Here is a 45,088-nt window from a genome sequence, read left to right as displayed (position 1 = left end):
GTAACACCATCGCGCAGGGAAAGCCGGAATGCTTCGGTTGAACCTGTGGTCCTACCCCCGTGCTTTTTGTTGCACGGACCCACGGGTGCAACCAGCACCCGGCTTTCCCTGCGCCCTCTGATATCGAAGAGGGTGGAAAGTAACGCAAAGCTCGGGCGAACAACGCCGCGAGAACGCGAACTGCTGCTTCCTCACACTCCACCGTCATGCCCCGCGAAGGCGGGGCATCCAGTATCCGGCGGCCTCTCGGCTCAAGCACGACCGCCTCTCGATTACTAGATCGTCCGGTCAAGCCGGACGATGACAGCGGAGTTGCTGTTTGACATTTGAATCCGAACCCCATCCCACGCACCATCTCCACGCGCACATCCGCTTCATTCCACCGCGGCGCCCACCGGTGGCCCGCCGGGAGGTCGATGCAGGAACGTCATCGTCAGGTAGGCGCCGACCCAGGAGCCGATCGCCGCGAAGAACACGTAGACCGAGTTTTCGGTGTAACTGATCACCGCATAGGACGAGAGCACGTACCAGACGCTGCTCCAGGTTGCCGCCGGCACGCGTTTGCGTGCCACCACGGCGGACGTGAACATCACGTAGACCGCATCGGTTGCGGCCGTCGCCAGCACGACGCAGGCGGCGGTCAAGGGATCGATGGCCATTGCAACTCCTTCCCAGTTCGGGCACTGCTCTTGGGCACACAATTGAGGGAATGCCGAAGCGCGACCGGTTCAACCATGCCGAAAAGGGCAGGCGGTCGGCATCGTCAAAACAGGAGGGATCGTCAGGCAGGATCTGCCTGCGCACGGCAGGGCCTGTCACCCGGCCCGCTTTAGTTTCGCCGGCCGCCACCCCGGAATTTCCCGGGGCTTGGCATTCACCCGGCGTTCATGCCTCACTGTCCAAAGATAAACCGGAACCTGCGTCCAATTGTCGCTTTTTTGGTTGTCTGAACCGGTAATTGGGCACTATTAGCGCGCAGCGGAACCTCCGACATCAGCCACGGCCCATGGTCAAAGACATTACCAAGCAATTGCAGACCCTTAGCCGTCAGCGCCTGGCGCTGGTCGTGGCCGTGCTGGCGGTTGCCGGTGGCGTGGCTTACGCATCCCTGCACAACAAGGGGGCAAATGGCGGCCATTCGGAGATTTCGAGCCAATCCCGCAAAGGCCTGCAGCGCTACACGCCGACCCCTGCCGAATGGGCGAGCCTCAGCCTGCAGCCGGTCTCCGAGCGTGCCTTCCGCGCCGAATACGTGACCGAGGGCAAGATCGGCATCGACGAGGATCGCTCCACCCCGGTGTTCTCGCCCTATACCGGCCGCATCACCAAGCTGCTGGCGCGGCCCGGCGACAGCGTCGTCAAGGGCCAGCCGCTGTTCGTGATCGAGGCCGCCGACACCGTGCAGGCGCAGAACGACTACATCTCGGCGATGACCGGCGTGAACAAGGCGAAGTCCGCGGTCGATCTGGCGCAGATCCAGGACAACCGTGCCAGGGACTTGTTCGAAGGCAAGGCCGTGCCGCTGAAGGATTATCAGCAGAGCCAGGCCACGCTGGTCCAGGCGCAGAACGACCTGCGTTCGGCGCAGACGACGCTGGAGGCCGCGCGCAACAAGCTGCGTATCCTGGGCTTCGGCGACGCCGATATCGATGCGCTGCGGCAGAAGGGCGGCATCAATCCGGAAATCACGATCTTCGCGCCGATCGGCGGCACGGTGGTGCAGCGCAAGGCCGGCCCCGGGCAATATGTCTCCTCCGGCGCCAGCGATCCCGTCTACGTCATCGGCGATCTCTCGACCGTCTGGCTGCTCGCCTTCGTCCGCGAGAGCGACGCCGCCAAGGTCGCGGTCGGGCAGGACCTCACATTCAGCGTGATGGCGCTGCCGGGCCGCTCGCTGACCGCGCGCATCAATTATGTCGCCGCAGCGATCGATCCGGCGACGCGCCGGCTCCTGGTCCGCGCCACCATCGACAACGCGGATGGCGCGCTGAAGCCGGAGATGTTCGCCAATGTCACACTCTATTCGCCGGGCGACCATCCCGCGGTCGGCGTACCCAAGCAGGCGCTGATCTATGAAGGCGACCAGGTGCGCGTCTGGGTCGCGCATCCGGACAAGACGATCGAACTGCGCCAGGTGAAGCCGGGGATCACCAACGGCGATCTCGTCGAGATCGTCGGCAATCTGCGGCCAGGCGAGCAGATCGTCACCAAGGGCAGCCTGTTCATCGACCGCGCCGCCTCCGGTACCTGACATTCCCGGATTATTGAAAGCTTCGATCTGAAATGGATCGCCTCGTCGCTCTCGCAGTCAGCCGCCGCTATCTGATGGTCGGCATCTTCGCCGCCGTCATAATCGGCGGGCTGATTGCCTTCCAGCACCTCAACATCGAGGCCTATCCCGATCCGACGCCGCCGATGGTCGACGTCGTGACGCAAAGCCCGGGCCTGTCGGCAGAGGAGATCGAGCGCTACATCACAATTCCGATCGAGACCCAGGTCGCCGGGCTGAAGAACCTGCGCACGATCCGCACCATCTCGCTCTATGGCCTCTCCGACGTCAAGCTGCAGTTCTCCTTCGATTACACCTATGACGAGGCGCAGCAGCAGGTCCTGAACCGCCTCGCGCAACTGCCGCCTTTGCCCGGCAATGTGCAGCCGACGATCTCACCGCTCAGCCCGATCGGCGAGATCTTTCGTTACCGGCTGGTCGGCCCGCCCAACTACAGCGTCCTCGATCTGAAGACATTGCAGGATTGGGTGCTGCAACGCCGCTTCCGCGCCGTGCCCGGCGTGATCGACGTCACCGGCTGGGGCGGCAAGACCAAGACTTATGAGGTGCAGGTCGATTTCAACAAGCTCGTCGCCAACGGCCTGACCTTGCCGCAGGTGTTGCAGGCGGTGAGCAACGCCAACATCAATGTCGGCGGCAACACGGTTGATATCGGCACCCAGTCCGCGGTGGTGCGCGGCGTCGGCCTGATCCGTTCGGTCGACGATCTCAACAACACCATGGTGTCGCAGTCCGGCGGCAACCCCGTGCTGGTGAGGGATATCGCAACCGTCACCATCGGCGAGAAGCCGCGGCTCGGGATTGCCGGAATCGATAATGACGATGACATCGTGCAGGGCATCGTGCTGATGCGCCGCGGCGAGCAGAGCTCACCGACGATCGCCCGCGTCGAACAACTGGTCAAATCGATCAATCACTCCTCGATCCTGCCGCCGGGGGTCAGGATCGAGCGCATCTACGACCGCAAGGACCTGATCGATCTCACCACCCACACCGTGCTGCACAACATGGTGGTCGGCATCCTCCTGATCGTGCTGCTGCAATGGATCTTCCTCGGCGATCTCCGCAGCGCGCTGATCGTCGGCGCAACCATTCCCTTCGCGCTGTTCTTTGCCGTGATCATCCTGGTGCTGCGCGGCGAATCCGCCAATCTGTTGTCGGTCGGCGCGATCGACTTCGGGCTGATCGTGGATGCCACCGTCATCATGATGGAGGCGATCTTCCGCCGCCTGTCACAGACCACGCGGCTTTCTGAAGCCGAGCAGAGCCATGTCTCCGCCGAAACCATGATGGGCATCAAGACCCACGCGATCCTGTCGGCGTCCGCCGACGTATCGCGCTCGATCTTCTTTGCCGCCACCATCATCGTGGCCGCCTTCCTGCCGCTGTTCACGCTGAGCGGCGTCGAGGGCAACATCTTCGGACCGATGGCGCGGACCTATGCCTATGCGCTCGCCGGTGGTCTGCTCGCGACCTTCACGATCACGCCGGCGTTGAGCGCGATCATCCTGCCCGCGCATATCCAGGAGACCGAGACCTGGATCATGAGGCAGCTCGATCGCCTCTATTTGCCCGTCCTGAACTGGGCGGTCGCCAACCGGCGAGTGGTGATGGCCGGTGCGGCCGCCCTCGTGGTCTTGACCGCGCTGTCGGTACGATTGCTCGGGCTCGAATTCCTGCCGAAGCTGGAAGAGGGCAATCTGTGGATCCGCGCCACGCTGCCGCCGACGATCTCGCTGCAGGAAGGCAATGCCTATGTCAACGAGATGCGCCGGATGATCCGCGCCCGTCCCGAGGTGGAATCGGTGGTGTCACAGCATGGCCGTCCCGACGACGGAACCGACGCCGCCGGTCTCTTCAACGCGGAATTCTTCGCGCCGTTGAAACCGGCGAGCGAATGGCCCGGCACGCGCGACAAGGATGAGCTTACCGCGCAGCTCTTGGCGCAGTTGCAGGACAAGTTTCCCGGCGTCGAATTCAACTTCTCGCAATATCTGCAGGATAACGTCTCCGAAGCGGTTTCGGGCGTGAAGGGCGAGAACTCGATCAAGCTTTACGGCAGCGACCTGCAGGCGTTGACCGACACGGCCAATCAGATCAAGTCGGTGCTCTCGACGGTGCAGGGGATCACCGACCTTGCCGTGTTCACCTCGCTCGGCCAGCCGACGATCCAGATCGACGTCGACCGCGCCCGCGCCGCGCGCTATGGCCTGTCACCGGGCGACATCAATGCCACGATCAAGGTCGCGGTCGGCGGCGACAGCGCTGGCGATCTCTATGAGCCCGGCAGCGACCGTCATTTCCCGATCATCGTGCGGCTTGCTCCGGAGTACCGCAAGAGCGCCGAAGCGATCCAGAACCTGCGCATCGGCGTCGCCAACCCGAACGGCGGGATCACGCAGATCCCGCTGAGCGAAGTGGCCTCGATCAAGCTGATCTCGGGCGCCGCCTATATCTATCGCGAGCAGCAGGAACGCTATCTGCCGATCAAATTCTCGGTGCGTGAGCGCGACCTCGGCAGCGCGATCCAGGAGGCGCAGCAGAAGGTCACGGACCAGGTCAAGCTCCCGCCGGGATCGCGTGTCGAATGGGTCGGCGAGTTCGGCAATCTGCAGGACGCGATCAAGCGGCTGTCGGTCGTGGTGCCGATCAGCCTCGGTTTGATCGGGATACTGCTGTTCCTCAATTTCGGCTCGATGGTCGACACGCTGCTCGCCATGAGCGTGATCCCGATGGCGATCTTCGGCGGCGTGCTCGGGCTGCTGGTCTCCGGCATTCCCTTCAGCGTCTCGGCCGCGATCGGCTTCATCGCGCTGTTCGGCATCGCCGTGATGGACGGCATCATCATCCTGTCGCAGTTCAACCAGCTCATCGATGAAGGTTACGAGCGGATGCGGGCCGTGGTCCGCACCGGTGAATTGCAACTGCGCCCGGTGTTGATGACCTGCGTCGTCGCCGGCGTCGGGCTATTGCCGGCGGCGCTGTCGGGAGGGATCGGCTCGCAGGTGCAGAAGCCGCTCGCGGTCGTGGTCGTGACCGGCATGATGCTGGCGCCGCTCGTCATCCTCGTGACGCTGCCGGTCCTGATCTCCTATTTCTCGCGGCGCGAATCTAGGAGGTGAAGCCGTAGAGCCGGGCCGGGTTGTCGACCAGGATCTTCTTGCGCGTCGCGGCGTCCGGCGCCCACACCGCGAGCTGGTTGAGAAGGCGTCCGTCGTCGATCTGGTACAGCGGAACAACATCCGTGACCTGCTTTCCGGGCGGCACCACCGTATCGGGATGCGGCCAGTCGGTGCCCCAGACGATGCGGTCGGGATTTGCCGCGATCAGGGCCTTGGCGAGCGGGATCGCGTCCTGATAGTCGGGCGCAAGCTTGGAGGCGCGGTAGGCGCCGGAGATCTTCACATAGGCCTTGCCGGACTTCACCAGTTCGACAAGGTCCGGAAAACCCGGTTGTTCCACGCCGAGCGCGGCCTGCGCGCCGCCGAAATGGTCGAAGACAACGGGCACGGGCGATGCAGCGACGAGGTCCTTGACCGCCGGGATCAGCGGCAAGTTCGTGTACACCTGCACATGCCAGCCCCGCGCCTTGACGCGGTCGATCCCGGAGGTCAGGCGGGCACGGGCGACATTGGGATCGTTGATGCCGCCGGTTGCGAGGTTGAGGCGGATGCCGCGGAAACCGTCCTTCTGCATCGCATCCAGATCGCTTTCCGGCGTCTTGTCGTCGATGACAGCCACCCCCCGCGCGGTCGCGCCGCGCGCCATCATGCCGAAGCGGGTTGCGGAATTGTCGGTGCCGTAGACGCTCGGCGTCACGATCACCACGCGCTCGATCCCGAGCGCCTTGTGCAGCGCGCTCATCTCCTCGGGCGAGGCCGGTTCCGGCGTGTAGACGCGACCGGCGAAGAACGGGAATTTTTGGGGATCGCCATGGATGTGGGTGTGGCAGTCGCAGGCGCCGGCCGGCACGTCGAAATTCACCGGCGTCGAAGGCTGGGCTGCCTTGGCGTGCACGTCTCTGTTGTTCATCATCACTCCGGCCGCGATGGAGGCAAGCATCATACTGCGTCGCGTCAGCATTGGTCTTCTCCCTGCGTTTCCTCGTTTGATCGGCGCTTGCTGCGCCCCAGCGTTATCAGCCGCCGGTTGAGCGAGGTTACAGGGCGAATGTGCGGGCGGGAAGGCGGTGATGCCTATGCCGGATCACTGTCCGGACGGCGTGCGCAGCCCGTGCCAGGCGTCGCGCACCTGATGGTAATGCACCTCCGGCAGGTAATCGGGCGTATTGAGATTGAGGTTCTTGACGTCGAGCCGGCCGATGGCGCTGAGCAGGCTGTAGGAGGCGATCACGCGGTCGCGCAGTGCGCCGATCAGCCGGGCTCTGGCCGAGATCAAATCCTGTTGCGCATTGAGCACGTCGACGGTGGTGCGCTGGCCGCCTGCCGCCTCGCGCTGCACGCCCTGCAGCGCAACGTTCGCGGCACGGACTTCGGACTCGGAAGCGGAGACCGCCGTCTTGGCGCCTTCGTTGGCGACCCAGGCGCTGATCGCAGCGGTCCGCGCCTGGTTACGAACCTGGTCGAGCACCAGCCGGCTCTGCGCTGCCACTTCCTTGGCCTGCCGGGTCTGGGACGCCGCCATGCCGCCGTCATAGATCGGCTGGTTCAACTGGCCGATGATGGAAGCCTGATCGGTTCCGAATGTGCCGAGCGTCGGGTCGGAGTCGCGGCTGCGGCTCACGCTGCCCTGCACCGTGACGTTCGGCATCAGACTGCTCTCGGCGACGCGGATCGTGGTCGAGGCGACGTCGACGTCGTAGCTTGCCGCCATCACCGCCGGGTGCTCTTTGAAGGCGAGCCCGATCGCGTCCTCGCGATTGCGCGGCAGCAGGCGGTCAGTGGTCTCGGCAGGCCGCAATTGCCCGGGCGCATTGCCGATGACCTGTGCGTAAGTCGCTTGGCTGATCGCGAGACTGATCTCGGCGGCGTTGAGGTCGGCAAGCCCGCGGTTCAGTCGCGCTTCGGCCTGCGCCGTGTCGGTCGGCGTGACATCGCCGGCATTGAGGCGCTTCTGCGTGATGGCTTGCGTTTCGCGCAGAAACGCGACGTTGGCGCGCTGCGCCTCGACCAAGGACTGGTTGGCGAGCACGTTGGTATAAGCGGTCACCGCGTCCAGCAGCACGCCCTGGCCGACATTGCGCAGCGCCTCGCGGCCGGACTGCACCTGCAGTTCCGCCACCCGCACGCTGTTGGCGGTCTTGAAACCGTTGAACAGCGTCTGCGTCACCGTCAGGCCGATCTGCCACGGCTTCAGGTTCGCGGTCTGAACGACGTTATTTGGCAAGAGGTCGCGCACCGCCTGCAAACCGGCGGAGAGGGTTGCTGCGATCTGCGGTCGATAGCCGGTCAGTGCCTGCGGCACGTTCTCGTCGGTCGCCCGCTGCCGCGCCCGCTCGGCATTCAGCGCCGGATTGGTCTGGTAGGCTTTGGCGAGTGCTTCAGGGAGGCTCTCCGCATGGACCGCCGAGGCGGCGAAATCGACACAAAGCATCACGCCAAGGCAAATGCCCGTCTGAAGCAAACGCCTTCTCACGTCGCTAACTCTAGCGGCACGTCCAACCATAATAACCCGCAAACCACCCCGACTGTCCGCCCCCGTCGACTGGGTCACATCTACTGTTTAGGGGATGGTCTCGCTACTGACAAACGGTCGCGCGACATCTGCACATCAAATCAGCGCTTGTCTGTTGCCGGTTCGTCACAGACGGTGACGACAGTGATTTAACTTACCTGTTCTTATTCACAGGCTGTCGCTTCTCGATGAAGGCGGCCATGCCTTCGGAACGGTCTTCGAGCGCGAAGGTCGAGTGGAACAGGTTGCGCTCGACGTTGAGTCCTTCGGACAGCGTGGTCTCGAAGGCGCGGTTGACGGCTTCCTTGGCCATCGCCGCTGCCGGGCGCGACATCGATGCGATCTTTTCAGCGGCGGTGAGTGCTTCGTCCATCAGCCTGTCGGCGGGCACGACGCGGCTGACGAGGCCGGAGCGTTCGGCCTCGGCGGCATCCATCATCCGTCCGGTGAGGCAGAGATCCATCGCCTTCGACTTGCCGATCGCACGCGTCAGCCGCTGCGTGCCGCCGATTCCGGGGATCGTGCCGAGCGTGATCTCGGGCTGGCCGAACTTCGCGGTGTCGGCAGCGATGATGATGTCGCACATCATGGCAAGCTCACAGCCGCCGCCAAGAGCATATCCCGCCACCGCCGCAATCGTCGGCTTGCGGCATCTGGCGACGCGGTCGCCGCCGACAGCGGCGAAGTCGCTGGTGAACATGTCGATGAAGCCTTTCGGCTGCATCTCCTTGATGTCGGCGCCGGCGGCAAAGGCCTTCTCGCTGCCGGTGAGGACGATGCATCCGATGGCGTCGTCCGCCTCGAGGTCGTCGACTGCGGCTGCGATCTCGCGGAAGACGCCGAAGGACAGCGCGTTGAGCATTTTGGGACGGTTCAGCTTGATGATGCCGACCGCGCCCTTGCTCTCGACAATGATGTGTTCAAACGTCGACATGATCCACCCCGTTCTCCTGATCTGGCGGCAATGTGCCCGCTGACAGGGTGGGCTTCAAGTGGGCTCCCGGACGCGGTGTGGCGCTATTTGCGCCGCGCGTCCGGGCAAGGGGACGTCAGGCCATGAACATGCGGGCGGCAGACGCCATGGTCAGCAACGCGCCCGCGGCGATGAAGATCTTGCCGATCAGGGAAGTCCGGTCCCAGGTCGTGTCGTCGGCGCTGGCGACCGGCGCCGCCGTCGGCGCCTGGGCGGTCGTCATCGCGACCGCCGGGGCGGGCTGCTGCGGCTGTGGCTGCGCGGCGGGCTGATTCTGCTGCTGGCTCTCCGGCATCGCGCGATCGACTTCGTTGAGCTGGTCGGAGGCGACGACGTCGGCATCACCGGGCGCCTTTGCCTCGTCGGGCTTATCGGATGCGGCGAGCAGCGTGTTGGCCTTCGCCGACATCGCACTCGCATTATCGGCAGGAACGTTGGGGGTCAGTTCGGCCTTGGCATTGGCGACCAATGCCGGAAGCGACACGGCTGCGGCGTCGGCGGTCTCGGCGCTATCCGGTTTCTTGGCCTCGGACGACTTGGATTCGGAGGACTTGGAAGCGGACGATTTCGACTCGGTCTTGGCCGACGTGTCGCGCTTTGCGTGACGCGTACTCTGTTTCTTAACACTTGCCGCACTATCGGACTCCGAGGTAGTCGTGCCGCCCGAACCTGCCGCCTCGACCGGGGACGGCGCGGCGACGCATGCAAACAGCCCTGCGGCCACAAGCACCGCCAGAAGCCCGCTGGCTTTGGTGATCATCTGACAATCTCCCCATTTGCCCGCCCCTGAGGGGCGAATGAGACCCCGAGGCGTGTCCGCAGCGGGGCAGAAAAAGGGAATCTTCGGGTTTTGCCGGGCCAAAACGGGGCGGCACTGTTGCGCCAAAACGGCTGCTTTCGGGCACGGCGTCGATTTTCCTCCAGGTAAAATTCTGCGCTCACGCCCCGACCGGTGCGAGCTCCAGCAATCGATGTTAAGAGCGCTGCGGATCTCGAACCGCCCGCTCGACTTGCGCTGGTCCGGATTTGAGATTCTGTCGCCCGGGCGCTGTTTCACGATTTTGTGATCAGTTCGCTGCCGGTGTAACAAATTGAAGGATCGACCGAATTGCGTTGTGGGAGCGCACGTGCGCGAGCGTGAGGACGAATGGACCGGCCTGATGCGGTCGGCCATTTCAGGCGACAGCACGGCGTATCATCGCCTCCTGAAGGCGATCACGCCGGTCCTGCGGGCGGCCGCGCGCCGCGGTTTGGCGCGCGCGGGCCAACCGATCGATCAATCCGAGGATATCGTGCAAGACATTCTGCTGGCGGTGCATTCGAAGCGACACACGTGGGACGTAAACGCCCCGTTTGCGCCCTGGCTGTTCGCAATTGCCCGCAACAAGCTGATCGATGCGCTGCGACGCCGGGGCAAGCGGGTGTTCGTCAACATCGACGATTTTGCCGAGACCTTGCCCGGCGAGGCGCAGGAGGAGAAGGCCTCCGCGAGCGAAATCGCTGCGCATCTGAACGCATTGCCGGCGCGGCAGCGCGAGGTGCTGCAGTCCATCGCCGTCGACAGCGCTTCGATCAAGGATACGGCAGCAAAATTCTCGATGAGCGAGGGCGCCGTGCGGGTGGCGTTGCATCGCGGGCTCGCCAATCTGACGGCGAAACTGCGGGAGAGTTGAACATGGAGACCGATCAGCTCATTCGCACGATCGCCGCCGACAACACCCAGCGCGCACAGCCGGTGGGTTTTGTCCTGATGCTGGCGTTGCTCGCCGCCGCACCGGTCTCGCTGCTGATGTTCTTCACCGAGCTCGGCGTCAGGCCCGATGTCATGACCGCGATGCACAACCCGTTCTTCGATCTGAAGTTCGCGGTGACGCTGGCGCTCGCCGCTTCCGCGATCGCCGTCAGTCTGCATCTATCGCGGCCCGAGGCTTCGCTGCGTGGCTTTGGCTGGTGGCTGCTGGTTCCGGCCGGGCTGCTCGTGGCCGGTATCAGCGGCGAGATGATGATGCCGCAGCGCGCGCCGATGATGACGCGACTGGTCGGCAACAATTCGCGGGCATGCCTGATCTCGATTCCCTTGCTGTCGCTGCCGCTGCTCGCGGCCGCTTTGTTCGGCCTGCGCCATGGCGCGCCGGCGCGCCCGGCAGTCGCCGGCGCGATCGCGGGCCTGCTGGCAGCGGGACTTGCGGCCACGCTTTACGCATCGCATTGCGCCGATGATTCACCGCTGTTCGTGGCGACCTGGTACACGATCGGGACCACGCTGGTCGCCGCCATCGGCGCCCTGATCGGCTCGAAGGTGCTTCGATATTGATTGCGGTCCCTCCACGTCGTCATTGCGAGCGCAGGGAAGCAATCCATCTCTCCACTTGCGGAGGCATGGATTGCTTCGTCGCTATCGCTCCTCGCAATGACGAGTGTGAAGGCTATGCCGCGGGCGCGGACTGCTGCATGCGGTGGAAGCGCAAGACCTGCTGGGCGGTCGATGGCCGGAGCCGTTCGTAGGTCTCCATGCAGGCCAGGAGATCCGTCGGCTCGCCGCCTGACAATTCGTCGCGCAGGTTGATGATCGAGCGCACGGTCGACCACGAGAAGCCTGCGACCTTGGCCAGGATCATCACGCCTTCGGCGCGGGTTTCGATCATCATGTTCTCGGCAACGGCCAGACTCACATTGGCAAGAGCTGCAATCGAGGCATTGGTCTCGTCGAACTTGCCGGCGTCGGCAAACGCTGCCACCTGGAATTCGTCGAGGCGGCCATCCTCATACAGCGACTTCACCAGCGCATGGGCGATCGCCGTGTCGCGCGTGACCGCCGCGGGCGCGGAGCGAGCGCGCCGCGTCGCCTCGCGCACCGCGCTCGGCACCTCCTTGGCCTGCTGCGGGTTGGCGGCTTCGAGCCGGTGCCGCACCGTGTCCGATGCCTTCGCCAGCAGTTTCAGATAGAGATGCCGGGGCATGCTCGGGCGGAGCCCGATGCAGGTCGCAAGGTCGTCATCGCCTTCGGCGCGGCTGATCAGCCGCGTGAAGCCGCGTTCGGTGAATTCGGCGCCGGGATTGTTGACGGTGCTCTGGATCACCTCGTCGTTACCGCGCAACACCAGCACGTCAGTGACGGCACCGCTCAGCGTCTTGCGCGCCGCGATCGCCATCAGATGCGCCTGGCTCTTGTTGCGCGCGGTTTCGATCAGGGTGTTATCGTCGAGCCGGCTCGATTGCGTCAGCACGGGACCGGCGACCTCGATCATGTCGTCGAAGGCAAGCGTCCGGACGGTCAACGGCGGGGCAGTATCGATCGGCGCCAGCCGGTTGGACAATAGCGCCTTCGCCGAGGTTTCGATGTGAAGCAGCAGGCACTGGAACACATCGTCGAACAGCGCGATCTGCTGGTCCGAATAGTCCACCGCGCCGTTGATGAAGAGATCGGTCACGCGGCGCAGGGTCTCGACCCGGCGCGCCACCGTTCCATGCGCGAGCGTTGCCTGCAACTCGTCAAGCAAGTTCTCGGGGGCGATTGCGGGTTTCAAATTCATGACTGTGACTCTGTCCTGGAGTATTGGCGATGCCACCGCGTCGGATTCTCCGACGGTGGAAGCGAATTCGTTTGGTCATGCACTGGCGATGCGATTGCGTCCTCGTGCCTTGGCCGCGTAAAGCGCGCTGTCGGCGCGCGCGAGAAATGTGTCCGGGCCCTCGTTGGGCCGCAGCGTTGCAATGCCGGCGGAAATCGTCACCTGCATGCCCGGCGAGAACGCGCTCCAGTCGAGCTCGGCGATGATGACCCGCAGCCGCTCCAGCGCGCGCGTGGCGCCATCTTCGTTCAACTCGGGCAGTATCAGCAGGAACTCTTCGCCGCCGTAGCGGCCGAAGCGGTCGATGCTGCGGATGTTGGCGAACATGGAGATCGCGAAGGTTCTCAGCACTTCGTCGCCGATCGGATGGCCATAGACGTCGTTGACGCGCTTGAACCAGTCGAGGTCGATCAGTGCGACAGAGCAGGGTGCGCCGGTGCGCTCGGAGCGGACGATCTCCTCGTCCAGTGTCCGCATGATGCTGCGCCGGTTGAATGCGCCGGTCAGCTCGTCAAGCTCGGCGAGCTCCTCGATGCGCTTGTAGGCTTCCTTCAGCTTCTGCCCGTTCTGGTACAGCGATTGCTGCATCGAGCTGGAGAGGATGCCCAAGAACATGCAGCGCCCGATGGTGAGCGCAAAGACCAGCACGGTGGCGAGCCGCTCCAGGGTGCTGCCATGCGGCATCGAGATCGGCTTGTCGGTCAGAAGGAACAGTGCGGCGAGGCCGAGCACCGTCACGGTCCAGATCAGGGCGGTCTGTCGCGCCGAGGTCCTGAGCGCGCCGAAGCCGAACACCACGAACAGGTTGCACAGGAACAGCACGCCGACTTGCGGCGCGATGTAGGTGAATGCGAGCTGGTTCGCCATGTGGAGGGCCGACTGCGGCGCGACCAGATAGTGATCCTTGAAGCGGTCGTGGAAGCCGAGTTCGGAAAGCAGCACGTAGACGGCGCACAAGCCCAAGCCGCAAAGCGCGTAGGCCATGCCCAACACCATCGGGATCGTGCCGGCGCTCGCATAGACCAGGAGCACGAGGGCGTCGAGAACATAGCAGACGCCGACCATCGCCTGGATCTGACGCCGACGTCTGGCGCGGCGCAACAGCTTCGTGGCAGCCAGCCGTGAGCGGCGGCCATTCAATCCGCCCGCAACCGGGTTCAGAAATGAGGACGCTGCGATGCCCATGCGCTCGCCATCGAGAGGAAAACTCGCAAAATCTACGGGGAAAAGCCTTTAGGTTTGGTATCTTTCGATCCCGAATCCGGTCCGTAGACTCCCGCCATCTCCCTTGTTTTCGCAGGGGAAAATCGGGGAACCTTGACCAGGCAATCGCGGCGGACGAGTGCCGGGCTCGACGGGTGGGAATTGGCGGGAGGACTGCCTTATGTGCCGACTCTTGCTAAGGTTGCGAGCAGTCGACACGGTCTTGGGGAGGCTTTGCCCTACCATGATACCTATCCGGGGGCGAGGGAGTGCGGAATTCACACGGAATTCGGGGGTTGTGGGATAGTTCACACATGCGTTCCGCACATTGCGGTAATGTGAAGAATTCTGCTCTCTCCATCGAACCAGCCCCCACCCCCTCTCGACCAATCTTGCGAGACGGCCATTGAGCGCGACACAGGCGGCTTCAGACGAGGTTCTGATCGCCCGGATCGCTCAAGGCGACCGGCTCGCCATGCAGGTGCTGTACGGGCGGCACCACGTCAGAGTGTACCGTTTCGGACTCCGGCTTGTGCGGGACGAACAGGTCGCGGAAGACCTCATCAGCGAGGTATTTCTCGATGTCTGGCGCCAGGCCGGCAAATTCGAAGGACGATCTGCCGTCTCAACCTGGCTGTTGGCGATCACCCGGTTCAAGGCCCTGTCTGCGCTGCGGCGCAGGAAGGACGCTGAACTGGACGAGGACGCCGCGAACGCGATCGAGGATGCGTCCGACGATCCGGAAGTGGCGGTGCAGAAGAAGGATACGGGTGAAGCGTTGCGCAAGTGTCTAACGGCACTTTCGCTGGAGCACCGGGAGATTGTCGATCTGGTCTACTACCACGAGAAGTCCGTGGAGGAAGTCGCCGAGATCGTCGGTATTCCGGAGAACACCGTGAAGACGCGCCTGTTCTATGCGCGGAAGAAATTGGCCGAACTGCTCAAGGCAGCCGGCATAGAGCGAGGTTGGCCATGATGGCGGCGAGAAGGAAGATGCTGGAAGAGCCCAGCGACGTCGAATTGCTGCTGCCTTGGCATGCCACGGGCACGTTGAACGCGCGCGATGCGCGACGTGTCGAGGAGGCGCTGGCCAGCGATGCGGAACTCGCCGGGCAATATGCCGTGATCCGCGAGGAATTTGCCGAGACCATCCGCCTCAACGAGAGTTTGGGCGCGCCGTCGATGCGCGCCATGCAGAAACTGTTCGCCGAGATCGACCAGGAGCCGGTGCGTACACGGCCGACTTCGGTGAGCCTTTCCAGGCGAATCTCGCAGTTCTTTGCAAGCCTGTCGCCGCGGACGCTGGCGTGGTCGGCGGGCGTTGGTGCGGTCGTGCTGCTGCTGCAGGCCGGCGTGATTGGCGCGGTGCTGATGATGAAGAGCCAGGGCAGTTCGTTCCAGACGGCGTCGCTCACGCTCGAGCAGCGGGCGGCTGCGCCGGAGTCCGCCGCTCCGATCACCCGCAACCTCGGTGTGACGAGCCCGCCGCGCGCGCTAGTTCGTTTCGCGCCGGACGCCCGCATTTCCGACATCACGGCGCTTCTCGACAATTACCAGGCCTCGATCATTGGCGGGGCCCGCGACGGCATGTTCCGGATCCAGTTCGGCAACAGCGCGATGAGCAAGACCGACGTCGCCGCGCTGCTCGGCAGGCTGCAGAAGGAAAAGATCGTCAGCCTCGCGGTGGAGACGCCGTAAGGCGCAAGCGGTCATAGATTTTCCCACGACGCGCTAGCGCGAGATGCCATGACCCGTGAACGCTCGAAATGGCGGATCGAGATGGCGTTGGTGCTGATTTCGGCGCTGTTCATCGGTTCCACAGGTCCGGCCGCGGCGCAGAGCATCATGCGCACGCCGGAAATCCGCGTCGCCCCACGGCTGCCGAGCGTCAGCACGAATGTCAGGCCGCGGGTCAATACTAATATCGGCGGGGCGGCGGTTGCGCGGACCCCCTCGCGGATCAGCGTCACCACCATGCCCCGCATTGCTGTGCAGTCGACGCTGCCCTCTGCGCGCTATTCGCCCAACCTCCACCGCGCCTGCGACGCTGCCTATCGCGGTAGCGACGGCGAGTGCCTCGACCGTCCCGTCGCCTCCACTGCGGATGGCGGCAGTGGCGGCAAGGCGGCCGGCAGGAAGGCCAAGGGCGGATCGCGCAACAACGCGCCGCGAACCGCGGTTGATTTCCGCGCGGTGCCCAACGAACTCGTGGCCGAAATCGATGGTGCGCTGACCGACGCGCAGATCGAGGAGCTGGCGCGGCGTCATGGTCTGGCGCGGGCGGAGATACGGAACGTCCCGCTGCTCGGCTCCACCATCGGCCTGTTCCGCATCACCGATCGCCGCTCGGTGGATGTGGTGCGCCGGGCGATGGCCGCCGACGGCCGCATACGCTCGGTGCAACCCAACTTCCGCTACCTGCTGCAGGACCAGAACACGGCAGCGACCGAGGGCGATCCGGCGCAATACGCGCTGGCGCAGCTTCGCCTGCCGCAGGCGCACACGCTGGTTCGCGGCATGAACGTGACCATTGCGGTGATCGATTCCGGCATCGATGCCAGCCATCCGGAACTGGCGAATACGGTTGCCGACACATTCGATGCGATCGGCAGCAATGAAGAGCCGCATGCGCACGGCACCGGCATCGCCGGGGCGATCGCCGCCCATGCCAGGCTGACGGGAAGCGCGCCGGAGGTGCGCATTCTCGCGATCCGCGCGTTCGGCGCGACCGCGAACGGGGCGCAGAGCTCGTCCTATGTGATCCTGAAGGGACTGGATCATGCGGCGCTGCACGGCGCGCAGATCATCAATATGAGCTTTGCCGGCCCCAAGGATCCGCTGATCGAGCGGGCGGTCGCCGCGAGTGCAGCGCGCGGCATCGTGCTGGTCGCAGCCGCCGGTAATGCCGGGGCGAAATCGGCGCCGCTCTATCCCGCCGCGAACCCGAACGTGATCGCGGTCAGCGGCACCGATGCGCAGGAGAAACTGTTCTCCGCCTCGAACCGGGGCAACTACATCGCGCTCGCCGCGCCCGGCGCCGATATCTTCCTGCCGGCGCCGGATGGCAAATACCAGATCACCTCGGGCACGTCGTTTTCCGCCGCCTTCGTCAGCGGCATTGCGGCCCTGGTGCTGGAGCGCAATCCTGCGCTGAAACCGAACGAGGTGCGCTCGATCCTGACCGGGACGGCGCGCGATCTCGGCGTCCCCGGACGTGACGATCTGTTTGGGGCAGGGCAAGCCGATGCATTCGCGGCGGTGTCCGCCGTCGCGCCAGTTCCGCTCGCCTCTGGCAAGCACGCACCGGCTGCGCCCGCACAGGATAACACTTCTGTGAGCCGGGCGATGGAACAGTCGGCACCGGCCATGGCCGCGGACAAATCGGCCGAAAATGACGTGAAAAGCCCCGCTGCGCAGTGAAATTTCCGCGCTCTCGGGCCGCAGGCGGTCGCCTGGGAAGGTTAAAAAAATCGAAGAGGGATTTTGAACGTCGGGCAGCGTGTCGCGACCAATAATTGTGGGAGCGATCCATTCCTCCCCATCAGCTATATCAGGCGCGAGCGCCCATCCACCCCAAGCGCCCATATGGCTTGACCCGTCCGGTTGTCCCCCCGGACGGGTCTTCATTTTGTGGACAGCGTGGACAACGCTTTCTCGTTGCGCCGACAGTCATGCAGGCGTCGCGTCGACCGTCTAAGAGCCGCAAACCCAATAATCCAGTATTCCTGCGGACTTCTCTGCGTGCCCCGAGTCGTTTACGAAAAGGTGTTAGACTTTCTTTACCTTTTCCACAGAATATCCCAATCATATTTTGATTCGGTTCGGTTGCGTCCTGCGTCCGTTTCTCTCCTTACGGGCTGTCTTAATGACAAATCGAACTGACGCGGCCAGAGGCCGCGAGATCGTGGCGCGCTGGTGCGCGCTGGCGGAAGCACGGCTGGAACACCTCACCGAACTGTTCGAATCCGGGCGATGGCGCCGCTATCACAGCGAGGTGTCCTTCCTGGAGAACGTCCAGGAGGCCAAGCAGGCGGTCGAGACTTGGCGCGACCTGTTGCGGCGGGAGGCCTCGCTGGACAATTCGCCGATCGACATCTCCTGGCTCGGCCGTGGCCACGTGACGCCGCTGCCGACCCCGGTGCGGTTGCAGCAGCGACCGGTCGAACGGCCGGCGCCAGTGGCGCCGCCGGAGCCGCCGATCGAGATTGTTGCGCTCATTCAGGCCGTGGAAGAGGAGGCGCCGGCACCGAAAGAAGCGCCGCTGCCGCTGCTCGATCTCGCCGCCATCCAGGCGCGCTATCCGCTGCTGCGCAACACGCTCTAGAAGTTATCTTTATCTCCGCACCGCGTTGCCGCCGAGCACGAGCTGCGCATATTGCTGCGCGCCGGCAACCGACAGGTCCGTCGTGATGACCCGCGCATGGTCGAGCCCGACCACGGCGCCGCGCGGCGTTTCCGAGATCATGTTGTTGTGGACCAGCGCGATCCCGGCGCCCGGTACCACCGAGACGCCGATGCCGGCGAACGCCTTGCGGATCACGTTGCCGGTAATGGCGACGTCGCGCAGATATTTGCCCCAGCCGGCAACGATGCCGAAGGAGGGCGCGTTCTCGATCACATTGCCGGTGACTGCGGTATCCGCCTCGACATAGATGCCGATACCGGCATCATCGTCCGGCGCGGTCCCGATCGGCCGCTTCGGGATCAGGTTGCGGATGATGTTGCCCTGGACCGCCGCGATGCGGCCGCCCTCATTGAAATTGCACACGGAGACACCGACGGCGGCGCCGTCGACCGTGTTGTTGGCGATGACGGCGCCCTCGAACGAGAATTCCGAATAGAGCGCGACCTCGCGGACATCGCTGACGCTGTTGTCTGATATATGGATGTTCGACGCCGAATTGCCGCGCACGGCGGAATAATCGCAGTTCCTGACGCGATTGCCGCGCACGATCACATTGCCGGCACGGAAGGCGTTGATGGCGTTGCCATACTGGCCGGAGCCGCCGGGCCCGGCCTTGATGTCCTCGATGCGGTTGTCCGCGACGATCGTGCCGTCGTCGCCGATGGCGGTACGCAGGATCTCGATGCCGTTGTCGTTGGTGCCCGAGATCGTGTTGCGCGCCACCATCAGGCCCAGCGCGTCGAACGACACGATGGCGGTGGTCGCAATGTCGGTGAAGATGTTGCCGCTCACGTCGCCCGACACCTGCTCGAACCAGATGCCGTTGCCGCCGCTGCCTTTGATCTCGCATCCGGTGATGCGGACATCGCGCGCCGTGACGCAATGCACGAGGCCGCGCCGCGGCGGCAGCGGCACATTGCCGCCGTCCAGCGTGAGGCCGGAGAGGCCCATGCCGTCGGCGCCTTCACCAAGAAACATCGACGGCCCGCCGTTGAAGACGAGTTTGGTCGCGCCGCGCACGCCAATGAGCTGCGAGCCGCGCTGCAGGCGGAGCAGGCCGGTGCGATAGACTCCGGGCGGCAGCGCCAGCGGCGCTTGCGCGCGTGCGGCCTCGTCGATCGCGCGCTGCAGGACTTTGGTCTGGTCGTCGGGACTGCCGGGGCGGACGCCATATTGCGTGGCGTCGCGGCCGAGCGCGCAGGTGAGCGGCGCCGCGCGCGCAGCGTCCGCCGGCAGCGCCAGCGCGCCGGCGGCGCCCGCTGCGGAAACCCCGATGAGATGGCGGCGGTTGACGTTCATGATGCACGGTCCTCGCGACGCAAGTCGTAGCGCAGAACTGTAGCCTGGCAGGGTGAGCGCGAGGGGATGTGGACGCGATTGTTGCTGCTAGGGTTAATCCGCGGTGGCGAAAACCGCTGTCGTCCCGGCCTTGAGCCGGGACCCATAACCCCGACTATCGGCTGTTACGCTCGATTGGAGCGGCGTCCTTTTCCTATAACCCGCGCCTGTGGTTATGGGCCCCGGGTCAAGCCCGGGACGACGGAATAATCGGCCGCCGCGCCAGCTTCACCGTTTCCATCAGCAGCGCCTCGCCGGCATCGACGAGGTCTTCCAGCGTGATGCGCTCGGCTCCCTTGCGCAGCGATGTGCCATGGCGCGGGATCAGCGGCACATGCACGAATGCGGCGAGCCGCAGGCCGTCGGTCTTCTCCACGGCTTCGATCGCACGCCAGCTTAGGTAGTTGCAGAGATAGCTGCCGGCGTCGCGAGAGGCGCGCGCGTCGATGCCGGTCGCGAGCGCGGCGCGCAGCAGTCTTGCGGTATGCGATCCGAACATTGTCGCGTCGGCGCCGTCGACGATCGAACCCTTGCGCGCACGGCGGCGGCCGGCATCGGCGACCAGCGTGGTGACGGCATTGCGGACGCGGGTCTCGATCCGTAAGTGCGCGGTGCGGCTGGCAAGCCCGAACATCAGAAGCGCCCGCGGACGGACGCGCGCGATCAGCTCCGGCAATTCACGATCGACGGCGTCGTACGTCACCCTGAAGATGTGGCTCGTCAGCCTGACATCATCGAAGGCGGGACGGCGAAGCTCCGTCAGCCGCTTCACCAGCGGCATGGTCGGATTGAACGGCGCTCCGGGAAACGGACCGAAGCCGGTGATAAGGACGGAGAGCTTTTCGGTCATCGCAACAGTTCCGCGATCTGCTCGGCCGCCACGGCCGGCGAGATGCGGCCGTCAGCAACCTCGGCCTCCGTCTTCTTCACCTTGGCGCGGATCGCGGGGTCGGAGCGCAGGCGCGCCATGATCCGCTGCTCCAGCATCGACCACATCCATTTCACCTGCTGCTCGCGCCGTCGCGCCGCGAACTCGCTGGAGGCGTTCATCGCGGTGCGATGCTCGACGATCTTCTGCCAGAGCTTGTCGATGCCCGCGCCGGTCAAGGCCGAATAGGTTTCGACCGGCGGGTGCCAGTGTTGCGAACGCGGTGCCAAGATATGCAGCGCGCTGCGATAGTCGGCTGCCGCGACATTGGCGCGCTTGAGATTGTCGCCGTCGGCCTTGTTGATCGCGATCATGTCGGCGAGCTCGACCAGGCCCTTCTTGATGCCCTGCAATTCGTCGCCGGCGCCGGGCAGCATCAGCGCAAGGAAGAAATCGGTCATGTCGGAGACCGCCGTCTCGGACTGGCCGATGCCGACGGTTTCCACCAGCACCACATCAAAGCCGGCGGCTTCGCAGAGCAGCATCGCCTCGCGCGTTTTCGCCGCGACGCCGCCGAGCGTGCCGGAGGAAGGCGAGGGGCGGATATAGGCCTGCTCGGACGCCGAGAGCCGCGCCATCCGCGTCTTGTCGCCAAGGATCGAACCGCCGGTGCGCGCTGAGGACGGATCAACCGCCAGCACCGCGACCTTGTGCCCGTGCTCGATCAGGTACATGCCGAGCGCATCGATCGTGGTCGACTTGCCGACCCCGGGCGAGCCGGTGATGCCGACACGGAAAGCCTTGCCGGTGTCCGCGAGCAGCGCCTGCACCAGATCGCGCGTCGCCGCCTGGTGATCAGCGCGACGGCTTTCAATCAGCGTGATCGCACGCGCCAGCGCCGCGCGGTTGCCGGCGCGCAGGTCATGGGCGAGGGCGTTGATGTCGAGCGCTTTGGTGCCGCTCATTGCTGATCGTCTTCATCGGCTTTGGGCCGCGATCCGCTGAAAATCCTGGTGCCGTCCGGTGACAGATATGGTTTCAGCGTCTCCCAGGGCACGAAGGCGACATACTGGCCCTCGGCGTAGGGACCGACGGCATAGGGCGGATAGTGGAATGTCAGGCCGGAGCTCTTGCCGGATTCAGTGGAAGGCGCCAGCGTCACTGCTCCGATCTTGAGCAGTGTCGGCTTCACTTCCTTGTACCACTCGGCGGTCGCCGTCTCGCCGGCGCCGCGCTTCTTCTTCTCGGCATTCAGCGAGGCGATGACTGCATCCAAGATCGCCGTCATGGTCGGCCCGTTGTCGGCGGTCTCCTTGAAGAAGGGGTGGATGCTGATGCGCTTCTTGTCGGCGGAATCCCACAGGATCGTGTTGACGTCCGAATTCGGATGCGCGCCTTGGGTATTGATGTAGTCGTTGCGAAGGACGCTGACGTAGCGGCCACTGACCACCGAGCGCACATTGTACTTGCGCTCGAAGGTCCAACCACCACGATCGAACAGTCGGGGATCCTGCTTCCGCGCCGATGCGGCCTCGGCCGAGCTCTTGTCGACCCACTTCCTGCCTTCGGCAAGGCAGTCCGCTGCCAGCGCGGGATCGGCCTTGATCTTGTCGTCCAGATAGACGGTGGCTTCGACACTTCTGTTCTTGACCAAAGCGTCTGGCTTGGGGTCGGCAGCGAGGGCCGGAGCGCTCGCGCAGGCGAGCGCGCCGATCAGGCCTATCCGGCGAACAAGCGTGACGAGTGCAGCAGCGCGCACGGGATTTCCTTCAGGGCAATGTGAGTTGAGGGGGCGGGCTACTCCGCCGCCTCGCTATGGCCGAGCCGGGCGTTGAGCTTGTGGATCAGTTCTTCGGCGGCGTCGGAGATCACGGTGCCCGGCGGGAAGATCGCTTCCGCGCCCGCCTGGTACAGCGCCTCGTAATCCTGCGGCGGCACCACGCCGCCGATGATGATCATGATGTCCTCGCGGCCGTATTTCTTCAGCGCGGCCTTCAGTTCCGGCACCGCGGTCAGATGCGCGGCGGCGAGCGAGGAGACGCCGAGGATGTGCACGTCGTTTTCCACCGCCTGCCGGGCGGCTTCGTCAGCGGTGGCAAACAGCGGCCCGATATCGACGTCGAAGCCGATATCGGCAAAGGCCGATGCGATCACCTTCTGGCCGCGATCGTGGCCGTCCTGGCCGATCTTCGCCACCAGGATGCGGGGCCGGCGGCCCTCGGCCTCCTCGAAGGCGTCGATCAGCGCCTGCACCTTCTCGACCCGGTTGGACATGGCGGCTGCCTCCCGCTTGTAGACGCCGGTGATGGACTTGATCTCGGCGCGGTGGCGGCCGAACACCTTTTCCATGGCGTCCGAAATCTCGCCGACGGTCGCCTTGGCGCGCGCCGCGTCGATGGCGAGCGCCAGCAGATTGCCGTTGCCTTCGGAGGCCGAACGGCTCAGCGCCGCCAGCGCCTGTTCGACGTCCTTCTGATTGCGCTCCTGCCGCAGCCGCTTCAGCTTGTCGATCTGCAGTCGCCGCACGTTGGTATTGTCGACCTTCAGGACGTCGATCGGCGCCTCGTTCTCCGGCTTGTACTTGTTGACACCGATCACCGCCTGCTTGCCGGCATCGATCCGCGCCTGGGTCTTGGCCGAAGCTTCCTCGATGCGCAGCTTCGGCACGCCGGCTTCGATCGCTTTCGCCATGCCGCCGAGCTCTTCGACTTCCTGGATATGGCCCCAGGCTTTGGCGGCGAGATCGCGGGTCAGCCGCTCGACATAGTAGGAGCCGCCCCAGGGATCGATGATCCGGTTGGTGCCGCTTTCCTGCTGCAGGAAGAGCTGGGTGTTGCGCGCGATGCGGGCGGAGAAGTCGGTCGGCAGCGCCAGCGCTTCATCGAGCGCGTTGGTGTGCAGCGACTGGGTGTGCCCTTGCGTTGCCGCCATCGCCTCGATGGTTGTGCGCATCACATTGTTGAAGACGTCCTGCGCGGTCAGCGACCAGCCCGAGGTCTGGCAATGCGTGCGCAATGAGAGCGAGCGCGGGTCCTTCGGGTTGAACGGCTTGAGCAGCTTGGCCCACAGCAGGCGCGCGGCGCGCATCTTGGCGACTTCCATGAAGAAGTTCATGCCGATCGCCCAGAAGAACGACAGCCGCGGCGCGAAGCGGTCGACATCGAGACCGGCGGCAAGGCCGGCGCGCAGATACTCGACACCGTCGGCGAGCGTATAGGCGAGTTCGAGGTCCTGCGTCGCGCCGGCCTCCTGCATGTGATAGCCGGAGATCGAGATCGAGTTGAACTTCGGCATCCGCTGCGAGGTGAAAGCGAAGATGTCGGAGATGATCCGCATCGAGGGCGACGGAGGGTAGATGTAGGTGTTGCGCACCATGAACTCTTTCAGAATGTCGTTCTGAATGGTGCCCGACAGTTTCTCCGGCGGCACGCCCTGTTCCTCGGCGGCCACCACGAACAGCGCGAGGATCGGCAGCACCGCGCCGTTCATGGTCATCGACACGCTCATCTGGTCGAGCGGGATGCCTGCGAACAGCGTGCGCATGTCGTAGATAGAGTCGATCGCAACGCCGGCCATACCGACGTCGCCGGAGACGCGCGGATGATCGGAGTCGTAGCCGCGGTGGGTGGCGAGATCGAACGCCACCGAGAGGCCTTTCTGCCCCGCAGCAAGGTTGCGGCGATAGAAGGCGTTGGAATCTTCTGCCGTGGAGAAGCCGGCATATTGCCTGATGGTCCAGGGCTGGTTGACATACATGGTCGGGTAGGGGCCGCGCAGATACGGTGCGACGCCCGGCCAGGTCTCGAGGAAGTCGATGCCGGCGAGATCTGCCTCGCTGTAGGCCGGCTTCACCGGGATGCCTTCGGGCGTCAGCCATGGTTCGACCGAGCCAGTGGGCGGTGCGCCGGCGGTAGGCGCAAACGCGACATCGGCGAAGTTCGGAATACGGCTCATCAATGGCGTTCCTTCAATTTCGTTATTTGTGCCTCACAGTCCAGGAGACGCTGACGAGCTTCGGGCGCTCCGGGAGTGGCAAGTTGCGGCGGAAACGTTCCGACGAACCCTAAGAGGTCTCCGACCCGCATAGAGGTACCGAACACGCTGAACTTCAAAGGCAAAATGTACGCCGCCAGAGCCAGCAACACTACCGAGAAAACAACAAACGAAAGGGAGATCTGACCTGCCAGAACTCCCGCGACGACCAAAGCCCCAATTCCGCCGGCGATCCCAACGAGGACGAAGCGAACCCAGAGCGGCGGTTGTGGAAAGGCGAAGACTGGACGCTCGACGACCGGACGCTCGTGGTAGGCAATCATGGATCGCAACCGATCGCGCTCCGCTTCGAGTTCGGCAAGCTCGTCTGGGTAAGCCACCGACTTCACCTCAATCATGGTCGGGATGCTGATGGCTGACGATCGTCGCCATCTTCTCCGGCCCGTAATTCTGTTGCGTGGTCTGGCTCGGCAGGTTCGCGATGCCGACCACCCAGCCGAGGCGGGATTCGGTGCCGTATTGCCGGGTCGGCACCACCATGTCGGGCCGGTCGAAGGCGCCGGTCATGATCTCGATCCGGGGACCGTCGATGAGGTGGAAGCTCAAGGGGGTGCCGCAGGCGGGGCAGAAGTCGCGCTCGGCAATTGAAGAGGAACGGAACGACGCCGGCTTACCACGGGTCCAGGTGAAATCGGTCCGCTCGATATCGGCGAAGGAGGCAAACGGCGCGCCGGAGGCCTTCTGGCACATCCGGCAATGGCAGATGCTGATCCGCGTAGGTGCCGCCGTCACCGCAAAACGGATGGCACCGCATTGGCAGCCGCCGGTCAGAACGGGTTTTTGGCTCGACGTCATGCTCACTCCATCCGCCGATAGGCTTCCTGCAGCGTCGCCGGCGCGTCGCAGCCGGCAAAGACAAAATCGGTCACGCCGGACGCGCGCAGAGCGGCTTCCAGCTCCCCCGGCCGTCCAGCCAGATAGATATGCCTTGCGCCGGCGGCTTGAAGGGCCTTGGCAGCCGCAGCGGCCTGTTCCGCGTAGACCTTGTCCGAGGAACACAGACAGGCGATCGCGGTCCCCGACGCCTTGAAGGTGGCCGCGAGCGCCGCGGGATCGGAAAATCCCTCGCTGTCGAGCGCCTCGATGCCGCCCGTCTCGAAAAAGCTCTTCGCAAAGGTAGCGCGCGCGGTGAAGTCGGCGGGCGTGCCGAGATTGGCGAGGAAGATTTTTGGACGGGCCCCGCTCGACTTCAACTTTGCGTCGGATTTGTCGCGCAGAGCCTCGAAGGGGTCAGCGAGCCGCATCGGTGACAGCGCGTCGAACTTGAACTTGGCCTCACCATAAGCTGGTAGCACAACCGGCTTTGCTTCCAGCACCGTCGCATCGGCTTCGTGCAGGTTCGGAAACTCGCTGGCGCCGGTCAGCACGTCGCGACGCTTGGCGATGTTGGCCTCGCGCGCCGCGCGCGTCGCGGCGACCTTGCGCTGGATCAGGTTCTGTTGAAGCGCGGCAAAGATGCCGCCGGCTCTTTCGATTTCCTGGAACAACAACCAGGCCGCTTCGCAAAGCTCCTTCGTCAGCGTCTCGATGCCGCCGGAGCCCGCTGCCGGATCGGATACTTTTGCGAGATTGGACTCTTCCAAAAGAATGAGCTGCGTGTTGCGCGCAACGCGACGGGCAAAGTCGTCGGGCAGGCCGAGCGCCAGCGTGTGCGGCAGCACGGTGACGGCGTTGGCACCGCCAAGCCCCGCGGCGAACGTGGCCATGGTGGCGCGCAGCATGTTCACATAGGCATCGCGCTTCGTGAGCATCCGCCAGGCGCTGTCGGCGGCGATGAACAATGGCCGTGGCGTCAGTCCGCAGGCTTGCTCGATCCGAGCCCACAGGAGCCGCAGCGCGCGGAATTTCGCCAGCGTCAGGAACTGGTCGGCATCGGCGCTGAGCCGCGCATAGACCATGCCTTGGGCATCCTCGAGCGCGACACCGGCTTGTTCGAGGGCGCGCAGATAGGCGACCCCGCTTGCCAGCACGAAGGCGAGTTCCTGCACCTCCGATCCGCCGGCATCATGGATCACGCGCCCGTCGGCGGCGGCGAAAGGCCCCTTGAAGCCGAGCGCCACCAGGCCTTTGACGGCACCGGTCACCGCCGGCACGATCTCGCCCCAGTCATAGGGGCTAAAGCCCCACACCGCGCAGGCCGCCAGCGGATCGAGCCCGAAACGGATGTCGCAGTTGGCGGGATCAAATCCCCTGCGCTTCACATATTCCGCGACGTGGATCGCTGCCATCCGCGATTGCGGGCCAATCTGAAGATCAAGGGCGATGCCGGCGTCGAGGTAGATGCCGTCAAGCACCTTGTCGACGGCTTCCGCTGTCGGCTCGAGTCCGAAGCCATGGGCGCCGCTGCCGCCGGCGAAGGCCAGCGCGAGGCCGGTGGCGCCATTCTCGAGATCATGCAGCGCCTGCGCATTGGCGCGGCGCGGGTCGGGATCATCGATCCGCTGCATGATCTGCCAGGGCGCAGCCTGGCCGCGGCCGGCGATCGGGCTGGCATTGGTGGCGCGACGATAGATCGGCTCGATTTTGATCCCGTCATAGGTCTTGCCGACCAGTTTCTCGAACGGCGCGCCCTTCAGGACGCCGTCCACCAGCTTGCGCCAGTCCTCGTAAGTCGCCGGCGCGAAATCGGCCGCCAATCGCAGATCGTCAGTCGTGGTCGTCATCCGCCCTATCGTTCCTCAAGTCGTCCTCGCCATTTGGCCGGAAATTGCCACGCCGAAGCCGCCAAGCCAAACGCTGTTTTCAGTACCGCAATCCCGTAGCCCGGGTGAAGCGCAGCGCAACCCGGGACCGCCCATAGATGCAGACGCACACCCGGGTTGCGTGTTCCACCCAACCGGGACTACGGCTCCGGGAGCCGTACAATACCGTCGGTCGAAACCGCCGCCAGCGCATCTTTGATCGGCCGTCCCGCAATGACACGGTCGGGCGCGATCTCCGCCAGCGGCACCAGCACGAAGGCGCGCTCGAACAGACGAGGGTGCGGCAGCGTCAACTCCGGCCGGTCGATGCTGACATCGTCATAGGCGATCAGGTCGAGATCGAGCGTGCGCGGGCCGAAGCGGCGTTCGGGAGAGCGGTCGCGGCCGAACTTGGCCTCGACCTTCTGCAGACAGAATAATAGCGCGTGGGGATCGAGGCTGGTTTCAATCTCGATGCAGGCATTGACGAAGTCTGGCTGTTGCTCGTCGCCCCAGGGGCGCGTGGCATAATCCGCCGAGCGGGCCACCAGCGCGGCCTGCGTCATGCCGCAGATTTGGGGAATAGCCTTGTTGAACGTCGTGCGGACGTCGCCGAGATTGCCGCCCAATGCAATCAGCGCGCTAGCCATGCGCGGCTGATTGCCGCGTGCGCGTCAGCACCACGCCGACATCCTCGAAGATCGCGGCGATCGGCGCGTGCGGCTTGTGCACGGTGACCTTGACCGCGCTGATGCGAGGGAAGGTCGACAGCACCGCCTCCGCCACCGCGCCCGCGGCCCGCTCTAGGAGCTTGTAATTGGCATCCTTGAATGCCTCGGTTGCGGTCGCCACCACGTTTGAATAGGAGACGGTGTCGGCAAGCTTGTCGGTGCGCGAGGATTCGGAGAGGTCCACGGAGAGTTCAAGATCGATGACGAAGCGCTGCCCGACTTCGCTCTCGTGTTCCATCACGCCGTGACGGGCATGGATGAAGATGCCGGTGATGAAGATCGTATCGGTCATTGCTGCCCCCTGATCGCTGCCGCCACCCGTAATGCCTGCACCGTTTCCGCAACGTCGTGGGCGCGGATGATCTGCGCGCCGCCTTGCGCGGCGATGAGATGCGCCGCGATCGAGCCGCCGATGCGCCGGTCGGGCTCCGACGGCGTCACGGTGCTGATGAAGCGCTTGCGCGAGGCGCCGACGAGAAGCGGCAGGCCGAACGCGGAAAGCTCTGCAAGCCGCGCCAGCACCATCATGCTCTGCTGCGGCGTCTTGCCGAAGCCGATGCCGGGATCGAGCACGATCTGGTCCGTCGAAATGCCAGTCTTGGCGGCGATGTCGAGCGAACGGGCGAAGAAGGCCGAAACATCTTTCATGATGTCGATCGAGGGATCGGCGTTGTCGCGGTTATGCATGATGATGACGGGCACATGCCGCGCCGCGACCAGGGGCGCCATGCCGGCATCGCGCTGCAGGCCCCAGACATCGTTGGCGATGAGCGCGCCGTGATCGAGCGCCCAGGCCACGACGTCCGATTTCATGCTGTCGATCGATACGGGCACGCCGAGCGCGACGACATCCGCCAGTACGGGTTTAAGCCGCCGCAACTCGTCTTCGGCTGAGACCGGCTGGGAACCATAGGGGCGGGTGGATTCGGCGCCGATGTCGATGATATCAGCGCCATCGGCGACCATCTTGCGCGCCTGCGCCAGCGCCTGTTCGGGCGCGGCAAACCGGCCGCCGTCGGAAAAGGAATCCGGAGTGATGTTGAGCACGCCCATCACGGCCGGGTAGGGCCGGGATAGCAGCGCCGGCAGCACCGAAGTCCCGCCGGAATGGGCGTCCCTTTGCATCGCGGCAATCATGCCGGTCGATTTGCGCGTCCCGCACCGGCGAGTCAAGCCGGGAATAGCGAACAGGTTTAGTAAGTGATCTTGGGCGGCAATTTGCGCGCGCGCTCGATCAGGAGCTCGACCGATTTCTCCGAAGGCAGGACGCGGACGAGCTTACGCTTGGTGTTCACGTCCTTCATGTTCTGCGCCAGCCGCGCCGGATTGCGCAGCGCAAGTTCGCGAACGGTGGTGACGCCGGCGGCGCGGACCAACCCGACCTTTGCCTTGCCCATCCCGGGAATGCGCATGTAGTCGGAGACGTTGGCCCATTCGAGCAATTGTTGTTCGCTGATGCCGGTCTTGGCCGCGAGCGTCTTGCGTCCCTTGACGGTGCGGGCGGCTTCAAGCAGCGCGTCAGTGGTGCGAATGCCCTGAGCCTTCAATTTCGAGGCGCAATAGGCGCTCAGACCGTCGATCTCGGAAAGTGGGTATGTCATGATGTCTGGTATTGAATGACTCAACCTGAGGGTGCGTTCAAGCAAATTGGCTGAGTCCTGGTGTCCCCGCGACGATCTCGCCCATCTGATCCGCTCCGAGTTTGTCGCGCCCGAACCGGAAAAGTTCACGCGCAATCTTCTGAACCTCATTCATGCTGAGGCCGAGCGCCATCAGCCTGGTGCCGACAGCCATCAATCCACCGCCCATCAATCGCACGAGACCTGCACTGTTGTCCGCGGCCGCGATCGCCGCTTCCGCGCCCGGAATCTGGTCGATCAGCGCTTCAACCTGGCTGGATGGCCCCTCCCGACGGAGGAAACCCAGAACGATGCCGACGGTCTTTTCGGCGACAGCGCTATCGATGCCGGCCTCGGCGGCCAGCCGTCCAACCAGTTCGTCCATCTTGCCCCGCCCTCAGCCGGCTTGCCGCCGGACCTTGCTTGGGAATTGATCTTGAGCGCCTGTGCCATGAATTACAAGCGACGAGCGCAGATGATCCCACTTTTCGTCCTCATCACAGGCGAAGTGTTGCAGTATTGCAAGAGTACATATGCTAATCGCGCTGTTCTATCGCGTTGCGTCATCGGTTTTTGAACGGCTCGCAAGCGAAAGAGAAGATGAGAATGTCGCGTCCGGGTGGCAAAAAAGCGCTGGCGGCGCTTGACAGTTTTAATCGACCGGCAAGATGCAATATGATGGTTGCGTTCGGGGAAGGTACCTTCCCGATACGCGCGAAGAGGCGATGCGATGGCGATTTCCGACAACAAGATTGCCGATACGGACGAAAAGATTTTTATCGGTAAGGGCGAACAAGCGGCGTGGTTGACGCTAGCGCTCGCCAATCGCCACGGACTTGTTACCGGTGCAACGGGAACTGGCAAGACCGTCACACTGCAGGTGATGGCGGAAGGATTTGCGCGCGCCGGCGTTCCGGTCTTTGCCGCCGATATCAAGGGAGATCTGTCCGGGATCGCTGAAGTCGGCGAGGCCAAGGACTTCATCGTCAAACGCGCCAGCGAGATGGGGCTGAAATTCCAGCCGGACCAGTTCTCGACGGTGTTCTGGGACGTGTTCGGCGAGCAGGGGCATCCGGTGCGCGCGACCGTCACCGAGATGGGACCACTGTTGCTGTCACGAATGCTCGATCTGAACGACGTCCAGGAAGGCGTTCTCAACGTCGCGTTCCGCGTCGCCGACGAGAACGGACTTGCACTGATCGACATGAAGGATCTGCGCGCGCTTCTTGATGCGATCGTGCCATCTGGCGGCAAGAAGGCCGCCGATGATGAGGAAGATCCGCTGGAGCCGCTCCGCAAAGCGGCGCAGAGCTTCGGCAATGTCAGCAAGGCGACCGTCGGGACCATCCAGCGCCAGCTCCTGGTGCTGGAAAATCAGGGCGGCGCGAAATTCTTCGGCGAGCCGGCGTTGACGCTGAAGGATTTCATGAAGACCGACAGCGATGGCCGCGGCATCGTCAATATCCTCGCTGCCGACAAGTTGATGCAGAGCCCGCGGCTCTATGCAACCTTCCTGTTGTGGATGCTTTCAGAATTGTTCGAAGAACTGCCGGAGGCCGGCGACCTGCCGAAGCCGAAGCTGGTGTTCTTCTTCGACGAGGCGCATCTCTTGTTCAACGATGCGCCGAAAGCGCTGCTGGACAAGATCGAGCAGGTGGTGCGGCTGATCCGCTCGAAAGGCGTCGGCGTCTACTTCGTCACCCAGAATCCGATCGACGTGCCGGACAAGGTGCTCGCGCAATTGGGCAACCGCGTGCAGCACGCCTTGCGCGCCTTCACGCCGCGCGACCAGAAGGCGGTCGCCGCCGCCGCGCAGACGTTCCGGCCCAATCCGAAGCTCGATACCGCCCGCGTGATCATGGAACTCGGCAAGGGCGAGGCGCTGGTGTCCTTCCTCGAAGGAAGCGGTACGCCGTCGATAGTCGAGCGCGTGATGATCCGGCCGCCGTCAGCGCGGATCGGGCCGGTTACGCCGGAAGAGCGCAAGAAGATCATCGACGCAAGCCCATTCAAGGGCAAATACGATACCGCGATCGATTCCGAATCCGCTTACGAGATACTCCAAAAGCGGATCGAGGGCACGGCGGCGCCGGCGGACGGTTCGGAAGCCGGTGGAGGCGGTGGCATTCTCGGGCAGATCGGCGATATTGCCGCCACGATCTTTGGCACCAATGTCAGGCGCGGCAGGCTGTCGACCGGCCAGGTCATCGCGCGCAACGTCACCCGTTCGGTCACCAACAAGGTGATCGGCGGCATCGTGGCCGACGTCGGCAAATCGGTCGGCGGTCAGGTCGGCGGCTCGATCGGACGTGCACTGGTGCGCGGCGCACTCGGCGGGCTGTTGCGGCGGTAAGGTCTGGCTGCGACACCAGATTGTGACGAGGGACGGATTGCTTTGTCGCTCCGCTCCTCGCAATGACGAACGGGGACTGCTCTCCGCTCCAACCACCGTGATTGCAATCGAAGCGAAGCAATCCCTGCGTTATCACGAAATGAAAAGGATCAACGGCTTGCTGATGTCTGGAACGAGCTTGTGCTGAGATATCCGTCACTTCGGGCACCGCTCGACATCCTGTTCTTCCTCGGCTGCATCGCGCTGACCGCCGATGTGCTCGTTCCCGAGATTTTCGGACACGGCAAGACCAAGGATTATCCGTTGTGGTACTGGGCCGGGCAGCAGGTGCTGCAGGGCAAGGATCTCTATCCCGCCGATCCCCATACCTATTTTGATTTCATCTACCCGCCGCTGCCGGCGGTGCTGCTCGCAGCGCCCAGCTATTTCGGCAAGGTTGCGCTCTATCTCGCGCTCTCCCTGCTCAACATCATCGCCTGGTGGATGACGGCGCAGTTGTCGCACGCGATGGCGGGCTCGGGCCGCAAGCCGGGTTGGCTGTTGGAGGCGTTGCCCGGCCTCGTTACGCTCACATTTGTCTTCGATATGTTCGATCTCGGACAGCCGAACCTGATCCTGCTGGCGATGATGCTGTATGGATTCTGGCTGTTGCGGCAGAAGCGGCCGTGGTTCGCGGGAAGCATGTTTGCGCTGGCGACCGCCATCAAGGTGTTTCCGGTAGCGGTATTGCCCTATCTGATCTGGCGCAGGCACTGGACGGCGGTTGCGAGTACGTTGGTGTTTCTCGTCGTGTTCCTGTTCGTGCTGCCGGCGCCGTTCCGCGGCTTCCAGCACAACGTCACGGAATTGAAGACCTGGTATCAGGGCATGGTCGGCTCGAGCTCGGAAAAAGGCTTTGGTCAGCGCGACGAGCAGAACTGGTCCTGGGTCAACCAGTCGATCATCGCGATGACGCATCGGCTGACGCGTCCGGTGAACTACAACCAGGACGATCCATTCAAGGCGAAGCCAGCGCGGTACATGAACATCGTCGATCTCGACTTCAAGACCGCGAACCTGATCGTGCTTGCGGTCTCGCTCGCGCTTGGTCTCGGCTATATCGCGGTAATGCCGCCCGCATCGCGCCGGACCGAGAAATCCGATGCGGAGGAGATCGGCATCCTGTTCTGCCTGATGACGGTGGCCTCGCCGCTGGCGCGGCAATACTACTTCCTGTGGCTGTTCTTCCCGATGACGGTCCTGATGCATCGCGCCGCCTATGATCCGCGGCCGGCGGTCAGGACCGGGACATGGATCCTGCTCGGCGTTGCAGGCTGCCTGCTTCTGTTGTCGCTGCCGCTGTTTCCGATCGATGTGCAGGCCTATGGTAACAATCTCGTGGCGACCATCGTGCTCGCGGGGGGACTGGTCTGGCATATGCGGCATTCGCCTGCGGCCGATGCCGCCGACGCTTTGCCTGCGGCGGCAGGCGCGCTAAAACTCGGTGACAACAGCGCCCACAGCTAGGAAATTCAGCGATGTCCAATCCAAAGCTTCAGGCGGTCCTCGACCGCATCGACGCCGATTTCGACAACAGCCTGGAGCGGCTGTTCTCGCTCCTGCGGATCAAATCGATCTCGGCCGATCCGGCCTTCGCGGCTGACTGCAAGGCGGCGGCAGAGCACCTCGCCAAGGACATCGCCACGCTCGGCTTTGCGGCTGAGGTCAGGCCGACCGCGGGCCATCCCGCCATCGTCGCCAAGGCCAATGGCGGCACGGATGGCCGGCCGCACGTTCTGTTCTACGGCCATTACGACGTGCAGCCGGTCGATCCACTTGATCTGTGGCACCGTCCGCCGTTCGAGCCCGTGGTCACCGATCATGCCGATGGCCGCAAGATCATCGTTGCGCGCGGCGCGGAGGACGACAAGGGCCAGTTGATGACCTTCATCGAAGCCTGCCGAGCCTGGAAGCAGGTGGCGGGTTCGCTGCCGGTCGACATCACCATCCTGATCGAGGGCGAGGAGGAAGTCGGCTCGAAGAACTTCGTGCCGTTCCTGGAAGCCAACAAGTCGGAGTTCAAGGCCGATTTCGCGCTGGTCTGCGATACCGGCATGTGGGATCCGAACACGCCGGCGATCACCACGTCGTTGCGCGGCCTCGTCTATGACGAGGTCAAGATCAAGGCCGCCAACCGCGACTTGCATTCCGGCGTGTTTGGCGGCGGGGCGCAGAATCCGATCCGCGTGCTGACCCGCATTCTCGGCGGCTTGTTCGACGACAATGGTCGCATCACCATTCCCGGCTTTTACGACGGGGTGAAGGACCTGCCGGCGGATGTCCTGGAGCAGTGGAAGAAGCTCAACCTGACGCCCGAGACTTTCCTGAAGCCGATTGGGCTCTCCGTGCCGGCCGGCGAGAAGGATCGTCTTCTGATTGAGCAGATTTCCTCGCGCCCGACCTGCGACATCAATGGCATCGTGGGCGGCTATATCGGCGAAGGCTCGAAGACGGTGATCCCGTCGCTCGCCTCGGCCAAGGTTTCGTTCCGCCTGGTCGAAGGGCAGGATCCTGCCAAGATCCGAAAGGCGTTCCGCGACTACGTGACGGCGCGGATCCCGGCCGATTGTTCGGTTGAGTTCGGCGACCATTCCAGCGCGCCCGCTATTGCACTCGACTGGAACATGAAGCCGCTCGCCGCCGCCAAGCGCGCATTGACGGAAGAATGGGGCAAGGAAGCGGTTCTCATGGGTTCCGGCGCATCGATCCCGATCGTCGCCGATTTCAAGCGCACGCTCGGCCTCGATTCGCTTCTGGTCGGCTTCGGGCTCGACGACGACAACATCCATTCGCCGAACGAGAAGTACGACCTCAAGAGCTTCCACAAAGGCATCCGCTCCTGGGCAAGGATTCTGGCCGCGCTCGCGGAGCTGCCGAGATAGGCGCCTCGCACGTCATGCGCGGGCTTGACCCGCGCATCCATCGAAACGGATTGTTACGGGAGACTGATGGATTGCCGGGCCGAGCCCGGCAATGACAGACCCAGAAAGCTGAAACGCCGCCCGGGATTGGGCGGCGTTTTTTATTCGGTAGTGCAGAGGTTGTTAGAAGCAACCTTACACCAAAATCCCGAAAATTCAATTGCGGAAGCTCGGGTCGATGCGGTCGAGCTTGCGCAAGAGCGGCGGCCAGACCAGCGTTGTCGAGCGCAGTTCGGCGCGGTCGGGATTGGAGAGCAGCGCGGTGTTCTTGTCGATCACGGACTGCTCGACCGGGTAGACGGTCGGGCCCAGCATGCGGGTGCGCACCTGCATGGTGCAGGCCCGCTCCAGATGGTACATGCGCTCGAAGGCGGAGGCGACGGAGCGGCCGACCGTCAGCGTGCCGTGGTTGCGCAACAGCATATGGTTCTTGCTGCCGAGATCGCGCTGCAGCCGCGGGCGCTCGTCATGATCGAGCGCGATGCCCTCATAGTCGTGATAGGCGAGATCGTGGGTGACGAGCTGGGCGGTCTGGTTCAGCGGCAGCAGCCCTTCCGGATCGCTCGAGACGGCGGTGCCGTCAGGCGTGTGCAGATGAAGCACGCAGCCGGCGTCCTCGCGCACCTCGTGGATGGCGGAATGGATGGTGAAGCCGGCGGGGTTGATGTTGTAGTCGGTCTTCGACAGCAGATTGCCGCCCAGATCGACCTTGACCAGGCTGGAGGCCGTGATCTCCTCGAACATCAGGCCATACGGATTGATCAGGAAATGATGCTCCGGCCCCGGCACGCGCGCAGAGATGTGAGTGTCGACCAGATCGTCCCAGCCATACAGCGCCACGAGGCGGTAGCAGGCGGCGAGGTTGACGCGCTGTTGCCACTCGGCATCCGTCATATCCGAGGACACTTCCTTCAGGCGAGCTTCCGCTGGCGACATGACCGGCTTCTCCCATGTGTTGATTTGTCAACGGGAAGCGTAGCCTTGCCGCCGGCCGGCAGCAAGGCAGGTTCGGCGTGACTGATATGCCCTTGTGCGCGGGCCCTACGGCGCAGGAATCGCGAGCAGGCTCGAAATGCTTCGGCCGCGGATATCGTAGACGCGGGCGAATACGACGTCATCGCGCTTGATCTCGACCAGCACGGGCGCGGTCAGGCCCTTGCAGTAGAACTCGCCGAGGGTCATGGCGAAATCGGCGGATTGGCTGTCCCAGCCGATGGTGAAGTCCGGGCCGAGCGCAACCTGCGCCGGGCGCTGCGGGCCGCAGACGGCGACCTTCCATTTGCCGTTAACCGGCGGAATTTCCTGTCGCTCGATCAGTTGCTCGCGCAGGCCATCGGAGGCCTGCTTCAGGGCTAGACCCCAGTAGTCCAGCATGAACAGGTCGTCGGCACCGCGGACCGTGCCGGCGATATGGTTGAAGTGGGTATATTGATACGGATGGAGCCGGATCATCTCGCTGAGCGGCAGCAGCAGGCCGAAGGTGAAGACGGCGAGCGCCACCGGCTGCCAGCTCCGACGCTTTTCGCCGAGCCAGTCCATGGTGCGGGCGAAGGCAAAGCCCGCCAGCACCGCCATCGGCGGGATCACGAAGATGAAATGGCGGATGCCGTTGTAGAGCGCCGGCCGCTTCACCATCGCGATGACCAGGGGCAGCGTTGCAGCCATTGTCAGCATCAAGAGGATGGTCTTGCGCCGCGCGGTGACGTCGGCGCGCGACAGCGACATCAGGCTCATGACAACAGCTGCGACCAGGAGGCCCAGCAGCACCTCGGGAAGCTGCAGCGCGAACAGCGTCGGCAGATAGGACCACGGCATATCCGGCACCGAGACCAGCGCGCCGTCGAACATCTCCTTCCAGGGTTTCTCGAAGAAGTGCGAGAAATAGGTCACGGCCTCGAGCGGGTGGCCCGGTTCCATGATCGACCACGGCCAGATCAGGCCCATCACCAGATAGCCGAAGATCAACCCGGGCAGCAGCACGTAGACCACATGGACGAAGCGATGCGCCGCCTCGCGCGGGCCTTGCTTGCGGACTTCGTCAAGCAACAGCGGCACGAAACCCACCGCGGCGTAGATCAATGCCAGACCGCCGAGAACCCGGCAGCCGAGCGAAAGCCCGGCGCCAAACCCCACGATCAGGATGGTGCGCGGCGAGGGCGCCGGATACTCCTCGGCAAGGCGCACAAGGCCCATCAGCAGGATCATCATCGCCACCGCGAATGGCGCGTCCTTCGGGTTCATGAACATGTGGCCGTAGAAGGTCGGGCACAGCGCGAGCAACAGCAGCGCGGCAAGGCCGGCCAGGGGACCGCCCACGCGGCGGCCGAGCCGCCAGGTGACCGCGAGCCCGATCACGCCGACGACGGCGCCGAGCAGCCGGCGGGTTTCGAACAGTTCGAGCGGGATGACCTTGTGCAGCAGCGCCGCCGCCATGTCGAAACCGCCGCCATACATGTACAGATTGGCGAATGACAGCGCGCCGGTGTCCTTGAAGCCGGAACCATACATGCGCAGCAGGAGGTCGGCGTATTCGGCGTGGGTGTAATCGTCCCAGCCCAGCCCATAATCACGGAACGTGAGGCCCGCGATCAGCGCGACCGCGCTCAGCACGATGATCGCAAGATCATCGCAAGTCTTTTCCACCGAGCGCCGCGTGGGCGTTTCGATGGCAGAAGTCGTAATGGATGACATGGCTATTGGTGACCCGGCGTCCCTCGGCCCTGGTGGCGCTTTAGGGCCTCATTCCCCGGCATCCATATAGCGCAGTTCCACTAACGAGTAATTGGGAATTGTGGCGTAATTTACTGATGCGTCGCAGCAATTTGGCATCAATTCGTAGCCGGTAAATCTACGGGGGGGGGGGGGCGCGTTGCCGGCCGGCTGTCCTGAGAGGCGAACAGAGCGGTAATCCTGTTCAAGATCCGGATAGGAACCGTCTCCGGAATTGTTGGTTGGCGATGCACATAATATGACGGTATCGTGGAATAGGGGGCCGGCGCGTAGATTCAGCGCGGTTTTCGGGGGTGAGTTTGATGATGGTCGGGATGTTGGTCGCGGGTTTTGGCCTGCTTTTGGCGGGCCTGCTGGCGATCGGCTATGGCATTCAATACAAGGAATTCAGCGTCGGCAGCACGCTGATTCTCTCCGGTGTGTTCGGGTTCTGCACCGGCCTGATCATGTTCGGCCTCTGGCTCAATGTCCGGGAGCTGCGGAATCTCGCCCGGCGCCTGGGCACCGGGGTGCCTGAAGAGGCGCTCCGCGAAGAGCCGCACCACGAATTCCCGCTGCCACCCGTTGCGCCGCGTGCTGCGGCTGCGCCCGAGGGGGGCTTCCCGTTCAGGCGCGGTCAACTAGCGGCAGACGGTTCTGGGGACGGTGAGCCGGAGGGACCCGCGGCGGCCGGTGCCACCCCGCCGCCCTGGTATCACGAGGCTGCCGCGCGCGATCGTGCCCGCAACGAGTTGCCGCCCGTCGCTGCGCCAGGTGCGGAACCGTCGGAGGTTGGCCCGGCAGGTCCCAAGCGGCGCAACCTGATGTTCTCCTCCACGCGCAAGGAGCGTGAACGGGCCCAGCCACGCACAGGCGAGCCTTTGACGCCCGACATGCTCTCGCCGGAGCCGCGTTCGAATCCACTGGCGCCGGCCGCCGAATCGGGCGAGTCGCAGCAGGTGAACTTCGATGACAACTGGCCGAGACCGGAGCGGCAACGACCGTCCGACCTTCCGCCGCGCCGCGCGCCCCGCATGCCCTCGACCCCAGGCGAGAGTTCCAGCGCGCCGTTGGCCGACCGTCGTCCGCCGCAGCCGCAGGAGCAGCCGCCGGTGACGGTGCTGAAATCGGGCGTCGTCGACGGCATGGCCTATTCGCTCTATTCCGACGGTTCGATCGAGGCGCAGATGCCGGAAGGCATGATGCGCTTCGCCTCCATCGACGAGCTGCGGTCGCATCTCGAGCAGCGTTCGTCATAGATCGGGAAATACTTGCAATCGCGCGTCTTGAAAAATAAAGCCGCGTCGTTCTTGCTAGATTCCCGGTAATCCGCTCATATTTGGCAAGTAATGCGGGGCTCCGCTGATGTATTGGCGTAGCCCGATATTGTCTGCGGTCCTGCCCCTTTGCCAACGTCCAAGCCTCAAGAGAAGGTTGCGCGATGACCGATGCCACCGGCAAAAGCCCTGTCGAACTGACCGCCAACATCGTATCGGCCTATCTCAGCAACAATCCGACCCAGGCTTCGGAGATTCCCAACCTGATCAGCCAGGTGCATGCCGCGCTGATGCGGGTTGCCAGTGGACGCACCGAGGCGCCGCTCGAGCCGGCCAAGCCCGCGGTGTCCGTGAAGAAATCGGTTACATCAGAATATTTGGTCTGCCTGGAAGACGGCAAGCGATTCAAGTCGCTGAAGCGTCACCTGCGCACGCAGTACAACATGACGCCGGAACAATACCGGGAGAAATGGGGACTGCCGGCCGACTATCCGATGGTCGCGCCGAACTATGCGGTGGCGCGCTCACAACTTGCCAAGAAGATGGGTCTCGGTCAGCAGCAGCGGAAGCGGAAGTAACGTTCCGTGAAGAAAGCCCGTCAAAAATGAAGGGCTAGGAAGCGGCAGTCGCGAGCGTCTCGCGTGCGTCCGAGCGGATACGCTCGATCATCGAGCGAAATCCGTTGGAGCGCTGCGGCGTCAGGTGATCGCGGAACCCGAACTCATCGAATATCGCGGCCGCATCCGTCGCCAGGATTTCCTTGGGCGTGCGGTCCGAATACAGCGTGAGCAGGATCGCGATCAGGCCGCGCACGATATGCGCATCGCTGTCACCGAGATAATGCAGCCGCGGCTCGCCGTTGGCGGCGTGATCGATCTTCCTGGAGAGCCAGACCTGGCTCGCGCAACCCTGCACCTTGTTGGCCGCCGAATGCTCTTCTTCCGGCATCGGCGCAAGGGTGCGGCCGAGTTCGATGACGTACCGGTACCGGTCGTCCCACTCGTCGAGCAGCGAGAAATTCTCCCTGATTTCGTCGATCGTCATCGTCACCCGCGTCCCATCACTCCAATCGTTATATAGGGTCGCGGGCGGCCGAATGCGATGAAAATGCAGCCGGTTCCGGCTTATTTTGGGTCACGGCGCGGGCGGCGGCCGCCATTCAATGGCCTGGTCGTCGGCCGTCAGGGTGTCACGGGACGCAACCAGGGAGACCTCGGCATCCTCAGGCGAGCCGATCGAGCCGGTGTGGTCCGGCGACTTCTTGTCGATGATGATCTGATAGATTTTCCTTGCACCGTCGGTGGCGCGCTGACCGATCACGGTCGCAGCCTGGCCGCCGACCTCGCAAGCCGCAGGCTGGCGCTTGCAGAACTGGCCCATGTCGCTGACAGCAGCGGTCGCCGCCTGCACGGCTTCGGCGGCGCCGATCTGCGGCAGCTTTTCCGATTCAGGTGTTTTGTCCCTTGGCAGCAGCACCAGCACGAGCCCGAGCCAGAATGCCATGCGCAGCAGGAAAAACATCTCGCGACCCCGTCATCTTCGTTTGCGGTTGATCCGCAATTCGCACGTGACTAGCAGCGGTCAATAAAACGCAAGTGTTTGCCTTGAAGTTAAATCGTCGAAAATTCGCGGAAAATGCGTGCCGAAATGCGCGGGCGCGTTGATTCGCTGTAAATTTTCGATTGATGCCGGCGAGCAGCACGAGCCCGGTCTATCCACCATTTCGAAACCATAAGGTTATCGATCGCGGAAACCTTGCGTTCACCATCCGCGCCAAATGCGCCCGCTGTGATGTGCAAAAGCCGTGCGAATGCACGGAGTCTGGCGGCCGGGCGCTGTGCCTTAGCGTTCGCTTAAGTTCACTCTGACACGGTGAGTCCAAGATGATGGGGGCGTTCCGACTCGTCTTTGACGCAGGATCGGAAAGCGCGAAAGCCGTGAGTGTTTTGAGTATTATCCGCGATTGTCTCGATGCCCTGCTGCATCCGTCGGCGAGATATGATGCGTTGACGCGGGCGCGGCATCGCGCCTTCATGGCGCCGCGTCTGCTCGGTAGCCTGGCGGCGTTCGCTGCGTTTCCGGTCTATCTCGCGCTGCGCGGCGCGCCGACCGCGATCGAGGTTGCCGCTTTCGCGTGGCTGATCGCCCCGATCCTGTTGTCCTGGTTCCTGTCGCGCACCGGCCGCTATGAAGGCGCGCATGTGCTGTCGTCGCTGGCGCTTGCCGGCTTCGTCATGATTGTGGCGGCGGCCACCGGCGGGATCGCATCCTTTGCCGCGGTCTGGCTCATCGTCGTTCCGATCGAGGCGGCGCTGTCGGCCTCGCGCCGTGTGGTGGCATTCGCTTTTGCGCTTGCGATGTCATGTGCGGCAGCCTTGATCGTGATCGGCCATTTCCACCTGCTGCCGCCGTCAAATCTGAGCGCGCCATTGCAGGGCGCCTTGATCGGGTTCGGCGTCGTTTCGGCGACGCTCTATGCCGCGGGCCTTGCTTTCGGCGCCGAGTCGCTCGCGCGTACCAGCGTGGCGCTGCTCTATCGCGAGGAAGAACGCTACCGTCTCCTGGCGCACAACATGAGCGACGTGCTGTCGCGCCACAGCCGTAACGGCGCGGTGCAATTCATCTCGCCGGCGGCGGAAGCGATGCTCGGCGTGGCGGCGCCGCGGCTGATGGGGCACGGCCTGTTCGATCGCGTCCATGTCGCCGATCGTCCGGCCTATCTCACTGCGTTGTCGGATGCAGCACGGGGCGGCGAGGGACGCAGCGTCGAATTCCGCCTGCGGCGGGAGGCGCCGCGCGGTTTGATGCAGTCGGCGGATTTCATCTGGGTCGAGATGCGCTGCCGGCCGCTCGATCAGGCCGCAGGCGAGGGCGAAGTCGTTGCCGTGATTCGCGACGTCACTGATTGCAAGATGCAGCAGGAGGCGCTGGAGCAGGCGCGCAACGCTGCCGAGCAGGCGGACGCGTCGAAGACGCGGTTCCTCGCCACCATGAGCCACGAATTGCGCACGCCGCTGAATGCCATCATCGGCTTCTCCGACATGATCGCCCAGGAAGACGTGCTGATGCTCGATGCGGCGCGCCGCAAGGAGTATGCGCAGCTCATCCGTGATTCCGGCCAGCATTTGTTGTCGGTGGTGAACGGCATCCTCGACATGTCCAAGATGGAAACGGGCACCTTCGAGATTGCGCCCGAGCCTTTCGCGCCGCGCCCGGCGCTGCTCAACTGCTGCAACCTGCTGGCGCTGAAGGCGCGGGAGAACGGCGTCGATCTGATCACCCGCGCGCCGGAGGATCTGCCCATGATGAACGGCGATCCGCGCGCCTTCAAGCAGATCACGCTCAATCTCGTATCCAACGCCATCAAGTTCACCGAGCGCGGCGGCAGCGTCACGGTGTCGGCTGCGGTCGAGGGATCGCGGCTGATGCTCCGCATCACCGATACCGGCGTCGGCATCGATGCTGACGATCTCAAACGGATCGGCAATCCCTTCTTCCAGGCCGGCAAGACCTATCAGCGCCGCCATGAGGGTACGGGACTTGGGCTGTCGATCGTGAAGGGCCTGGTCGGCTTGCACCAGGGCGAGATGAGTGTAGAGAGCAAGCTTGGCGAAGGCACCACCGTGACGGTGACGCTGCCGCTCTCGTTTGTGCCGCCGCCAGTGCAGGAGCCTTCCGGCAAGATCGCGACGCTGAAGCCCGCGTTGCGATCGGGATTACAAGAACAAGCCCAGCAGGTGAAGAAGAGTGCCTAGAAAAGTCGCTGACGATGACGAGATGCCGCGCCGCCGTCGTGGCGCGCAGGCGGTTGCGATCGAAGCCGAGGAAGAGCGCGGCCTCGTGATGCGCGTGCTGCTGCACAGTCCGAAGGACACGGTCGCCGCCGTGCTCGCGGCCGGCGCCGTCATTGCCATCGTCACCAATGCGCTGTTCCTGCAGGCCGGCCGTCATCCATCGCCGATGTTCGGTTCGGTCGTGACGCTGCCGCCGCCGGCGCCCGCCGTCACCAGCCCGCTGCCGCGTTCGCGACCTGTCGAGGCGGCTGCGCGTCCGGTTGAATCTCAGCCGGTGGAAGCAAAACCCGCCGAGCCTGCGAAGCCTTCCGAACCAAGGGCGGAACCGCGGGCCTCCGACTCCAAGGCTTCTGTTTCCAAGACTTCCGATTCCAAGACTCCCGATCCCAAGACTTCCGACCCGATGACCAATCTTGTGCTGAAGTCGACTTCAGCCCCGCCGGCTCCGGCAAATGTCATCCGGCCGCCTGCGCCGATCCCCTCGCGCGGCGAGACCACCCAGAGTGCGACATCGAAGCGTATCGCAGCGGTGCAGCGGGCGCTCACCGAATATGGCTTCGGCCAGCTCAAGCCGACCGGCACCATCGGTTCCGACACCCAGGCCGCAATCGCCAAATTCGAGCGCGACCGCAAGCTGCCGGTGACCGGCCAGATGTCGGACCGAGTCGTGCGCGAACTCTCGGCAATGATCGGACACCCGGTCGAGTAGCTCCAGATTTGTAATGACAATGTCATTGCAAGTCTGATATGATCCGCTCGACAAGGAGAGTGGACCATGCCTACGGCCGCGCGTGACACGCTGAACATGCGGATCAAGCCGGAGGACCGGAATCTGTTCGATTGGGCGGCGAAGGTTCAGGGAAAGACGCGTACGGATTTTATCCTTGAGGCGGCTCGACGCGCTGCCGAGGAGGCACTGCTCGATCGCGCCGTGATCCAGGTAGATGCCAGGACCTATGCCGATTTTGTTGCGCGCCTGGAGGCGCCACCGTCGCCAAGCAAGCGCTTGAAGCGGACGATGCAGACCAAAGCGCCGTGGGAATGACGCTTCACGCGCCTTTGCCGATTGATGGCAGCCACGATGTGTCGGCTTTCTCGTGTGGACATCCCAGTCTTGATGACTGGTTGAAGCGTCGCGCGTTCGCCAACCAAAAGAGCGGCGCGTCACGAACTTTTGTCGTCTGCGATGAAAAGCGTGTCGTCGCCTACTACGCATTAGCGGCAGGCGCACTGGCCTGCTCGGAGGCTACGGGAAAGTTCCGCCGCAATATGCCGGACCCGATACCGGTCGCGATTCTCGCCCGCCTTGCCATTGATGTTGGCTTTCAGAAGCAGGGCCTGGGACGCGCCCTGTTCCGCGACGCCTCCTTGCGCATCCTCGCCGCAGCAAGTGCCATCGGGATACGAGGACTGCTCATTCATGCGATCTTTGAGGAGGCAGTCAGGTTCTATCGCGCCATCGGCGTGGAAGCCTCACCGGCAAATCCGCGGACGCTGATGATGACCTTGACCGACCTGCAGGCGGCGTTGTGAAGCGAACACGTCAGCGCTCGCGGAAAGCCCGGACGATCTGGTCGGACAGCGGCTTGATGAAATAGGACAGCACGCTGCGATCATGGGTCTTGGCAAAGATTTCGGTCGGCATTCCCGGCAGAAGTCTCGCGTCTCCCAATCGCGCCAGCTCCTCAGGCGTGATCGCCACCCGTGCGGTGTAGAAACTCTGGCCGGTGCGCTGGTCCGATGTCACGTCTGCCGAGATGCGGCTGATCGTGCCCTGGATTTCCGGCGTGGTGCGCTGGCTGAAGGCGGAGAACCGCAGGCTTGCGGCCTGTCCGACATGGAGCTGATCGATGTCTCCAGGCGAGATCTTGGCGTCGACGGTCAGAAGGCCTCCGGCACGATCAGCATGACCGGCTCGGCCGGGCTGACCACGCCGCCGACCGTGTGGACACTGAGCTGGTGCACGATCCCGTTCTGAGGGGCGCGGATGTCGACCCGCTTGAGCTGATCCTCCGCTGCGACCTTGCGTTCGATGAATTCTCCGATCTTGCCGTCGATCTCGCGCAGCTCCTTGGCGACCTCGCTGCTGAGGTCCTGATCGATCTGGATGATCTGCAATTCGATTTCGGTGACCTTGCCGCGCACCTGTGCCGTCGCGGCCATCGACTGCGCCAGTTCGCCCTTGAGGCGCGCGGCTTCGCGCTCGAGAACCGTCAGCCGGCTCATCTGGATCAGGTTCTTCTCCCAGAGAGTCCGTACGCCCGTGAGCTCGCGTTGGATCAGTTCGATCTCCTCCGCTTTGGCCTCCTGCAGGGCGGCGTAGCCACGGATTTCATCTTCGAGCTGCGCGATGCGCTGGCGGAGCTGCGACTTCTGCCCCCGGCGCGCGGTGGCTCTGAGCTCGAACAATCGGCGTTCGCTGTCCAGGGCCGTGATGAACTCCGGCGAGGGGCGATCGAGCAGCTCGGACGGGACCACGACGTGCTCGGCGCCATCGCGCTCGCTGCTGAGGCGGGCCTTGCGTGTCAACCGGCTTGCAAATTTGACCCCTCGTATTGCCTCATCTGAGGATGTTACTTTCGCTTGACGGACGTAGCGCCGACTGTCGGCCGGTCTGAGGTTGCGTCA

Annotated in this window: 43 protein-coding genes; 17 read left to right on the top strand and 26 right to left on the bottom strand. The window is 64.0% G+C overall.

Annotated features, from left to right (window positions below; all coding sequences use genetic code 11):
• Positions 1-374 precede the first annotated feature (374 nt).
• Positions 375-659: a hypothetical protein gene (locus ACZXDY_RS31585; protein WP_464348196.1), complete on the bottom strand. Its 285-nt coding sequence runs from the start codon at positions 657-659 to the stop codon at positions 375-377.
• A gap of 347 nt (positions 660-1,006) precedes the next feature.
• On the opposite strand from ACZXDY_RS31585, the gene ACZXDY_RS31580 reads away from it, so the two are divergent.
• Positions 1,007-2,251 (top strand): efflux RND transporter periplasmic adaptor subunit, encoded by a 1,245-nt coding sequence (locus tag ACZXDY_RS31580; protein WP_455997550.1) that lies wholly within the window; start codon positions 1,007-1,009, stop codon positions 2,249-2,251.
• A gap of 32 nt (positions 2,252-2,283) precedes the next feature.
• Positions 2,284-5,412 carry an efflux RND transporter permease subunit gene (locus ACZXDY_RS31575; protein ID WP_464348195.1) on the top strand — a complete coding sequence of 1,043 codons (3,129 nt, stop codon included), beginning with the start codon at positions 2,284-2,286 and terminating at the stop codon, positions 5,410-5,412.
• On the opposite strand, the gene ACZXDY_RS31570 is transcribed toward ACZXDY_RS31575, so the two are convergent.
• The 4 genes from ACZXDY_RS31570 to ACZXDY_RS31555 form a co-directional block, all read right to left on the bottom strand.
• Positions 5,402-6,373: an amidohydrolase family protein gene (locus ACZXDY_RS31570; protein WP_028166194.1), complete on the bottom strand. Its 972-nt coding sequence runs from the start codon at positions 6,371-6,373 to the stop codon at positions 5,402-5,404. The two genes, ACZXDY_RS31575 and ACZXDY_RS31570, sit on opposite strands and share 11 nt — an antisense overlap.
• A 123-nt stretch (positions 6,374-6,496) precedes the next feature.
• Positions 6,497-7,915 (bottom strand): TolC family outer membrane protein, encoded by a 1,419-nt coding sequence (locus ACZXDY_RS31565; protein ID WP_028166193.1) that lies wholly within the window; start codon positions 7,913-7,915, stop codon positions 6,497-6,499.
• 163 nt (positions 7,916-8,078) lie between these two features.
• Positions 8,079-8,858 carry an enoyl-CoA hydratase gene (locus tag ACZXDY_RS31560; protein ID WP_130229382.1) on the bottom strand — a complete coding sequence of 260 codons (780 nt, stop codon included), beginning with the start codon at positions 8,856-8,858 and terminating at the stop codon, positions 8,079-8,081.
• Between the two features lie 115 nt (positions 8,859-8,973).
• On the bottom strand, positions 8,974-9,657 hold the full coding sequence (locus ACZXDY_RS31555; RefSeq protein WP_464348194.1) for a hypothetical protein: 684 nt from the start codon (positions 9,655-9,657) through the stop codon (positions 8,974-8,976).
• 367 nt (positions 9,658-10,024) lie between these two features.
• Here ACZXDY_RS31555 and ACZXDY_RS31550 point away from each other — a divergent pair, with 367 nt between their 5' ends.
• Complete coding sequence (locus ACZXDY_RS31550; RefSeq protein ID WP_130229381.1) at positions 10,025-10,570, top strand: sigma-70 family RNA polymerase sigma factor; 546 nt, start codon at positions 10,025-10,027, stop codon at positions 10,568-10,570.
• Between the two features lie 2 nt (positions 10,571-10,572).
• Positions 10,573-11,211 carry an NrsF family protein gene (locus ACZXDY_RS31545; RefSeq protein WP_464348193.1) on the top strand — a complete coding sequence of 213 codons (639 nt, stop codon included), beginning with the start codon at positions 10,573-10,575 and terminating at the stop codon, positions 11,209-11,211.
• Positions 11,212-11,323: 112 nt separating this feature from the next.
• On the opposite strand, the gene ACZXDY_RS31540 is transcribed toward ACZXDY_RS31545, so the two are convergent.
• Positions 11,324-12,430: a DUF2336 domain-containing protein gene (locus ACZXDY_RS31540; RefSeq protein WP_028166188.1), complete on the bottom strand. Its 1,107-nt coding sequence runs from the start codon at positions 12,428-12,430 to the stop codon at positions 11,324-11,326.
• A 75-nt stretch (positions 12,431-12,505) separates the two neighbouring features.
• The gene (locus tag ACZXDY_RS31535) at positions 12,506-13,654 is read right to left on the bottom strand and encodes a GGDEF domain-containing protein (protein ID WP_464348192.1); all 1,149 of its coding nucleotides are present in this window, start codon (positions 13,652-13,654) and stop codon (positions 12,506-12,508) included.
• A gap of 424 nt (positions 13,655-14,078) precedes the next feature.
• Between ACZXDY_RS31535 and ACZXDY_RS31530 the strand changes: the two genes are divergently transcribed.
• The 4 genes from ACZXDY_RS31530 to ACZXDY_RS31515 all read left to right on the top strand — a co-directional run bounded on the left by ACZXDY_RS31530 (position 14,079) and on the right by ACZXDY_RS31515 (position 17,996).
• A complete protein-coding gene (locus ACZXDY_RS31530; RefSeq protein WP_028166186.1) occupies positions 14,079-14,648 on the top strand; it encodes a sigma-70 family RNA polymerase sigma factor in 570 nt (189 codons plus the stop codon).
• Positions 14,645-15,370 carry a hypothetical protein gene (locus tag ACZXDY_RS31525; RefSeq protein ID WP_028166185.1) on the top strand — a complete coding sequence of 242 codons (726 nt, stop codon included), beginning with the start codon at positions 14,645-14,647 and terminating at the stop codon, positions 15,368-15,370. Before ACZXDY_RS31530 ends, ACZXDY_RS31525 begins: the two co-directional genes overlap by 4 nt.
• Positions 15,371-15,451: 81 nt before the next feature.
• Positions 15,452-17,092: a S8 family serine peptidase gene (locus ACZXDY_RS31520; RefSeq protein WP_464348202.1), complete on the top strand. Its 1,641-nt coding sequence runs from the start codon at positions 15,452-15,454 to the stop codon at positions 17,090-17,092.
• 445 nt (positions 17,093-17,537) lie between these two features.
• Positions 17,538-17,996: a TIGR03809 family protein gene (locus ACZXDY_RS31515; protein ID WP_464348191.1), complete on the top strand. Its 459-nt coding sequence runs from the start codon at positions 17,538-17,540 to the stop codon at positions 17,994-17,996.
• Between the two features lie 9 nt (positions 17,997-18,005).
• Here the strand turns inward: ACZXDY_RS31515 and ACZXDY_RS31510 are convergent, their stop codons facing one another.
• The 13 genes from ACZXDY_RS31510 to ACZXDY_RS31450 form a co-directional block, all read right to left on the bottom strand.
• The gene (locus ACZXDY_RS31510; protein WP_464348190.1) at positions 18,006-19,376 is read right to left on the bottom strand and encodes a TIGR03808 family TAT-translocated repetitive protein; all 1,371 of its coding nucleotides are present in this window, start codon (positions 19,374-19,376) and stop codon (positions 18,006-18,008) included.
• A 226-nt stretch (positions 19,377-19,602) separates the two neighbouring features.
• Positions 19,603-20,265, bottom strand: coding sequence for a pyroglutamyl-peptidase I (locus ACZXDY_RS31505; protein WP_464348189.1), 663 nt, complete (start codon positions 20,263-20,265; stop codon positions 19,603-19,605).
• Positions 20,262-21,248, bottom strand: a complete 987-nt coding sequence (gene meaB, locus ACZXDY_RS31500) for a methylmalonyl Co-A mutase-associated GTPase MeaB (RefSeq protein WP_464348188.1) — start codon at positions 21,246-21,248, stop codon at positions 20,262-20,264. Before meaB ends, ACZXDY_RS31505 begins: the two co-directional genes overlap by 4 nt.
• Positions 21,245-22,006 (bottom strand): RsiV family protein, encoded by a 762-nt coding sequence (locus ACZXDY_RS31495; protein ID WP_464348201.1) that lies wholly within the window; start codon positions 22,004-22,006, stop codon positions 21,245-21,247. The genes meaB and ACZXDY_RS31495 overlap by 4 nt, the downstream gene beginning before the upstream one ends.
• A 74-nt stretch (positions 22,007-22,080) precedes the next feature.
• Entirely contained in the window at positions 22,081-24,237 is a 2,157-nt protein-coding gene (gene scpA / locus ACZXDY_RS31490) for a methylmalonyl-CoA mutase (protein WP_028166178.1), read from the bottom strand.
• On the bottom strand, positions 24,237-24,674 hold the full coding sequence (locus ACZXDY_RS31485) for a hypothetical protein (protein ID WP_464348187.1): 438 nt from the start codon (positions 24,672-24,674) through the stop codon (positions 24,237-24,239). The genes scpA and ACZXDY_RS31485 overlap by 1 nt, the downstream gene beginning before the upstream one ends.
• Positions 24,667-25,131, bottom strand: a complete 465-nt coding sequence (locus tag ACZXDY_RS31480; protein WP_456642982.1) for a GFA family protein — start codon at positions 25,129-25,131, stop codon at positions 24,667-24,669. The genes ACZXDY_RS31485 and ACZXDY_RS31480 overlap by 8 nt, the downstream gene beginning before the upstream one ends.
• Positions 25,132-25,133: 2 nt before the next feature.
• A complete protein-coding gene (locus ACZXDY_RS31475) occupies positions 25,134-26,999 on the bottom strand; it encodes a methylmalonyl-CoA mutase family protein (protein ID WP_464348186.1) in 1,866 nt (621 codons plus the stop codon).
• A 179-nt stretch (positions 27,000-27,178) separates the two neighbouring features.
• Positions 27,179-27,667 carry a 2-amino-4-hydroxy-6-hydroxymethyldihydropteridine diphosphokinase gene (folK, locus tag ACZXDY_RS31470; protein ID WP_464348185.1) on the bottom strand — a complete coding sequence of 163 codons (489 nt, stop codon included), beginning with the start codon at positions 27,665-27,667 and terminating at the stop codon, positions 27,179-27,181.
• Positions 27,660-28,040, bottom strand: coding sequence for a dihydroneopterin aldolase (gene folB, locus ACZXDY_RS31465; RefSeq protein WP_464348184.1), 381 nt, complete (start codon positions 28,038-28,040; stop codon positions 27,660-27,662). The genes folK and folB overlap by 8 nt, the downstream gene beginning before the upstream one ends.
• Positions 28,037-28,873, bottom strand: coding sequence for a dihydropteroate synthase (folP, locus tag ACZXDY_RS31460; RefSeq protein ID WP_464348183.1), 837 nt, complete (start codon positions 28,871-28,873; stop codon positions 28,037-28,039). The genes folB and folP overlap by 4 nt, the downstream gene beginning before the upstream one ends.
• Before the next feature lie 68 nt (positions 28,874-28,941).
• Positions 28,942-29,349: a DUF4332 domain-containing protein gene (locus ACZXDY_RS31455; protein WP_130227233.1), complete on the bottom strand. Its 408-nt coding sequence runs from the start codon at positions 29,347-29,349 to the stop codon at positions 28,942-28,944.
• A 37-nt stretch (positions 29,350-29,386) separates the two neighbouring features.
• Positions 29,387-29,752 (bottom strand): DUF2267 domain-containing protein, encoded by a 366-nt coding sequence (locus tag ACZXDY_RS31450; RefSeq protein WP_464348182.1) that lies wholly within the window; start codon positions 29,750-29,752, stop codon positions 29,387-29,389.
• A gap of 345 nt (positions 29,753-30,097) precedes the next feature.
• Here ACZXDY_RS31450 and ACZXDY_RS31445 point away from each other — a divergent pair, with 345 nt between their 5' ends.
• The 3 genes from ACZXDY_RS31445 to ACZXDY_RS31435 all read left to right on the top strand — a co-directional run bounded on the left by ACZXDY_RS31445 (position 30,098) and on the right by ACZXDY_RS31435 (position 34,641).
• Positions 30,098-31,720 carry a helicase HerA-like domain-containing protein gene (locus tag ACZXDY_RS31445; protein WP_464348181.1) on the top strand — a complete coding sequence of 541 codons (1,623 nt, stop codon included), beginning with the start codon at positions 30,098-30,100 and terminating at the stop codon, positions 31,718-31,720.
• Between the two features lie 180 nt (positions 31,721-31,900).
• Entirely contained in the window at positions 31,901-33,226 is a 1,326-nt protein-coding gene (locus ACZXDY_RS31440; RefSeq protein ID WP_464348180.1) for a glycosyltransferase family 87 protein, read from the top strand.
• An 11-nt stretch (positions 33,227-33,237) separates the two neighbouring features.
• A complete protein-coding gene (locus ACZXDY_RS31435) occupies positions 33,238-34,641 on the top strand; it encodes a M20/M25/M40 family metallo-hydrolase (protein WP_464348179.1) in 1,404 nt (467 codons plus the stop codon).
• A gap of 195 nt (positions 34,642-34,836) precedes the next feature.
• Here ACZXDY_RS31435 and ACZXDY_RS31430 read toward each other — a convergent pair whose 3' ends face one another.
• Together ACZXDY_RS31430 and ACZXDY_RS31425 are read right to left on the bottom strand one after the other, a co-directional pair.
• The gene (locus ACZXDY_RS31430; protein WP_028166166.1) at positions 34,837-35,616 is read right to left on the bottom strand and encodes a class II aldolase/adducin family protein; all 780 of its coding nucleotides are present in this window, start codon (positions 35,614-35,616) and stop codon (positions 34,837-34,839) included.
• A 105-nt stretch (positions 35,617-35,721) separates the two neighbouring features.
• Positions 35,722-37,371: a glycosyltransferase family 39 protein gene (locus ACZXDY_RS31425; RefSeq protein WP_464348178.1), complete on the bottom strand. Its 1,650-nt coding sequence runs from the start codon at positions 37,369-37,371 to the stop codon at positions 35,722-35,724.
• A 341-nt stretch (positions 37,372-37,712) separates the two neighbouring features.
• Between ACZXDY_RS31425 and ACZXDY_RS31420 the strand changes: the two genes are divergently transcribed.
• Positions 37,713-38,648 carry a DUF308 domain-containing protein gene (locus ACZXDY_RS31420; protein ID WP_464348200.1) on the top strand — a complete coding sequence of 312 codons (936 nt, stop codon included), beginning with the start codon at positions 37,713-37,715 and terminating at the stop codon, positions 38,646-38,648.
• Positions 38,649-38,830: 182 nt separating this feature from the next.
• Positions 38,831-39,244 carry a Ros/MucR family transcriptional regulator gene (locus ACZXDY_RS31415; RefSeq protein ID WP_028166163.1) on the top strand — a complete coding sequence of 138 codons (414 nt, stop codon included), beginning with the start codon at positions 38,831-38,833 and terminating at the stop codon, positions 39,242-39,244.
• Positions 39,245-39,278: 34 nt separating this feature from the next.
• On the opposite strand, the gene ACZXDY_RS31410 is transcribed toward ACZXDY_RS31415, so the two are convergent.
• Together ACZXDY_RS31410 and ACZXDY_RS31405 are read right to left on the bottom strand one after the other, a co-directional pair.
• Positions 39,279-39,710, bottom strand: coding sequence for a SufE family protein (locus ACZXDY_RS31410; RefSeq protein WP_130227227.1), 432 nt, complete (start codon positions 39,708-39,710; stop codon positions 39,279-39,281).
• A 90-nt stretch (positions 39,711-39,800) separates the two neighbouring features.
• The gene (locus ACZXDY_RS31405) at positions 39,801-40,187 is read right to left on the bottom strand and encodes a DUF5330 domain-containing protein (RefSeq protein ID WP_130227226.1); all 387 of its coding nucleotides are present in this window, start codon (positions 40,185-40,187) and stop codon (positions 39,801-39,803) included.
• A 365-nt stretch (positions 40,188-40,552) separates the two neighbouring features.
• On the opposite strand from ACZXDY_RS31405, the gene ACZXDY_RS31400 reads away from it, so the two are divergent.
• The 4 genes from ACZXDY_RS31400 (at position 40,553) to ACZXDY_RS31385 (ending at position 43,993) form a co-directional block, all read left to right on the top strand.
• Entirely contained in the window at positions 40,553-42,421 is a 1,869-nt protein-coding gene (locus ACZXDY_RS31400) for a sensor histidine kinase (protein ID WP_464348199.1), read from the top strand.
• Entirely contained in the window at positions 42,414-43,169 is a 756-nt protein-coding gene (locus ACZXDY_RS31395) for a peptidoglycan-binding domain-containing protein (RefSeq protein ID WP_464348177.1), read from the top strand. The genes ACZXDY_RS31400 and ACZXDY_RS31395 overlap by 8 nt, the downstream gene beginning before the upstream one ends.
• 66 nt (positions 43,170-43,235) lie before the next feature.
• Positions 43,236-43,505 carry a type II toxin-antitoxin system TacA family antitoxin gene (locus ACZXDY_RS31390; protein WP_456642972.1) on the top strand — a complete coding sequence of 90 codons (270 nt, stop codon included), beginning with the start codon at positions 43,236-43,238 and terminating at the stop codon, positions 43,503-43,505.
• The gene (locus ACZXDY_RS31385; protein ID WP_464348176.1) at positions 43,502-43,993 is read left to right on the top strand and encodes a GNAT family N-acetyltransferase; all 492 of its coding nucleotides are present in this window, start codon (positions 43,502-43,504) and stop codon (positions 43,991-43,993) included. The genes ACZXDY_RS31390 and ACZXDY_RS31385 overlap by 4 nt, the downstream gene beginning before the upstream one ends.
• Before the next feature lie 10 nt (positions 43,994-44,003).
• Here the strand turns inward: ACZXDY_RS31385 and ACZXDY_RS31380 are convergent, their stop codons facing one another.
• Positions 44,004-44,312 carry a hypothetical protein gene (locus tag ACZXDY_RS31380; RefSeq protein ID WP_464348198.1) on the bottom strand — a complete coding sequence of 103 codons (309 nt, stop codon included), beginning with the start codon at positions 44,310-44,312 and terminating at the stop codon, positions 44,004-44,006.
• Positions 44,313-44,341: 29 nt separating this feature from the next.
• Positions 44,342-45,016, bottom strand: a complete 675-nt coding sequence (locus ACZXDY_RS31375) for a hypothetical protein (RefSeq protein ID WP_464348197.1) — start codon at positions 45,014-45,016, stop codon at positions 44,342-44,344.
• Positions 45,017-45,088 lie beyond the last annotated feature (72 nt).

Source organism: Bradyrhizobium sp. LeoB3 (assembly GCF_055456055.1).
The sequence above is the reverse complement of the archived record's forward strand: the minus strand, read 5'-3'. Positions and strand labels throughout refer to the sequence as shown.

What these genes read in the sequence shown, in the direction of transcription:
- ACZXDY_RS31585 (WP_464348196.1), bottom strand. Translation starts at nt 659, where the DNA reads ATGGCCATCGATCCCTTGACCGCCGCCTGCGTCGTGCTGGCGACGGCC.
- ACZXDY_RS31580 (WP_455997550.1), top strand. Translation starts at nt 1,007, where the DNA reads ATGGTCAAAGACATTACCAAGCAATTGCAGACCCTTAGCCGTCAGCGC.
- ACZXDY_RS31575 (WP_464348195.1), top strand. Translation starts at nt 2,284, where the DNA reads ATGGATCGCCTCGTCGCTCTCGCAGTCAGCCGCCGCTATCTGATGGTC.
- ACZXDY_RS31570 (WP_028166194.1), bottom strand. Translation starts at nt 6,373, where the DNA reads ATGCTGACGCGACGCAGTATGATGCTTGCCTCCATCGCGGCCGGAGTG.
- ACZXDY_RS31565 (WP_028166193.1), bottom strand. Translation starts at nt 7,915, where the DNA reads ATGGTTGGACGTGCCGCTAGAGTTAGCGACGTGAGAAGGCGTTTGCTT.
- ACZXDY_RS31560 (WP_130229382.1), bottom strand. Translation starts at nt 8,858, where the DNA reads ATGTCGACGTTTGAACACATCATTGTCGAGAGCAAGGGCGCGGTCGGC.
- ACZXDY_RS31555 (WP_464348194.1), bottom strand. Translation starts at nt 9,657, where the DNA reads ATGATCACCAAAGCCAGCGGGCTTCTGGCGGTGCTTGTGGCCGCAGGG.
- ACZXDY_RS31545 (WP_464348193.1), top strand. Translation starts at nt 10,573, where the DNA reads ATGGAGACCGATCAGCTCATTCGCACGATCGCCGCCGACAACACCCAG.
- ACZXDY_RS31540 (WP_028166188.1), bottom strand. Translation starts at nt 12,430, where the DNA reads ATGAATTTGAAACCCGCAATCGCCCCCGAGAACTTGCTTGACGAGTTG.
- ACZXDY_RS31535 (WP_464348192.1), bottom strand. Translation starts at nt 13,654, where the DNA reads ATGGGCATCGCAGCGTCCTCATTTCTGAACCCGGTTGCGGGCGGATTG.
- ACZXDY_RS31525 (WP_028166185.1), top strand. Translation starts at nt 14,645, where the DNA reads ATGATGGCGGCGAGAAGGAAGATGCTGGAAGAGCCCAGCGACGTCGAA.
- ACZXDY_RS31520 (WP_464348202.1), top strand. Translation starts at nt 15,452, where the DNA reads ATGGCGTTGGTGCTGATTTCGGCGCTGTTCATCGGTTCCACAGGTCCG.
- ACZXDY_RS31515 (WP_464348191.1), top strand. Translation starts at nt 17,538, where the DNA reads ATGACAAATCGAACTGACGCGGCCAGAGGCCGCGAGATCGTGGCGCGC.
- ACZXDY_RS31510 (WP_464348190.1), bottom strand. Translation starts at nt 19,376, where the DNA reads ATGAACGTCAACCGCCGCCATCTCATCGGGGTTTCCGCAGCGGGCGCC.
- ACZXDY_RS31505 (WP_464348189.1), bottom strand. Translation starts at nt 20,265, where the DNA reads ATGACCGAAAAGCTCTCCGTCCTTATCACCGGCTTCGGTCCGTTTCCC.
- meaB (WP_464348188.1), bottom strand. Translation starts at nt 21,248, where the DNA reads ATGAGCGGCACCAAAGCGCTCGACATCAACGCCCTCGCCCATGACCTG.
- scpA (WP_028166178.1), bottom strand. Translation starts at nt 24,237, where the DNA reads ATGAGCCGTATTCCGAACTTCGCCGATGTCGCGTTTGCGCCTACCGCC.
- ACZXDY_RS31485 (WP_464348187.1), bottom strand. Translation starts at nt 24,674, where the DNA reads ATGATTGAGGTGAAGTCGGTGGCTTACCCAGACGAGCTTGCCGAACTC.
- ACZXDY_RS31480 (WP_456642982.1), bottom strand. Translation starts at nt 25,131, where the DNA reads ATGACGTCGAGCCAAAAACCCGTTCTGACCGGCGGCTGCCAATGCGGT.
- ACZXDY_RS31475 (WP_464348186.1), bottom strand. Translation starts at nt 26,999, where the DNA reads ATGACGACCACGACTGACGATCTGCGATTGGCGGCCGATTTCGCGCCG.
- folK (WP_464348185.1), bottom strand. Translation starts at nt 27,667, where the DNA reads ATGGCTAGCGCGCTGATTGCATTGGGCGGCAATCTCGGCGACGTCCGC.
- folB (WP_464348184.1), bottom strand. Translation starts at nt 28,040, where the DNA reads ATGACCGATACGATCTTCATCACCGGCATCTTCATCCATGCCCGTCAC.
- folP (WP_464348183.1), bottom strand. Translation starts at nt 28,873, where the DNA reads ATGCAAAGGGACGCCCATTCCGGCGGGACTTCGGTGCTGCCGGCGCTG.
- ACZXDY_RS31455 (WP_130227233.1), bottom strand. Translation starts at nt 29,349, where the DNA reads ATGACATACCCACTTTCCGAGATCGACGGTCTGAGCGCCTATTGCGCC.
- ACZXDY_RS31450 (WP_464348182.1), bottom strand. Translation starts at nt 29,752, where the DNA reads ATGGACGAACTGGTTGGACGGCTGGCCGCCGAGGCCGGCATCGATAGC.
- ACZXDY_RS31445 (WP_464348181.1), top strand. Translation starts at nt 30,098, where the DNA reads ATGGCGATTTCCGACAACAAGATTGCCGATACGGACGAAAAGATTTTT.
- ACZXDY_RS31435 (WP_464348179.1), top strand. Translation starts at nt 33,238, where the DNA reads ATGTCCAATCCAAAGCTTCAGGCGGTCCTCGACCGCATCGACGCCGAT.
- ACZXDY_RS31430 (WP_028166166.1), bottom strand. Translation starts at nt 35,616, where the DNA reads ATGTCGCCAGCGGAAGCTCGCCTGAAGGAAGTGTCCTCGGATATGACG.
- ACZXDY_RS31425 (WP_464348178.1), bottom strand. Translation starts at nt 37,371, where the DNA reads ATGTCATCCATTACGACTTCTGCCATCGAAACGCCCACGCGGCGCTCG.
- ACZXDY_RS31420 (WP_464348200.1), top strand. Translation starts at nt 37,713, where the DNA reads ATGATGGTCGGGATGTTGGTCGCGGGTTTTGGCCTGCTTTTGGCGGGC.
- ACZXDY_RS31415 (WP_028166163.1), top strand. Translation starts at nt 38,831, where the DNA reads ATGACCGATGCCACCGGCAAAAGCCCTGTCGAACTGACCGCCAACATC.
- ACZXDY_RS31410 (WP_130227227.1), bottom strand. Translation starts at nt 39,710, where the DNA reads ATGACGATCGACGAAATCAGGGAGAATTTCTCGCTGCTCGACGAGTGG.
- ACZXDY_RS31405 (WP_130227226.1), bottom strand. Translation starts at nt 40,187, where the DNA reads ATGTTTTTCCTGCTGCGCATGGCATTCTGGCTCGGGCTCGTGCTGGTG.
- ACZXDY_RS31400 (WP_464348199.1), top strand. Translation starts at nt 40,553, where the DNA reads ATGGGGGCGTTCCGACTCGTCTTTGACGCAGGATCGGAAAGCGCGAAA.
- ACZXDY_RS31390 (WP_456642972.1), top strand. Translation starts at nt 43,236, where the DNA reads ATGCCTACGGCCGCGCGTGACACGCTGAACATGCGGATCAAGCCGGAG.
- ACZXDY_RS31385 (WP_464348176.1), top strand. Translation starts at nt 43,502, where the DNA reads ATGACGCTTCACGCGCCTTTGCCGATTGATGGCAGCCACGATGTGTCG.